The 55,863-nt window shown below is 59.1% G+C and carries 53 protein-coding genes and 2 tRNA genes (1 of these 55 running past the window's edge); 35 read left to right on the top strand and 20 right to left on the bottom strand.

Going from position 1 to position 55,863, the window contains the following annotated elements; all coding sequences use genetic code 11:
• Positions 1–1,149, bottom strand: partial view of a diguanylate cyclase gene (locus BLT54_RS03255; RefSeq protein ID WP_074640970.1) — the 5' portion only. 237 nt of this gene lie to the left of the window's left edge; 1,149 of the gene's 1,386 nt are visible here — the first part of the coding sequence; it begins with the start codon at positions 1,147–1,149; its stop codon lies beyond the left edge, outside the window.
• Positions 1,150–1,278: 129 nt separating this feature from the next.
• Here BLT54_RS03255 and BLT54_RS03250 point away from each other — a divergent pair, with 129 nt between their 5' ends.
• The 4 genes from BLT54_RS03250 (at position 1,279) to BLT54_RS03235 (ending at position 4,027) form a co-directional block, all read left to right on the top strand.
• Positions 1,279–1,557 carry a DUF3572 domain-containing protein gene (locus BLT54_RS03250; protein WP_074640968.1) on the top strand — a complete coding sequence of 93 codons (279 nt, stop codon included), beginning with the start codon at positions 1,279–1,281 and terminating at the stop codon, positions 1,555–1,557.
• 9 nt (positions 1,558–1,566) lie between these two features.
• Positions 1,567–2,301: an HAD family hydrolase gene (locus tag BLT54_RS03245; protein ID WP_074640965.1), complete on the top strand. Its 735-nt coding sequence runs from the start codon at positions 1,567–1,569 to the stop codon at positions 2,299–2,301.
• A 110-nt stretch (positions 2,302–2,411) separates the two neighbouring features.
• On the top strand, positions 2,412–3,011 hold the full coding sequence (locus tag BLT54_RS03240; protein WP_074640963.1) for a heme NO-binding domain-containing protein: 600 nt from the start codon (positions 2,412–2,414) through the stop codon (positions 3,009–3,011).
• Entirely contained in the window at positions 3,008–4,027 is a 1,020-nt protein-coding gene (locus BLT54_RS03235) for a GGDEF domain-containing protein (RefSeq protein ID WP_074640961.1), read from the top strand. The genes BLT54_RS03240 and BLT54_RS03235 overlap by 4 nt, the downstream gene beginning before the upstream one ends.
• 99 nt (positions 4,028–4,126) lie before the next feature.
• Here the strand turns inward: BLT54_RS03235 and BLT54_RS03230 are convergent, their stop codons facing one another.
• On the bottom strand, positions 4,127–5,398 hold the full coding sequence (locus tag BLT54_RS03230; protein WP_074640959.1) for an amidohydrolase family protein: 1,272 nt from the start codon (positions 5,396–5,398) through the stop codon (positions 4,127–4,129).
• Between the two features lie 310 nt (positions 5,399–5,708).
• On the opposite strand from BLT54_RS03230, the gene BLT54_RS03225 reads away from it, so the two are divergent.
• Genes BLT54_RS03225 through BLT54_RS03215 form a run of 3 tightly spaced genes read left to right on the top strand, consistent with a single transcriptional unit; the run spans position 5,709 to position 9,877 of the window.
• Positions 5,709–6,404: a response regulator gene (locus tag BLT54_RS03225; RefSeq protein WP_074640957.1), complete on the top strand. Its 696-nt coding sequence runs from the start codon at positions 5,709–5,711 to the stop codon at positions 6,402–6,404.
• A 36-nt stretch (positions 6,405–6,440) separates the two neighbouring features.
• Positions 6,441–7,658 (top strand): FIST N-terminal domain-containing protein, encoded by a 1,218-nt coding sequence (locus tag BLT54_RS03220; protein WP_074641487.1) that lies wholly within the window; start codon positions 6,441–6,443, stop codon positions 7,656–7,658.
• Positions 7,655–9,877 carry a hybrid sensor histidine kinase/response regulator gene (locus BLT54_RS03215; protein ID WP_074640955.1) on the top strand — a complete coding sequence of 741 codons (2,223 nt, stop codon included), beginning with the start codon at positions 7,655–7,657 and terminating at the stop codon, positions 9,875–9,877. Before BLT54_RS03220 ends, BLT54_RS03215 begins: the two co-directional genes overlap by 4 nt.
• A 16-nt stretch (positions 9,878–9,893) precedes the next feature.
• On the opposite strand, the gene BLT54_RS03210 is transcribed toward BLT54_RS03215, so the two are convergent.
• Positions 9,894–10,673, bottom strand: coding sequence for an ABC transporter permease (locus BLT54_RS03210; RefSeq protein WP_074640953.1), 780 nt, complete (start codon positions 10,671–10,673; stop codon positions 9,894–9,896).
• 99 nt (positions 10,674–10,772) lie between these two features.
• Between BLT54_RS03210 and BLT54_RS03205 the strand changes: the two genes are divergently transcribed.
• A complete protein-coding gene (locus BLT54_RS03205; protein ID WP_074640951.1) occupies positions 10,773–12,899 on the top strand; it encodes a 4Fe-4S binding protein in 2,127 nt (708 codons plus the stop codon).
• A complete protein-coding gene (locus BLT54_RS03200; protein ID WP_074640949.1) occupies positions 12,878–13,777 on the top strand; it encodes an FAD:protein FMN transferase in 900 nt (299 codons plus the stop codon). The genes BLT54_RS03205 and BLT54_RS03200 overlap by 22 nt, the downstream gene beginning before the upstream one ends.
• Before the next feature lie 27 nt (positions 13,778–13,804).
• On the opposite strand, the gene BLT54_RS03195 is transcribed toward BLT54_RS03200, so the two are convergent.
• Positions 13,805–14,716, bottom strand: coding sequence for a substrate-binding periplasmic protein (locus BLT54_RS03195; protein ID WP_074640947.1), 912 nt, complete (start codon positions 14,714–14,716; stop codon positions 13,805–13,807).
• 12 nt (positions 14,717–14,728) lie between these two features.
• Positions 14,729–15,415, bottom strand: coding sequence for a cytochrome c-550 PedF (pedF, locus tag BLT54_RS03190; RefSeq protein ID WP_074640945.1), 687 nt, complete (start codon positions 15,413–15,415; stop codon positions 14,729–14,731).
• A 149-nt stretch (positions 15,416–15,564) separates the two neighbouring features.
• On the opposite strand from pedF, the gene BLT54_RS03185 reads away from it, so the two are divergent.
• The 7 genes from BLT54_RS03185 (at position 15,565) to BLT54_RS03155 (ending at position 21,160) form a co-directional block, all read left to right on the top strand.
• Complete coding sequence (locus BLT54_RS03185) at positions 15,565–16,764, top strand: ABC transporter substrate-binding protein (protein WP_074640943.1); 1,200 nt, start codon at positions 15,565–15,567, stop codon at positions 16,762–16,764.
• Between the two features lies 1 nt (position 16,765).
• On the top strand, positions 16,766–17,725 hold the full coding sequence (locus BLT54_RS03180) for a YVTN family beta-propeller repeat protein (RefSeq protein ID WP_074640940.1): 960 nt from the start codon (positions 16,766–16,768) through the stop codon (positions 17,723–17,725).
• Between the two features lie 182 nt (positions 17,726–17,907).
• Positions 17,908–18,354, top strand: coding sequence for a cupredoxin domain-containing protein (locus BLT54_RS03175; RefSeq protein ID WP_074640937.1), 447 nt, complete (start codon positions 17,908–17,910; stop codon positions 18,352–18,354).
• Between the two features lie 8 nt (positions 18,355–18,362).
• Entirely contained in the window at positions 18,363–19,130 is a 768-nt protein-coding gene (locus tag BLT54_RS03170) for an ABC transporter ATP-binding protein (protein ID WP_074640935.1), read from the top strand.
• Positions 19,127–19,918 (top strand): ABC transporter permease, encoded by a 792-nt coding sequence (locus BLT54_RS03165; RefSeq protein WP_074640933.1) that lies wholly within the window; start codon positions 19,127–19,129, stop codon positions 19,916–19,918. Before BLT54_RS03170 ends, BLT54_RS03165 begins: the two co-directional genes overlap by 4 nt.
• Positions 19,919–20,005: 87 nt before the next feature.
• Complete coding sequence (locus BLT54_RS03160; protein WP_074640931.1) at positions 20,006–20,623, top strand: tetratricopeptide repeat protein; 618 nt, start codon at positions 20,006–20,008, stop codon at positions 20,621–20,623.
• A gap of 126 nt (positions 20,624–20,749) precedes the next feature.
• Positions 20,750–21,160, top strand: a complete 411-nt coding sequence (locus tag BLT54_RS03155; RefSeq protein ID WP_074640929.1) for a c-type cytochrome — start codon at positions 20,750–20,752, stop codon at positions 21,158–21,160.
• Positions 21,161–21,186: 26 nt separating this feature from the next.
• On the opposite strand, the gene BLT54_RS03150 is transcribed toward BLT54_RS03155, so the two are convergent.
• Both BLT54_RS03150 and BLT54_RS03145 read right to left on the bottom strand, forming a co-directional pair.
• Complete coding sequence (locus BLT54_RS03150) at positions 21,187–21,849, bottom strand: ATP-binding cassette domain-containing protein (protein ID WP_143026723.1); 663 nt, start codon at positions 21,847–21,849, stop codon at positions 21,187–21,189.
• Between the two features lie 5 nt (positions 21,850–21,854).
• Positions 21,855–22,844, bottom strand: coding sequence for an ABC transporter substrate-binding protein (locus tag BLT54_RS03145; RefSeq protein WP_074640928.1), 990 nt, complete (start codon positions 22,842–22,844; stop codon positions 21,855–21,857).
• Positions 22,845–23,061: 217 nt separating this feature from the next.
• Between BLT54_RS03145 and BLT54_RS03140 the strand changes: the two genes are divergently transcribed.
• Together BLT54_RS03140 and BLT54_RS03135 are read left to right on the top strand one after the other, a co-directional pair.
• Entirely contained in the window at positions 23,062–24,828 is a 1,767-nt protein-coding gene (locus BLT54_RS03140; RefSeq protein ID WP_074641482.1) for a PQQ-dependent methanol/ethanol family dehydrogenase, read from the top strand.
• A gap of 329 nt (positions 24,829–25,157) precedes the next feature.
• A complete protein-coding gene (locus tag BLT54_RS03135; RefSeq protein ID WP_074640926.1) occupies positions 25,158–25,499 on the top strand; it encodes a hypothetical protein in 342 nt (113 codons plus the stop codon).
• 132 nt (positions 25,500–25,631) lie between these two features.
• On the opposite strand, the gene BLT54_RS03130 is transcribed toward BLT54_RS03135, so the two are convergent.
• Positions 25,632–25,706, bottom strand: a tRNA-Glu gene (locus tag BLT54_RS03130).
• 264 nt (positions 25,707–25,970) lie between these two features.
• Here BLT54_RS03130 and BLT54_RS03125 point away from each other — a divergent pair.
• Positions 25,971–27,842, top strand: coding sequence for an alpha/beta fold hydrolase (locus tag BLT54_RS03125; protein WP_074640924.1), 1,872 nt, complete (start codon positions 25,971–25,973; stop codon positions 27,840–27,842).
• 145 nt (positions 27,843–27,987) lie between these two features.
• Here BLT54_RS03125 and BLT54_RS03120 read toward each other — a convergent pair.
• From BLT54_RS03120 to BLT54_RS03100, 5 genes are all read right to left on the bottom strand, one after another.
• Positions 27,988–28,062, bottom strand: a tRNA-Glu gene (locus BLT54_RS03120).
• A gap of 115 nt (positions 28,063–28,177) precedes the next feature.
• Positions 28,178–29,920, bottom strand: coding sequence for a single-stranded-DNA-specific exonuclease RecJ (recJ, locus tag BLT54_RS03115; protein WP_074640922.1), 1,743 nt, complete (start codon positions 29,918–29,920; stop codon positions 28,178–28,180).
• A 140-nt stretch (positions 29,921–30,060) separates the two neighbouring features.
• Positions 30,061–31,038, bottom strand: coding sequence for a class II fructose-bisphosphatase (gene glpX, locus BLT54_RS03110; protein ID WP_074640920.1), 978 nt, complete (start codon positions 31,036–31,038; stop codon positions 30,061–30,063).
• Positions 31,039–31,391: 353 nt separating this feature from the next.
• A complete protein-coding gene (locus tag BLT54_RS03105) occupies positions 31,392–32,702 on the bottom strand; it encodes a homoserine dehydrogenase (RefSeq protein WP_074640918.1) in 1,311 nt (436 codons plus the stop codon).
• Positions 32,703–32,838: 136 nt separating this feature from the next.
• Positions 32,839–33,171 (bottom strand): hypothetical protein, encoded by a 333-nt coding sequence (locus BLT54_RS03100; protein ID WP_074640915.1) that lies wholly within the window; start codon positions 33,169–33,171, stop codon positions 32,839–32,841.
• Positions 33,172–33,450: 279 nt separating this feature from the next.
• Between BLT54_RS03100 and BLT54_RS03090 the strand changes: the two genes are divergently transcribed.
• A complete protein-coding gene (locus BLT54_RS03090; protein ID WP_074640911.1) occupies positions 33,451–33,939 on the top strand; it encodes a hypothetical protein in 489 nt (162 codons plus the stop codon).
• A 94-nt stretch (positions 33,940–34,033) separates the two neighbouring features.
• Here BLT54_RS03090 and BLT54_RS03085 read toward each other — a convergent pair whose 3' ends face one another.
• Genes BLT54_RS03085 through BLT54_RS03075 form a run of 3 tightly spaced genes read right to left on the bottom strand, consistent with a single transcriptional unit; the run spans position 34,034 to position 36,971 of the window.
• Positions 34,034–34,690, bottom strand: coding sequence for a TadE/TadG family type IV pilus assembly protein (locus BLT54_RS03085; RefSeq protein ID WP_143026721.1), 657 nt, complete (start codon positions 34,688–34,690; stop codon positions 34,034–34,036).
• A gap of 11 nt (positions 34,691–34,701) precedes the next feature.
• Positions 34,702–35,247: a TadE/TadG family type IV pilus assembly protein gene (locus tag BLT54_RS03080; protein WP_074640909.1), complete on the bottom strand. Its 546-nt coding sequence runs from the start codon at positions 35,245–35,247 to the stop codon at positions 34,702–34,704.
• Positions 35,244–36,971 carry a Tad domain-containing protein gene (locus BLT54_RS03075; protein ID WP_074640908.1) on the bottom strand — a complete coding sequence of 576 codons (1,728 nt, stop codon included), beginning with the start codon at positions 36,969–36,971 and terminating at the stop codon, positions 35,244–35,246. The genes BLT54_RS03080 and BLT54_RS03075 overlap by 4 nt, the downstream gene beginning before the upstream one ends.
• A gap of 452 nt (positions 36,972–37,423) precedes the next feature.
• Here BLT54_RS03075 and dnaG point away from each other — a divergent pair, with 452 nt between their 5' ends.
• The 3 genes from dnaG (at position 37,424) to BLT54_RS03055 (ending at position 42,650) form a co-directional block, all read left to right on the top strand.
• On the top strand, positions 37,424–39,421 hold the full coding sequence (gene dnaG / locus BLT54_RS03070; RefSeq protein WP_074640906.1) for a DNA primase: 1,998 nt from the start codon (positions 37,424–37,426) through the stop codon (positions 39,419–39,421).
• A gap of 276 nt (positions 39,422–39,697) precedes the next feature.
• Complete coding sequence (gene rpoD, locus BLT54_RS03065) at positions 39,698–41,695, top strand: RNA polymerase sigma factor RpoD (protein ID WP_074640903.1); 1,998 nt, start codon at positions 39,698–39,700, stop codon at positions 41,693–41,695.
• 634 nt (positions 41,696–42,329) lie between these two features.
• The gene (locus tag BLT54_RS03055) at positions 42,330–42,650 is read left to right on the top strand and encodes an HlyU family transcriptional regulator (RefSeq protein WP_074640901.1); all 321 of its coding nucleotides are present in this window, start codon (positions 42,330–42,332) and stop codon (positions 42,648–42,650) included.
• Positions 42,651–42,687: 37 nt separating this feature from the next.
• On the opposite strand, the gene BLT54_RS03050 is transcribed toward BLT54_RS03055, so the two are convergent.
• The gene (locus BLT54_RS03050; protein WP_074640899.1) at positions 42,688–43,539 is read right to left on the bottom strand and encodes an SDR family oxidoreductase; all 852 of its coding nucleotides are present in this window, start codon (positions 43,537–43,539) and stop codon (positions 42,688–42,690) included.
• A gap of 112 nt (positions 43,540–43,651) precedes the next feature.
• Between BLT54_RS03050 and BLT54_RS03045 the strand changes: the two genes are divergently transcribed.
• The 6 genes from BLT54_RS03045 to ribD all read left to right on the top strand — a co-directional run bounded on the left by BLT54_RS03045 (position 43,652) and on the right by ribD (position 47,084).
• A complete protein-coding gene (locus BLT54_RS03045; protein ID WP_074640897.1) occupies positions 43,652–44,047 on the top strand; it encodes a winged helix-turn-helix transcriptional regulator in 396 nt (131 codons plus the stop codon).
• 90 nt (positions 44,048–44,137) lie between these two features.
• Positions 44,138–44,398, top strand: coding sequence for a hypothetical protein (locus BLT54_RS03040; protein WP_074640895.1), 261 nt, complete (start codon positions 44,138–44,140; stop codon positions 44,396–44,398).
• Positions 44,399–44,471: 73 nt separating this feature from the next.
• A complete protein-coding gene (locus BLT54_RS03035; protein ID WP_074640893.1) occupies positions 44,472–44,960 on the top strand; it encodes a hypothetical protein in 489 nt (162 codons plus the stop codon).
• Positions 44,957–45,376, top strand: a complete 420-nt coding sequence (locus tag BLT54_RS03030; protein ID WP_074640891.1) for a secondary thiamine-phosphate synthase enzyme YjbQ — start codon at positions 44,957–44,959, stop codon at positions 45,374–45,376. Before BLT54_RS03035 ends, BLT54_RS03030 begins: the two co-directional genes overlap by 4 nt.
• Positions 45,377–45,509: 133 nt before the next feature.
• The gene (gene nrdR / locus BLT54_RS03025) at positions 45,510–45,977 is read left to right on the top strand and encodes a transcriptional regulator NrdR (RefSeq protein WP_009572755.1); all 468 of its coding nucleotides are present in this window, start codon (positions 45,510–45,512) and stop codon (positions 45,975–45,977) included.
• A 6-nt stretch (positions 45,978–45,983) separates the two neighbouring features.
• Complete coding sequence (ribD, locus tag BLT54_RS03020; protein WP_074640888.1) at positions 45,984–47,084, top strand: bifunctional diaminohydroxyphosphoribosylaminopyrimidine deaminase/5-amino-6-(5-phosphoribosylamino)uracil reductase RibD; 1,101 nt, start codon at positions 45,984–45,986, stop codon at positions 47,082–47,084.
• On the opposite strand, the gene BLT54_RS03015 is transcribed toward ribD, so the two are convergent.
• From BLT54_RS03015 to BLT54_RS03005, 3 genes are all read right to left on the bottom strand, one after another.
• Complete coding sequence (locus tag BLT54_RS03015) at positions 47,074–48,729, bottom strand: capsular polysaccharide biosynthesis protein (RefSeq protein WP_176832813.1); 1,656 nt, start codon at positions 48,727–48,729, stop codon at positions 47,074–47,076. The two genes, ribD and BLT54_RS03015, sit on opposite strands and share 11 nt — an antisense overlap.
• 106 nt (positions 48,730–48,835) lie before the next feature.
• The gene (locus BLT54_RS03010; RefSeq protein ID WP_083351657.1) at positions 48,836–49,969 is read right to left on the bottom strand and encodes a polysaccharide biosynthesis/export family protein; all 1,134 of its coding nucleotides are present in this window, start codon (positions 49,967–49,969) and stop codon (positions 48,836–48,838) included.
• A 272-nt stretch (positions 49,970–50,241) separates the two neighbouring features.
• The gene (locus BLT54_RS03005) at positions 50,242–51,546 is read right to left on the bottom strand and encodes a capsule biosynthesis protein (RefSeq protein ID WP_245707937.1); all 1,305 of its coding nucleotides are present in this window, start codon (positions 51,544–51,546) and stop codon (positions 50,242–50,244) included.
• Between the two features lie 242 nt (positions 51,547–51,788).
• Here BLT54_RS03005 and BLT54_RS03000 point away from each other — a divergent pair, with 242 nt between their 5' ends.
• The 6 genes from BLT54_RS03000 (at position 51,789) to BLT54_RS02975 (ending at position 55,754) form a co-directional block, all read left to right on the top strand.
• Entirely contained in the window at positions 51,789–52,388 is a 600-nt protein-coding gene (locus BLT54_RS03000; protein WP_074640882.1) for a riboflavin synthase, read from the top strand.
• Complete coding sequence (locus tag BLT54_RS02995) at positions 52,385–52,942, top strand: hypothetical protein (protein ID WP_074640880.1); 558 nt, start codon at positions 52,385–52,387, stop codon at positions 52,940–52,942. The genes BLT54_RS03000 and BLT54_RS02995 overlap by 4 nt, the downstream gene beginning before the upstream one ends.
• A gap of 153 nt (positions 52,943–53,095) precedes the next feature.
• Positions 53,096–54,202 (top strand): 3,4-dihydroxy-2-butanone-4-phosphate synthase, encoded by a 1,107-nt coding sequence (gene ribB, locus BLT54_RS02990; RefSeq protein WP_074640878.1) that lies wholly within the window; start codon positions 53,096–53,098, stop codon positions 54,200–54,202.
• Positions 54,203–54,205: 3 nt separating this feature from the next.
• Positions 54,206–54,766 (top strand): 6,7-dimethyl-8-ribityllumazine synthase, encoded by a 561-nt coding sequence (locus BLT54_RS02985; protein ID WP_074640876.1) that lies wholly within the window; start codon positions 54,206–54,208, stop codon positions 54,764–54,766.
• A complete protein-coding gene (nusB, locus tag BLT54_RS02980; protein WP_074640873.1) occupies positions 54,763–55,251 on the top strand; it encodes a transcription antitermination factor NusB in 489 nt (162 codons plus the stop codon). Before BLT54_RS02985 ends, nusB begins: the two co-directional genes overlap by 4 nt.
• A gap of 194 nt (positions 55,252–55,445) precedes the next feature.
• Positions 55,446–55,754: a hypothetical protein gene (locus tag BLT54_RS02975; protein WP_074640871.1), complete on the top strand. Its 309-nt coding sequence runs from the start codon at positions 55,446–55,448 to the stop codon at positions 55,752–55,754.
• Positions 55,755–55,863 lie beyond the last annotated feature (109 nt).

Below are 55,863 nucleotides of genomic sequence, written 5' to 3'. Positions count from 1 at the left end.
CAAAGTGGTCATCGGCATACAGACCAAAAACTCCTCGCCGCCAAACCGCGCCACCAAATCCATGCCGCGCAGATTGTCGCGCATCCGATGCGCCACTTCGACCAAAACATCATCCCCGACCGCATGACCATAGCTGTCATTGACCGATTTGAACCGATCAATATCCACCAACATCAGGGCAAAATGTTGCCCGTTCTCACCGGCTTCCTTAGCGATTTTCTCAAGATGGGGCAGGGCATAGCGGCGATTGTACAACCCGGTGAGGCTGTCGATTGTCGCCAAACGCAATCCCTCATCAAAGGTTTGTTTGAGCTGATCAGATTCTTTTTTGCGGCGCATTTGCGTGCGCAGGCGCAGGGCCATTTCTTCCGGGTCAGCCCCGCGGGTGATCAGATCATTGGCACCCAGATCAAGCGCCATCAATGCCTCGCGCCGGTCCTGTTGACCATGCACAACGACGATGCCGGAGGTCCGGGTCGCATCGCGGGCGCGCAGGTCAGAGATCAACCGAAGCCCCTCCGTTCCACCACCAAACTGCGCCGAAATCACATACAGGTCAGAGACATTACCATTGTAGATCGCCTCCAACACATGATCCCCCCGTTCGATCACGATCTCGTCCGACGTCATGCCGCGCAAACCGGCGCGCCAGGTCATCGCCTCTTCGGCCGTGGCCCCGATGAGGGTGATTTTGCCTGGGGTTTCAAAATGGCTCGCCGGTTCGGAAAACCCAAGCGCATGGGCCGTTTCGTTACGCCGACGCAATTCTTCGGAGGTGGCCGAGGCCCGCATCAAAGCGCGCACACGGGCGGTCAGCGTCAGCTCATCCAGCGGCTTGGTGAGGAACTCATCGGCGCCCGCTTTGAGGGCGGCAATCCGCGCCGTCGTGTCATGGGCCGGGGTGATGATGGCGACGGGAATATGGGCGGTGAGCGGGTCTTTTTTGAGCGCGGCACAGGCCGCATACCCCGTCATATCGCCCAGATTGCCATCCAGAATGATCAGATTTGGCCGCAACTCACGCGCGCGGGCAAGGGCGTCAGACCCTGTGGCCGCCTGAGACACATCATAAAAGGCAGAAGCGAGTTTCACCTTTAGGATGATGCGATTGGTCGGCACGTTGTCCGCGATCAAAATCCTGCCCGCCATAGGGACCTCTCAGAGAGCCGTGTTATTTTGCCGGCTTTGGGTTTCGTGTGTCGAATGCTGTTGCACCTGTTAGGGAATTTGGTTGAGAAAGGTTAAGAAAGCGTTTCCAACCTACGGAGTTATCCACAGATGAAGCAGGAATCCGCCGAAGTGATTGCCCTCAAAACCTTGGCGTGGCTGGTTGGAGATGAAGAAATTCTGCCTATTTTTCTGGGCTCTAGCGGCATGAGCCCAGAGGAGTTGCGCGCGCGCGCCACGGAGATGGACGTGCTCTCGGCGGTTCTCGATTTCGTGACCATGAACGATGAATGGGTTAACGCCTGTGCCACGGCGACCGGTCTTGATCCACACGATCCAATGCGTGCGCGTCAGGCGCTTCCGGGCGGCGCAGACATCCACTGGACCTGAGGATCATCCATGTCACTTTTTCCAAAGACACCGCAGCAAACGCCGTCTGCGATCTCCGCGATCCTGTTTGATAAAGACGGTACATTGATGGATTTTCAAGGCAGTTGGGGGCCATGGGCGCAGGGCGTGATCCTTGAGATCTGCGGCGGGTCGGGGGAAAAGGCGGAAGCCGTGGCGCTGGCGATGGGATTTGACATGGCACAGGTGCGGTTTCACCCCGACAGTGCGATGATCGCGGGCACGCCCGAAGATGTTTTGGAGGTGTTGCAGCCGCATTTTCCACAACTCACTCAACAACAGATTTTGGCCCGGCTCGATGCCGATCCCGATCGGTTTCTGCCGATGCCCGTGCCGGGGCTTGGCAACATCTGTGCCGCTCTGACGCAGGCGGGGTATGCGCTTGCTGTCGTGACCAATGATTTCGAGGCCTCGGCCCATGATCATCTGCGGCAAATGGATGTGTCGGCGCATTTTTCCGCTGTGGTCGGCTATGATAGTGGCTATGGCGGCAAACCCGCGCCGGGGCCGTGTTTGGGCGCGGCCGAACGGCTTGGCGTCGCCCCCTCGGGCTGTGTGATGGTGGGTGACAGTCTTCACGATCTGGTGGCGGGACGTGCGGCAGGAATGATGACCGTCGCGGTTTTGACCGGGGTCGCGCAGGCCCATGAACTTGCGCCCCATGCCGATGTGGTCTTGGACAGTGTTGCAGACCTCTTTGACTGGCTGTGCCACAAAGAGATTTAGAATTTTACCGATGTGTGCCCCTGTGACGCGGAAAATCCCGCTGACATTGGTACTTTCTTAAGAGTGCGCACGTAAGGCTTTCGCATGTGTAAGTGAGAGGCGTGCCGGTCATGCACGGGATGATAAATCGAGCGATCCAATGTTTTCTGCGTGATACCTACGGGGCGCAGGCGTGGTTGGATATTGCTGAAAATGCGGATCTTGGCTTTGAAAACTTCGAAGCCATGCTGAGCTATCCGGATCAGATCACGTTGGACGTGCTGGGCCGGGCGGCGCGGCATTTGCATAAACCTGTTGAAACCTTTCTTGAGGATCTCGGAACCTATCTGGTGTCGCATCCAAATGTGGAGGCAATCCGCCGATTATTGCGCTTTGGCGGCGAAAATTTTACGGAATTCCTATACTCACTCAATGACTTGGAAGGGCGCGCCAAATTGGCGCTGCCCGATCTTGAGGTGCCGACGCTTTCGGTCGAATCCTGTGGCGACGGGACATTCCGACTTCGGTGTTCAAGTGCGATGCCGGGGTTTGGCTATGCTATGGTTGGCGTGATGCGGGCGATGGCGGATGACTATGGGGCCTTGGTGTTTTTGGAACATTCGGGATGGATGGATTCGGGCGAAGAAGTGATCACCATCAACCTGCTTGAAGTCGCCTATGCCGAAGGGCGCGCCTTCGATTTGTTCGGGCGGATTGGGGATGGCTTATGAAACACGCAACATTTGATCCCACGTCCGTTTGTGCCTTGATGCCCATGGGACTCATTTATGACGATGATGGGATCATCCAATTTGTCGGCCCGACGCTTGGCAAACTGCGCAGGGCCGATACGTTGATTGGCAAAACAATCAGTGAGGTGTTTTCCGTTCGCGACAACGGGCGCGGGACGGGCGATGGTCCTGTGCCATTGTCAACGAAACTCTATCTGAACTTCACGTCCGGTATTTCGACCCCGCTGAAAGGGATGGCCATTGCCATTGACGGCGCCAATCTCAACATTCTGAACCTGTCTTTTGGCATCTCGATCCTTGACGCTGTGGCCGATTATCGACTGACCTCGGGAGATTTTGCTCATACCGACCTTGCGATTGAAATGCTTTATCTGGTCGAGGCGAAATCGGCGGTTCTTGAAGAAACCAAACAGCTCAACGCACGTCTGCAAGGCGCAAAGGTCGCTGCCGAAGAACAGGCCTACACCGATACGCTCACCGGGCTGAAAAATCGGCGCGCGATGGATTATGTGCTGGACCGGATGTTGCGCGGCGGTGTTCATTTTGCATTGATGCACCTTGATCTCGATTACTTCAAATCCGTCAATGACACGCTGGGCCACGCCGCAGGCGATACGGTGTTGCAACGGGTGGCGAAAATCCTATTGGAAGAAACCCGTGGAGACGACTTGGTGGCGCGGGTGGGTGGCGATGAATTTGTTTTGGTCTTCAATAAGTTTGTTGATCATGATCGTTTGATGCGCACAGCCTCTCGGATCATTTCCCGGCTGGAGGAACCGATCCCATATCAGGATACAGTCTGCCGGATTTCAGGGTCTATCGGGATCACAACCACGGAATTCTACGCGTCTCCGAGCGCTGACAAAATGATTCACGATGCGGATCTGGCCCTTTACGGATCAAAACACGAAGGCCGCGCCCAAGCGACTCTATACGACCCAGACAGACATGATGGCGGGATGCCAGAGGCGCAAATCGCGCCATCAAAGCGCTAAAATCGCCGGCTCACGACATGTACCCGGCTATGTCATTTAAGGGCCACCAAACGAGAGGTGAGGGACACGGTTCATGAGCCAAAGGGCGCGCTCTAGCCCTTACATCAGGCGACGGCGCACCGTGGCGTCGCGTCCAGGCAGCGACAGGGTCGCATCGCCACGCGGCGATCGGGCAATGACCTTGCCCTTGGCAATCACCGCCAAACGCGCGGGTCGCAACCGCAGCGCCTCAGTTGGGGAGGCGGCGTCCAGCACCACCAAAGAGGCCAGCGCCCCTTTGCGCAGACCATAGTCCGCAAGCCCCATGATCGCGGCATTGTCCTCGGTCACCATGGTGAAACAGCGCGCCATCTCATCGGGGTGGGTCATCTGCGCCACATGCAGCCCCATAAACGCGACATCCAACATATCGGCGGTGCCCAGCGAATACCACGGGTCCATGACGCAATCCTGCCCCCAGCCAACGCGAATGCCCATGGCCTGCATTTCCTTGACCCGTGTCAAGCCGCGCCGTTTCGGGAATGTGTCATGGCGGCCTTGCAGCACGATGTTGATCAACGGGTTCGGGATAGCGGAAATCCCGGCTTCGGCGATCAAGGGCAAAAGTTTCGACACGTAATAATTGTCCATCGAATGCATTGAAGTCAGATGGCTGCCCGCCACCCGACCTTGTAGCCCAAGCCGCGTCGTTTCATAGGCCAGCGTTTCAATGTGGCGGCTCATCGGGTCGTCGGTTTCATCGCAATGGATGTCGACGGGTAAGCCGCGCGCGGCGGCGATCTCGCACAGATCGGTCAAAGAGGCCGCGCCATCGGCCATGGTGCGTTCAAAATGCGGGATGCCGCCGACCACATCGACGCCCATATCGAGCGCCCGGATCACATTGTCGCGCCCGGTTTTGGATCGGTACAACCCGTCCTGCGGAAAGGCCACGAGTTGCAAGTCAATGTACTCTTTGACCTTTTCGCGCACCTCCAACATTGCCGTGACGGTGTTGAGGTGATCGGGCGTGGTGTCGACATGCGAGCGGATCGCCAAAAGCCCCATCGACGCGGCCCAGTCGCAATAGCTCAATGCGCGCTCCACCATGTCGTCCACCGTGGCGACGTCGCGCAGTTCACCCCATAGGCCGATCCCCTCCAACAAGGTGCCCGAGGCATTCACCCGCGGCGTGCCAAAGGACAGGGTGGCATCAAGATGAAAATGCGGATCGACAAAGGGTGGCGAAACCAGATCCCCCGTGGCATCGATCACTTTGCGGGTCTCAAATTCGATATTGGGGGCAATCTCGGCAATCCGGTCGCCCAATATCGCCACATCTGCCACACGCCCATCCGGCAATGTGCCGCCCTTCACAATCAGATCAAACATCGTCTTTCTCCCTTGTTGAACGGCACGATCAGGCGGTGCGGCCCTTGTAAAGGCGTGACATACCGATATGGGTAAGGATAGAGCGAAAACGCGCAAAACGCAGCAGATCTTGCATCTGGTGCGTGCTCGGAATGTTTTAGGAAAACTGCAAACTTGTGTTTAAACTGCCGTAATCCGGGCTTGATGAGCCCATCAGAGAGTGTCTGCGCAGCGTGAGGCGCGCAAAGCGACAACATAGACCTTTGGGCAATTTGTAATACGCTAACTGTTTGCTAATCTCGGGTCAGACCCAAACTGAAAGCGGTTTCCCATGATCGAAAAGACTCCCATCCGCGTTGAAGGTGCTTTTCAAACAGCGTTGATTGTTGATGACCACCCGCTGTTTTGCGACGCTTTGTCGATGACCTTGCGGGCGGGGGTCGGGATTGCAACGGTGGCAACCGCAGGCGCGTTGGAGGAAGCCTTGGAACAACTGGCCTTGGGCGAGGCACCGGATGTGATCTTGCTCGACCTGAACCTGCCGGATGTCAACGGGCTGGATGGTTTGGTGCGGCTGACCAAAATGTGTCCGAACACGCCAATCGTGATCGTGTCTTCCATGGCTGAGCCACGGGTGGTGCGCTCTGCCATTCGGGTGGGGGCGGCGGGGTTTGTGCCCAAACATTCCACCCGCGAAACCTTTCGCAAAGCCTTTGAACATATCGCAGGTGGCGAGATTTACGCCCCCGAGGGCGCGTTTTCGGAGGGCGATGCCAATATGCCGCTCAGTGCACGCGAAGATGCGCTGATCCGGCTGTCGCATCTGACCCGGCAACAGGCGCGCATTTTGCAATTGATCTGCGAAGGGCAAATGAACAAACAAATCGCCTATGAGCTGACCATTGCGGAAACCACGGTCAAAGCCCATGTCACCGCGATCATGCGCAAGCTTGGGGTGCAAAGCCGCACCCAGGCGGTGTTGATCGCGCAGGAAGCGAATTTCAACAGTCTCTTGTCTGGAAGCTGACTTTCCGCCACCCTTGAGGAAGGGATGGAGGTTCCAATGCACACATATGGCCAAACGCCACACATGACCGACCTGTCGGCCGCCCCGCTGGTGCGCCGCGCAGAGGTGGACGCCGATGATCCAGAAGCCGTGCGCAAAATCATCAAAGGGCTTGGACCGGGACCGTTTTCCATCGTCTTGATGTTTTTCTCACCCGAAACTGACCGGGTGGCCCTGGCGCGCAACCTCAAGGCCGAGATCCCTTGGGGTCGGGTGATGGGCTGTTCAACGGCGGGGGAATTGACCTCGATGGGCTATGATGAGGGCAAAATTGTCGCCCTGGCCTTTCCGGTCGAACATTTTGGGGTGGAGACGCTTTTGGTGTCGGATCTCAAAACCTGTACGCCGCATGATCTGATGGGCGGGTTGATCCGCGCCCGACAGTTGTTGTCGCGCCGCTATCCGCATTTCACCCATGAATTTGCCATGCTTTTGGTTGATGGTCTCTCTGAACGCGAGGATCAATTGACCGCCGCACTGGCCTCGGGCCTCGGCTCGGTGCCGCTGTTTGGCGGATCGGCGGGGGATGGTGCACGGTTCGAGGAGACCTTTATCATCAATGGCCGGGATATCATTGAAAACGCAGCGATTTTGACGTTTTTCCGCACCGATTGCCCGGTCCGGGTGTTTTCCTACGACCATTTGCGTGCGACCGAGAAACGCATGGTGGTGACGGCGGCGGAACCGAATGCGCGCATCGTCAAAGAGATCAACGCCGAACCTGCGGGGACGGAATATGCCCGTCTGATCGGCAGCGATCCGGCACTTTTGAATGACAATGTCTTTGCCGCACATCCGGTGGTGGTGCGCGTCGGCGGCAAGCAACATGTGCGGGCGATCAAATCGGTTGCGGCCAATGGCGACATGTCGTTTTTTGCCGCGATTGACGAGGGCTTGGTTTTGACGCTGGCGGAACCGATGGACATGGCCACCCATCTCAAAGGCGCCTTGGAGGGGCTGTCACAAGGCGCGACACCAGAGATGATTTTGGCCTGCGATTGCATTTTTCGCCGTATCGAAGCCCGCAACAGTCAGAAAAGCGCCGAAATTTCCGCGCTTTTGGTCAAACATAACGTGCGCGGGTTTTCGACCTATGGCGAACAGATTGGGTCGATCCACGTCAACCAAACTTTCACGGGCGTGGCGATTTACCCGCCCGGCAGCACGCCGACAACGGGCAAACCCAACATGGTTGAGAGTGAAGAGACACGATGACACAGCTCTCAGAAAACCTGTTGAACCCAGAGGACAGTTCCGAGCGCACCCGCGAGAAGCTGTTGAAAATCGTCGATGTGTTGATGCGCCAAGTTGAACAGCGATCAAACGAACACGGCGCCGCCTACGCGCAGTTTCAGCGCGCCGCGATGTTGGAGGATCAGGTCCGCCAACGCACGGCGGATTTGGAATATGCGCTGGATTTGCTCAACGTTTCCAATGCGCGACTGGCCGAGGCCAATCGCAAAATGGAGGTGGCACAGCGCAACCTCGCCAATGCCATCGAGACCGTGCGCGAAGGGTTTGCGCTGTTTGATCAAGACGATGTGTTGGTGCTCTACAACTCGCGCTTTGCGATGTTTTTGCCGGACATTGTGCCGCGTCTGAAACAGGGCATCAGCTTTTCTGACTATGCCGAAATGGTCAGCACATCGGAGTATCTCGACCTGACGGGGACGGACAACGCCTATGCCTGGGCCTCGCGCCGGGTTGAACGGCACCGGGACCGGCATGTGGTGTTTAACGTCCATGTGGTGGGGGATCGCTGGATTCAGATTTCCGAACACCGCACCCCGGATGACGGCACGGTGATCCTTCAGACCGACGTGACCGATCTGGTGCTGACCGAACGCGAAACGCGGGGGCGGATGCTGGACGATCAGGCCCAAATGATCCGCGCCACCTTGGAGCATGTGTCCCTTGGGGTGTGTATTTTTGACAAGAATTGTCAGCTTGCCGGGTTCAACCAAAGGCTGGGTTATTTGCTGGGCCTGCCGATGACGCAGTTGCAATTGGGCGCAGGCTTTGAGGCCGTGTATCAGCGTGTCAGTGGCGAATTGGCCGTGGGTGGGCAATTGACGCCAGAGGAGCTTTTGGCCTGGGTCTATGGCACGGCGCCGCGCGTGCCGATCACCTTTGAGATGCGCCATTTGGACCGCCGGGTTCTTGTCGTCTCGGCGGAGGATTTGCCGGACGGCGGGTTTGTGATGTCGGTGACGGATGTGACCGCGGAACGGCGCGCCATGGCGGAACTGACCCGGACCAATGAGACGTTGGAGGCGCGGGTGATGTCGCGCACGCTCGATCTTGAAGACGCCTTGGCGCGCGCCGAACGAGCCAATGCGGCGCGCTCGCGCTTTGTCGCGGCGGCCAGTCACGATCTGTTGCAACCCTTATCGGCCGCCAAACTCTTTGTCGCCTCCGCCGAAGATGGCGTGAGCGATGACGACACCCGCGAGGTTCTGGGCAAGGCGCAAAACGCGCTTGAGAGTGTCGAAAACATCCTTTCGGCGCTTTTGGATATCTCCAAACTTGAGGCCGGACGCTCGGCCTTGGACATCATGCCCGTGCCGCTTGCGCCGATGTTGGCGCAGTTGCGCGACGAATTCATGTTGGCGGCGCAGGCCAAGGGCATTGATTTAAGGGTGGTGCAGACGGATCAGATCGTCGAAAGCGACCCGACCTATCTGCGCCGGATCGTGCAAAACCTGATGTCGAACGCGATCCGTTATACCGACGTCGGACGGGTTTTGGTCGGGGTGCGACGCAAAGGGTCTGGGCGGGTGCGGCTTCAGGTCTGGGACACCGGCCCCGGCATTCCCGAGATCGAACACCAAGCGGTGTTTCAGGAATTTCACCGTCTGGGTGTGTCCGCCTCGGCCTCGGTCGGGATGGGGCTTGGGCTGGCGATTGTGGATCGCGCCTGTGCCCAGCTTGGCCATCCGATCCATCTGGACAGCGTCGTGGGCAAGGGCACGGTGTTTGGCATCGACTTGCCGCCCGCGCGGCAATGGGTGGCGAAAAAGACCGGGACCTATCTGCCCGAGCAGGCCAGTCTTGAACATTCTGGCGGGTTGATGGTGCTTTTGGTCGAAAATGATGCCGATGTGCGCCGCGCTGTCACGCTTTTGCTGGAGAAATGGGGCGTGGCTGTGGTCGGTGTTGCAACCGGCGAAGAGGGGCTGTCGTTGATGGAGGAGTTGGATGTCACGCCGGATTTGATGTTGGTGGATTATCAACTGGGCGAGGGGATGAACGGGATCGCCTTTATCGAGACATTTTGGGCGAAATACGGCCGCATGCCAACGCGTCTTGTGACCGCCAATCGGTCGCGCGATGTGCGACAGGCTTGTCAGGCGGCGCAGATCAGAATCCTCTATAAACCGATCGCGCCCAAGGATCTTGAGACCTTTGTGATGACGCCGCTCAATGCGCCTTAGCGCGTCTTAGGGCGTCTTAGGCCGAGCGCCACCGCGCCGCCGCCCGTTCCCAGCGCTGGATCACCACGACCTCGATGAGCAACATCACGGCCACAAAGCTGAGCGCATAGGCCAAGACATAAGCGGTCTGAAAGTTTTGAAAATGCAGGTGAATTTTAAAACCTATCCCGCTTGAGCGGCCCAAAAATTCGACCACGAGAACGATTTTCCAAATCATCGCAAGCCCGTTGCGCCCGGCGATGGCAAAATAGGGCGCGAGTTGCGGGAGCAAAACATGCCGCAGGCGCGCCCTGAGTGACATCGCGTACATCCGCGCCATTTCATCCAATTTCGGATCGCGCGCCCGCGTTCCGTCCCGCAGGGTCACCGTCACCTGCGCCAATTTGTTCAATGTCACGGCGGTGATGGCGGCGATTTCGTTGAGGCCGATCCAGAGATAGCACAATACGATGATCACCAGCGCCGGGAGGTTCAAAAACACCGTGATCCACGGCGCAAACGCCCGCTCTAATCGCGGCATCAGCCCAAGTGCGATGCCCAAAATCGTTCCCAATCCCATCGCCAAGCCAAAGGACAAGGCGACGCGGATCATCGTGGCCTGCATCTGCGGCCAGAGCGTGCCGGAGGTGATCAGGTCGACCAGGACGCGCAGCACCACCATGGGGGAGGGCAAAATATCCGGGTCTGCCTTGTGCCACGCGGCCAAAGACCAAAGCCCGATCAGGGCCGCAAGAGACAGTCCCGTGGTCGCAGCTTTTGACACGGCCTGTCCGATGATGATCCGTTCCTGTCGCATCCAATCCTCCCGGCCCTGATCCTATCGCCGTCCGGGTCCTAGAGCGCTCTGGACCTTGGTCGTATTCAACGCCGCCCCATGCCCCGTTAGCGTCATCATATGATGACACGTTACGCCCTCATTCTGGCCCTGCTTTGTGCCGTTCTGCTTGCCCCGATGCATGTCTCGGCGGCAGCCCCCGATCCGTTGCCCCGCGCGGAGGTTGAGGCGATGATCATCCCGCCCTATGCCTTGGGTGAAAGCCTCTCCGACAATGGCGTGTATCAGTTGTTGAATTCCGGCGGCGCGGAGATCGGCTATGTGTTTGAAACCGGCCCGCTCGCGCCCTTGCCGGGGTTTTCCGGCGCGCCGATCAACATGTTGGTGTTGATGGACACAAGCGGCGTGTTCTTGGACGTGCGGTTGGTATCGCAACGCGAGCCGGTGTTTGTGTCAGGCCTTGGAGAGGCGCCGTTTCGAGAGTTTATTGAACAATATAAAGGCCTTGCGATCACGCAAAGCCTTGTTGTCGGCGTGCCTTACGGGGCCAGCGGCGGTGGCGGATCGGACCTTGTCTATTTGGACGGCGTGACCAAAGCGACGGCCAGTGTCCGCATCGCCCATGAAAGCCTTTTGGCGGCGGCGCTTTCGGTGGCGCGCGACAAAATGCAAGGGCTGGCGCAAACGCCGCCCGCGCGTCCCAAGCCCGATGATGGCGAAACATTGATCTGGCAGGATTTGGTCGATCAGGGCATCGCCAAGCCGTTGCGGGTCAGCAATGCCGAAGTAGACGCCGCCTTTGCCGGGACGATTTGGGCCGATGATGACCCGGAGGCGCAGGCCGATCCAGAGGGGCTTTATCTTGATCTCTGGCTGGTGGATCTGGGCCCGCCTGCGGTCGCACGGGCGGTGTTGTCCGACGACTCGCTGAGCGATTTACAACATTTTCTGGCGGTCTCACCTGAGGCGGAACCCTTGCTGATGTTGGAGGCGGGGCGGCATGGATTGGTCTCCGAGGATTTCGTGCGCAACACCGCGCCAGACCGGCTTTCGGCGGAGCAGGGGGGCTTGCCCGTGGCGCTGCGCGATGCGGATTTGCTGGTCGAATTGGCCCCCGATGTGCCACAGGCCGGAACACAGACCGGAACACAGGCCGGGGTGGCGATGATCCTTCGGGCGGACCGGCGTTTGGGCTTTGATCCAATCTCAGACTGGGAGTTGCGGGTGCAAGCCGTGCGCGCCCATGGCAGTTTTCAACCGCGTTTGGGCGACACCCATTTCGCCCTGACCTACGCCGCGCCGGAGCGGTTTTTCGAAGTCTCAAAACCGCACAAACCGCTGCCCGCATGGGCCGAAGCGGCGCTCAACCGGCGGGCGGATTTGATCGGTTTGGCCGTGGTTCTGACCGGGCTGTTGTTCCTTGTCGGCCCCGGCATGACCCGCCTTGCCGCACGGCCCAATTTCACCGCCATCCGCCTGACGATATTGACCTTTGTCATCGTCTTCATCGGCTGGTGGGGGCAGGGACAATTGTCGATTGTCACCGTCCTGGCCAGCCTGCGCGCCGCCGTTGGACAAGGCTCTTTTTCGGTGCTGCTCTATGATCCATTTTCGCTGATGATCTGGGCCGTGGCGATCTTTGGCTTTGTGCTCTGGGGGCGGGGTCTGTTTTGCGGCTGGCTCTGTCCGTTTGGTGCGATGCAGGAGTTGCTCCACCATGTCGGGAAACGCCTTGATATCCGTCAGATCAAGGTCTCGGATGACTGGGACAACCGTTTGAAAAAAATCAAATATCTGGCGCTCTTTGGCGTCATCGCGGTGACATTTGCCGCCCCCAATTATGCCGAAAAAGCCGCCGAAATAGAGCCGTTCAAAACCGCCGTCACCGTCTATTTCGTCCGCGAATGGTATTACGTTGCCTATGCCGCGTTTTGGTTGGGGCTCAGCCTCGTCTTTTTCAAAGGGTTTTGCCGATATGTCTGCCCTTTGGGCGCAGTCATGGCGATTGGCGGCCTGTTGCGCGGGCGCGATTGGATTGCCCGGCGCGAGGCCTGCGGTAGCCCGTGCCAATTGTGCCGGGTCAAATGCCGCTATGGTGCGATCAAAAAGACCGGAGAAATCCAGTATGACGAATGTTTTCAATGCCTTGATTGCGTCAAAATCCATGACGATCCGCGCCAATGCGTGCCGCTGATCTTGGCCGCCAAACGACAGGAGCGTGCCACATGCCCGCCAAATCTCAGCTGACCCGCCGCCGGTTTTTAACCCTCTGCGCCTCGGCCCCGGCGATGGGGCTGGCCAGTGCGGCGCGCGCCGCAACGCAGGTGTGGAGTGGGCAGGCCTTTGGTGCCGAGGTCTCACTTGAACTGTCGAGCGATGCGCTTCAGGTGCAACAGGATTTGGACGCGGTGGTGCAAGAACTGCGCCAGATCGAAGCGCGGTTTTCGATCTTTTCACCCAGCTCAGAACTGTCGCAATTGAACGCCCGCGGGCGGATTGCGGTGAGCGAGGACATGCATGAGATTTTGCGGCTGGCGCGCCGGGTGCATCTGGCCAGTGAGGGCCTGTTTGATCCGACGATTCAGCCGCTTTGGGAGGCCCTTGTCGAGGGGCGCGATACGGCGGAGGCGCGGGCTTTGATCGGCTTTGAGCATGTCGAGATCGGCAGCAGTCATGTGCGCCTTGCGCCCGGTCAAAAGCTTTGCCTCAACGGCATAGCGCAGGGCTATGCCACCGACCGGATCACCGCGCTTTTGCGGCGGCGTGGCTATGATCACGCGTTGGTCAATATGGGTGAATTTCGTGCCATGGGCGGGCCCTATCATTTGGGTGTGTCCGACCCCGCGGCGGGGCAACTTGGCCGCCTGAGCCTGACGGATGGCGCGGTGGCAAGTTCCAGCCCCGGCGCGATGCAGGTGGGGGATGAAACCCATATTCTGCACCCCAAAGGTGGCGTGCCGCTGTGGTCGACGGTGACGGTGGAGGCGCGGTCTGCCGCGCTTGCGGATGCCATTTCGACCGCGTTTTGCCTGATGCCGCGCGATCAGATGGCGCGGGTCTGCGAACGGCTTGATCTGGGGCCTGTGATGATGATTGACTTTGAAGGGAACCTTGAAACGCTGTGAGCGTGTTCAAGGGTCCGATCTATGGTCTTAACGCTCAGGGGGGAGGAAACTCAGCCCATGCGTGGCAAAAATGGCCGGGATACGCCCATCTGAGAGCGCCTTTTCAATCGCGTAATCAACGGCATAGCCAAGATCGCGATGCTGTTGGTTGACGGCGATGCCAACGGTCCATTTAGAGCGCACCAGACCAGGAAGCGGTGGGGTATGGACGGCAAATCCATGGGTCTCATCCGCGCTGATCCCGGCTTCGATCACCGCCAAAGGGGCCATGACGGCCATGGTGTCGCCTGCCAACATGGCGGAGACGGCGCGGTCTGAGCTGGGGTAGCGGTGGATCGCATCGGACACCACGCCGCGCCCGACGGAGGCGAGGTAAAGATCCGAAATGCTGTCGTTTTCGACCGCGACGGTGTCATAGCGGAAATAGGCCGGCGTCGGGATGTCATCCGGGTCGGGGTAGTCGGTCAGGCTATAGCCGATGGCGAGGGTTTCCGCCGCATATTGTCCTGTAAAAACAGCCTGTTCGACGCGGCAGGCGAATTCACCATCATAGGGTACATGCAACATCACATCGGAGACGCGCCCACCCACGGCGGCCCCTTTCCAAACGTAATTGCGTAGATCGCCCTCAAGCGTTTCATCAGCCTGAACAAGACGAAACCGTGGGGTGACACCGAGGTCTTCGGCGATGAGCGTGCCGATCTCAACGTCGATGCCTGCGGGTTTGCCGTCCTTGAGAAAGGACCAAGGTGCGAAGTTTTCGTAGAGCGCAAATTCGATCCAACCCTCGTCGATGATCGTGTCGAAATCGCGGCCAATGTCCTGGGCAAAGGTGTTTTGCGGTCGCAGTTGCGGCACCACATCCTCACACCGGGCGAAAACCGGCCCCGCAGAAGCGAGACCGGTCAAAAAGGTCAGAGCAAAGAGGGAATGTTTCATGGAAACAAACCCTTAATGCGCGGCAGACAGGCCAACGGTCAACAGGTCCGCTGTGTGTTTCCAAGTCTCTGGATCATCAGACAGGCTGTTTGAGGCCTTAAAGGCGATGCTGTCGGCGACGGGCGCGCCGGACCCGGTTTCGACTTCGGCAGCAATCATGCCCAGCTCTTCTTTGAGAGCCATCGGATCATCAATATCGCCCGCCAAAAGGTGATCTCGGATTTCGGTCAAACGGGTCATGTGGCTGTCCAAAGCGCCATCATCGGGGCGGGTTTCGATATAGGTGCGGATCGCCCAGGCGGCTTTTTGACCCAGAATTTCGCCAAAGGCGGGCATTTTGGTCACGCCGTTTTGGGTCATCCCCAATTGAAACCGTTCCACATACCATTCGTCGCCATATTCAGCGGCCTCAAGATAGCGCAGATCGGGGGCAAGACCGCCGGAGACGGCCCCAAGCCCATGACAGCGAGCACAGTTTTGGTTGAACCCGGAGGAGCCGATTTCGATGGCTTTGAGCCAGACCTCTTCGCCCGCCGCCTCGGCACGATAGGGGTTTTCGATCAACCAATCTTCGCCCTCCACCCCGACATCGGGCAACATGTCGGTGTTGATCGCCTGCGGGGTGACATCGCCATGTGCGAAGGCGGATGTGGCGAATGTGGCGGCGGTGAGCGCGGCAATCAAAGCAGTACGTTTCATAGGATCCTCCCAAGTTTCCCAAGCAATATCGCCGCAGTTGCACCATGCGCTATTCGACCTTGGTGCAACTGCCGAAACCGTCATGCGACCTTGGTCCCATTTCGGCGAAGCAGGGCCCGAATTTAAGGTGAGACCACGGGAGGACGACAATGACACATATGCGGCGCACATTTCGTGTGGCGGCTGCCGGACTGCTCTGTGCGCTTTGCGTGCAGACAGGCGTGCAGGCGGCTGAACTGAATTTGACGGTTGGCTATTTGCGGCTCGAAGAGCCCGCGCATCCGGTGTTGTCGGGGTTGGACCCGGTGCCGGAGCGGCGTGGTATTGAGGGCGCCGAACTTGGCGTGAAGGACAACCAGACGACGGGCGGGTTTTTAGGCCATTCCTATGCATTGGATGTGGTCAGTCTTGCGCCTGAGGCCCCCGCGGCCGATGTCGCGGCGGCGGCGCGGGACATGTTGGCCAAGACCCGCGTTGTGGTGTTGGACATGTCCTCTGAGGCGGCGCTGGCTGTGGCGGATTTGGCCGAGGCCAAGGGCGCGATTCTGATCAATGCGGCCAGTGGTGATGTGGCGTTGCGCGGGGCGTTGTGCCGCGCGAACATGCTGCACACGGCCTTGGAAGACGGCATGGCGGCGGATGCGTTGATGCAGGTTTTGCTGAGCAAACGCTGGACGAAGCTGGCGATGATTGTGGGGCCGACCCCCGAGGATGGGGTACGGGCGCAAACTTACCGTCAGGCGGCGCAGAAATTCGGGCTTAAGATCGTCTCAGAGGCGACATGGACATTTGACAGCGATCTGCGGCGCGCCGCGAGCCGCGAGGTGCCTTTGCTGACCCAAGGGTTCAAATCGCATGACGTGGTGTTGATCGCCGACGCCCATGACGATTTCGCCCGCTACATCGAACACAACACCTGGGAGCCGCGCCCGGTGGCGGGGGCGGGCGGCTTGACCGCTGTGGCCTGGGCGCCGGTGATCGAACAATGGGGCGCGGCGCAGCTTCAGTCGCGGTTCACCGATATGACTGGGCGCGTGATGACACCGCGCGATTATGCGGCCTGGGCGGCGGTGCGCGCCCTGGGCGAAGCCGTGACGCGGACCGGGAGCACAGAGGAGACGGCGCTGAGCGCCTATCTTTTGTCCGATGGGTTTGAATTGGCCGGGTTTCAGGGCCGCCCTTTGAGCTTTCGCAATTGGAACGGCCAGATGCGCCAACCCGTGCCGGTGGTGAATGCCCATGCACAGGTGGTGGCAGCGCCTTTGGAGGGGTTTGAACACCCGCAGAACCCTTTGGACACGTTGGGAACAGATCAGCCGGAAAGTGAATGTCATGCCTTTGGAGAGTAAGATGAAAGTGATATATGCGGGGCTTTTGACCGCCTGTTTGGCGCAGCCCGCCTTGGCCGCCGAGATTTGGGTCAGCAATGAAAAGGACGACACGCTGTCGGTGATCGACATCGACACATTGGAGGTGATCCGCACGCTCAAGACCGGTGAACGCCCGCGTGGGATCACGTTTAATGCCGATTTCACAAGGCTTTACATCTGTGCCTCTGACAGTGATGCGGTGCAGGTGATGGACCCGGAAACGGGTGAGATCCTGTTTGATCTGCCCTCGGGCGAGGACCCGGAGCAATTCGTGTTGCACCCGGACGACCGGCACCTGTGGATCGCCAACGAAGATGATGCGGTGACCACGGTGGTCGATGTCGACAGCCGCACTGTGGTGGCGCAAATCAACGTTGGGATTGAACCCGAAGGCATGGCCGTATCGCCCGATGGCAAGACGGTGATCACCACCTCCGAGACCACCAATATGGCGCATTGGATCGACACCGAGAGCCATGAGATTTACGCCAACACCTTGGTTGATTCCCGTCCACGCCATGCTGAATTCGTCAAAGACGGGACCGAGCTTTGGGTGAGTTCGGAGATCGGCGGGACGATTTCGGTGTTTGACGCCGGGAATCAGAATGAAATCGGCAAAATCCATTTTGAGATCAAAGGGGTGCATCCCGATTTGATCCAGCCGGTAGGGTTCGAACTGACCCCGGATCAAAAGACCGCCTTTGTCGCCCTTGGGCCGTCCAATCATGTTGCCGTGGTCAACACGGAGACGTTTGAGGTCGAGGGCTATATCCTGACCGGGCGGCGGGTCTGGCACATGGCCTTTAGCCCGGATCATCGGCTTTTGTTCACCACAAACGGGGTGAGCGGCGATGTGACGGTGATTGATGTGGCCAAACGCGAGGCAATCAAATCCATCAAGGTTGGGCGGTTTCCCTGGGGGGCCGCCATGCGGCCCTGATGAGATATGCGGGCCGCCATGCGGCCCTGATGAGATATGCGGGCCGCCATGCGGCCCTGATGAGATATGCGGGCCGCCATGCGGCCCTAATCAGCTATGCGGGCCGCCATGCGGCCCTAACCAGATCTGCGGGCCGCCATTCGGCCCCAATCCGTGACACCATATCCAAAAGGAGTTTTACTATGCGTTTCCCAATTTTAGCCATCGCGTTGATCGCAGCCAGTCCCGTCTTGGCCGATGATGACGGCGATGATGACGCAAAATTCGGCATGGCCGGCATCCTGTCGGCAAGCAATTCCGAAACCCTGCCGCCGATCCTTTTGTCCGCAGGCCAACCCTTGGCCGACGCCCCGTTGCACCTCAAATCCGGCACCTATTACGAGATCGAAATCGAAGCCGACGGGTCACAAGAACTTGGCCTTGAGGGGGCGGGGTTTTTCCGCGCCATCTGGATTGACGAGATCGTCATCGAAGGCTTGGAAATCCGCCCCTTGGGGATTGACAGCGTCGAATTTGATGAGGCGGGGGTGATGGAAATCGGGTTTGTCGCGATCAAGCCCGGGACCTATGATTTGCATGTGCCCAAAGCAAAAGGCGATTTGCAACGCCTTGAAATCATAATCGAATAGGGGACATCATGACCGGGCTTGTCGTTGATAAAATCACCCATCGCTACGCCGGACGTTCCGATCATCCGCCCGCTTTGGACCAAGTGAGTTTTTCGGTGGACCCCGGCCAGTTCTGTGCCCTTCTGGGACCAAATAGTGCGGGAAAATCAACGCTTTTTGGCATTCTCACCCGGCTTTTTGCGCCCAAATCGGGCCGGGTGGAGGTTGCGGGATATGACATGAGCTGTGCCCCGCTCAAGGCGCTGGCGCGTATGGGTGTGGTGTTTCAACAGCCGACGCTGGATCTGGATCTGACGGTCTGGCGCAACATGTTGTATTTCGCCGGGCTGCACGGGATCACCGGGCGCGCCGCCAAACTGGCCGCCTCTGAGGCGCTGGAGCGGTTGGCGATGGTTGAACGTGGCTCGGAACGGGTGCGCGATCTCAATGGCGGGCATCGGCGGCGGCTGGAAATTGCCCGCGCTTTGATGCACCGGCCCGAGGTTTTGTTGCTGGATGAGCCGACCGTGGGCTTGGATGCGCAAACGCGGGCAGATTTGGTCGCCCATGTGCATCAATTGGCGCGCGACAGCGGGCTCGCCGTACTTTGGGCGACGCATTTGACCGATGAGGTCCATGCGCAGGATGCATTGGTGGTGCTGCATCGGGGACGGGTGATTGAGCGCGGTGTGGCCGAACGGGTCGGGCCGGAGCTGACCCAACATTTCCTCGCACTCACTGGCGGGTTGGCGGGCGGGTTGGCTGGCGGGTTGGCGGGCGAAAGACAGCCCGCATGAGGCACTATATCATCGCCCTGATTGCCATTTGCCACCGTGAAGCGTTGCGGTTTTTTGGCCAACGCGCCCGGATGATCGCCGCTTTGGTGCGGCCTTTGATGTGGCTTTTTGTCTTTGCGGCGGGGTTTCGTGCGGCTTTGGGCCTGTCGATCACGCCGCCTTATGAGACCTATATCAGCTATGAAACCTACATCGTGCCGGGGCTCTGCGCGATGATTTTGCTGTTCAACGGCATGCAATCTTCGCTCTCTTTGGTGATGGATCGCGAGATGGGCACGATGCGGCTTTTGCTGACCGCGCCCTTGCCGCGCTGGTGGCTGTTGAGTTGCAAACTGGTGGCGGGGGCGGTGATTTCGGTGTTGCAAGCCGTTGTATTCTTGGCGATTTGCGCGCTTTACGGCATCCGATTTGCGCCGATGGGCTATGTCGCAGCCTTGCCCGCGATGTTTTTATGCGCGCTGATGGTGGGGGCTTTGGGGATTGCGCTCTCATCGACCATTCGCAGCTTGGAAAACTTTGCCGGCGTGATGAATTTCGTGATTTTCCCGATGTTTTTCCTCTCCACCGCGCTTTACCCGCTTTGGAAAATGGCCGAGGCCTCTGAACTTTTGTGGTGGATTTGCGCGCTGAACCCGTTTTCGCACGGGGTCGAGACGATCCGATTTGCGCTTTACCTGAAGGCCGATCCTGTGGATTGGGCCATCACCGTGGCGGCTGTGGCGGTGTTCATGGCGCTGGCGCTTTGGGGCTATGATCCGGGCAAGCGGACGATGGGGCGCAAGGGGTAGAGCGGCTTAGGTCGTAGAAAAGGCGACACTTTGGTCGGATGTGACAAAGCCGCGTGCTCTGGCAGCATGGGCATGGGAGGATTTAACATGAGATCAGCAATTTTGGTGATGGCGCTTGCCATGGCAGCGCCGGTTTGGGCCGAAGATTTATCCGAAGATTTAGCCCAAGATTTAGCCCAAGATTTGGCCCAAGATTTAGCCATGGAGCTTGGCCCCGACACCGAGGTGAGCGAGCAGGGGACGCTCAATCCGCATGAGATGTCGATGGCGCAGGTGATGGAGAGCATCCGCAATGGCGACACCGGGATGGTGATTTGTTCGCAGGGCTATTTGGTGACCAAATCCGGCCGTCACGAGATGGCGCGCGAGCTGTTTAAAAGCTGTGCCGATCACGGCTGGACCGGGGCGATGACATGGATGAGCCAGCTCGATGATCGTGGTCTTGGCGGGCCGCAGGATTTGGCGGCTGCGGCGGAGTGGAACCGCAAGGCGGCGGAGGCCGGCGATCCGGTTGGCAAGTTCAATCACGGGCTGGATTTGATGCGCGGCTGGGGCGTGGCACGCGACGAGGCGGCAGGGCGCGCCATGGTCGATGAGGCGGCGCGGGACGGTTTGGACGTGGCGCAGCGGTTGCAGAGCGCGCAGTATGATTTGGACGAGGTGACGCCGGATGCGGATGAGTGGCGCTATTTGAACCTGTTCTAAAGCGTGCCTTACGACCAAAGTCGTAGGTGGGCTGCGACCAATGTCGGGGGGCTTTGTTGATGTACATCAACACTTTGCGCGGCGGAACGGGCGATCTTGGCGGTGAACATGCCATAGGAGTCCGCCATGAAAGCCATTCGATTTTCTCCCACATTTGCCACTGCCCTGATCCCTGCAATCTTTGCCGCCACGCTTGGTGCCTCAGCGGTGGCGGGTGAATATGACGCGATCAAAACCGCCGCCGGGGCAGAGTTTTTTGACAAGGAATGCCACCGCTGTCACTCGGTCGATGCGGATCGCGCCAGCTATGGCCCGTTGTTGACCGGGGTGATCGGGCGCAAAGCCGGCAGCTTTGAGGGCTATCCCTATTCGGACGCCCTGAAAAACGCCAATTTCACCTGGACCGCAGGCGCGATCCGGGCGTGGATGGAAGACAATGACGGCTTGGTGCCGGGCACGAAAATGCGTCATGTCGGTGTTGTGGACGCGACGGTTCAGGATTTCATCGTCACCTATCTGGCGTCGATTTCCGAATGATCCGACCCGTGTAAACGGACCTTGTTTTAGGCGCGTTCGGCGGTCTGCACCTGTGCCGGCCGCCCGCCAAGGATCAACACTCGGTCAGACAGTCGCGCCGCCTCTTTTGGGTCGTGAGTGACCAAAATCGTCGTGGTGACATGATGCGCGCGCAGGGTCTCAAACAGGCGCATCATCTCATCGGCGAGCCTTGGGTCCAGCGACACAAAAGCCTCATCCATCAGCAAAAGATCGGGTGCTGCGGCAAAGGCGCGGGCCAAGGCCAAGCGACGCTGTTGGCCCAAAGAGAGCTGGCCGGGAAACAGATCGGCATGATCGGAAAGCCCCACCTGCGTCAACCACTGCCGCGCGTTCGACGCGTCGATGCGGGTGGTCAGGGTGAGATTGTCCAAGGCGCTGCGCCAGGGCAAAAGGGTCGGTTCCTGAAACACGGTGCTGATGCGCTCAGGGCGTTCGCAGGTGCCGTCATAGTCGGAATGCAACCCACAAATCACCCGCAACAGCGTTGATTTGCCAACGCCGGAGGGGCCGACGAGGGCAAGGGACGCACCGGGCGCGATCGAAAACGAAATCGGCCCGAGGATGTGCACCCCCCCCGCATGGGCCGAGCGCAGATCCACATGGACACCCCCACTCGGGCTTGCCTGTGGGCGTGCGGGAGCGGGGGCATTGGGCGCGGTGATCGTCATCACATTCATGTGCCGGGATGGTAGAATGTGCCCTCAGGCAGCGTCGTGGCTTGGCCGACCAAATCCGCGCCGCCGAGCTGTGCCATCAGATCGAGCATCTTGGCCGCATCCGCGTCAGACACCGGACCCTTTGGTGGAATGCCGTCGATCCATCCGGCTTTGAGCGCCGCAAATTGTGCATCGGTTTTGACATTCATCTGCGGGCGCAGACGATCCCATGCGGCGTCATCGGTGGCCAAAAGATCTTTGGCCTGACGTGACGCGGCGGCCAATCCGGCGACCAGTTCCGGGTGGTTTTTCAACACCTCACCGCGCACCACATAGCCCAAAAGCGGCGTGTCGGGATTCAGCCCAAGCGCCACGGCGGCCTCGGAGGTGGAGGTCAAAAGCCGCATTCCGGCGGCGTCCATTTTGGCCCCGAAATGCCAAAAATTAATCGCCCCGTCCAATTCGCCGGAAAGGGCGGATTTAAAAATCAAAGGCGGCGCACCATAGACCTGTTCGGTGTTGGCAGCCAGATCGAGCCCCTGCGTTTGGGCCGCAAAGGCGCGCAGGATCAGCCAGCTTTTGTCACTTGGCCCGCCAGCAATGCCAATTTTGCCGCCTTTGAGGTCGGAAATCGTCTGGGCGGGGCTGTCCTTGGGCACATAGAGGCCACCAACGGCTTTGGAATAGGGGACAAAGACGTAATCCTTGCCCTCGGCACGCTGGGCCGCAACCCAGAGCCAATCCGCGACGATCATATCCACTTCGCCCGCCGCCAAGGCCACGCGCGAGGCGGGGGAGCCAGCGACATCAAGCGCCTCAAGGGCAAAGCCCTGTGCGGTGTCAAAGCCGTAATGGTGGATGGTGTCCACCTCCCAGGCGACGGTGCCGGACATTTGCAGCGCGGCTTTGAGTTTTGGCAGATCTTCGGCCTTGGACGGCGCGGAAACGGCGGCACTCAAAGCCGCGGCTGTGGCAAGGGCCGCGAGGCCTTTGGTGAACTTGGTCATGGTTGATCCTCCCTGATCTCAGAGCCTGATCTCAGAGTAGGAGCGCGCGGGCGTGGCACAATACGACCAAAGGATGGGAAAAGGCCCCGAGGTCGCATGGGACCTACGACCAATGGCCAATTTCGGACAGGGCCTCGCTTTGATGATCATTGGTCAGGCTTTATCTGCGCGGGTCCAGGAGGGATCGCGCATCTGGTCATCCATGGGAGGAAAACACATGAACAGGTTTCTATCTGCCGCATCTGCGGCTGTTCTGGCGTTCGGTCTTGCGGGGGGCGCCTTGGCGGGCGTCACCGAAGAGGATCTGTTGAACGACGCCAACACACCGGGCGATATTTTGACCAACGGCATGGGGCGTGATCTGCAACGCTATTCGCCGCTTGAGACGCTCAACAAAGACAACGTGAAAAACCTTGTTCCGGCCTGGGCCTTTAGCCTTGGTGGCGAAAAGCAGCGCGGGCAAGAGACCCAGCCCTTGGTGCATGACGGCATCATGTATGTGACCGGGTCCTATTCGCGCCTCTATGCGATCGACATGACCAACGGCAAAGAAATCTGGCAATATGACGCCCGTCTGCCCGAAGGCATTTTGCCCTGCTGTGACGTGATCAACCGCGGCGGCGCGATCTATGGTGACAACATCTATTTCGGCACGTTGGACGCGCGCATCGTGGCGCTGGATTTGAAAACCGGCGATGTGAAATGGAACAAAAAGATCGCCAACTATAAGGAAGGCTATTCCTACACAGCCGCGCCGTTGATTGTGAACGGTCTGGTCATCACCGGCAACTCCGGCGGTGAATTTGGTATCGTCGGCGAAGTGCAGGCGCGGGATGCGGAAACCGGTGAAATGGTTTGGACACGTCCGGTGATCGAAGGTCATATGGGCACGCTCAATGGCGAAGACTCGACCATGACCGGGACGCTGAATGCGACATGGCCGGGCGATATGTGGAAAACCGGCGGCGGGGCAACCTGGCTTGGTGGCTCTTATGATGCCGACACCAACACGCTGGTCTTTGGCACGGGCAACCCGGCGCCGTGGAATTCGCATCTGCGCAACGCAGGCACACCGGTTGAGGGCAACACTGGCGACAACCTTTACGCCGCATCGCGTTTGGGCATTGATCCGGCCACCGGCGAAATCAAATGGCATTTCCAGACCACGCCGCGCGAAGGCTGGGACTTTGACGGGGTGAACGAAGTTGTGGCCTTTACCGACAAAGACGGCAACAAACGCTTCGCCACCGCCGACCGCAATGGCTTTTTCTACGTGTTGAACCGCGAAGACGGCGCGTTCGTGAACGCAACCCCGTTTGTCTCCGACATCACCTGGGCCAAAGGGATTGATGAAACCGGTCGTCCGATCTACGTCGAAGAGGCTCGTCCGGGCAATCCGCTTGAGGCGGAAAAGGGCGAAATGGTGTTCTCCGTCCCGTCTTTCCTGGGGGGCAAAAACTGGATGCCGATGGCGCACAGCCAAAAGACCGGCCTGTTCTATGTGCCGTCGAACGAATGGGGCATGGACATCTGGAACGAACCGATTTCCTACAAAAAAGGCGCGGCTTACCTTGGCGCGGGCTTTACCATCAAACCGATCTTTGAAAGCCACATCGGGTCTTTGAAAGCCATTCAGCCGGAAACCGGCGAGATCAAATGGGACTTCCAAAACGAAGCCCCGCTTTGGGGCGGTGTGATGACCACGGCAGGCGGTCTTGTATTCTTTGGCACGCCCGAAGGGGAATTCATCGCGCTCGACGATGAGACTGGTGAGAAACTTTGGTCGTTCCAAACCGGCTCCGGCATCGTTGGTCAGCCTGTGACCTTTGAAATGGACGGCGAACAGTATGTCACCATTGTCTCCGGCTGGGGTGGCGCAGTTCCGCTTTGGGGCGGTGAAGTCGCCAAAAAGGTCAACTACCTGAACCAAGGTGGCACGGTCTGGACCTTCAAATTGCCGAAACAACTTGCGATGGCGAACTGATACCAGTTTCGTAAATCGGTGCCGATGCACCCCTGGCCCCGCTGCGGTTCACCGTGGCGGGGTTTCTGTGTGTTCTGAGCGTCACGTCACATTGGCAAATGCGTACCCGGCTTTGGCCCGATGCACCGGGGTCAAGAGGTGATCGGGCGCGACGCGGCTTTTGCCGCGGGCGTGACCCCCGCCGCCGACCGCTTGATTGTGGGCATCATGGCGTCGGCCTTTTAAGTTCTTCCGCAGGGCCACTACGGAAGCTACCTGACCCCCGTTGCCGCAAGGTTTCGGGGGTCTTTTTCGTTGCATGTTCGAAATGTCCGTGTAGCTATATCGGTATGATGAAAGAAACCGACGCCGAAGCCCCGAACCGCAGTAAGCCCGCAGCCTTCATAGGCGGCGCAGCTATTGGAACCCTTGGCGGTTTGATCGGCCTTGGCGGGGCCGAATTTCGGCTTCCGGTTTTGATCGGAATGTTTCGCTTCGCCCGCTACAGCCGCGACCAAAGCTTCGCCGTTCTTGGGCGCAACCGGGCGTTCCTGTTGGTCATGGCTGCGGGTTCCATCGTCGGCACGTTCATCGGCGGGCACCTTTTGGGCGTGATCCCCAGCGGGGTCTTGCTTCCCGCGCTTGCCGCAATCCTGTTGATTTCTGCCGTGAAGGTGTGGCGACACGCCTAGCCCGTTCACGTTCGCGTAATCGGCTCCGGCGCTTCGGAAGTCAAATGGGCTGATTTTTCGCTGTAGTAGTTCTGTAGTAGGATTCTGGTGCTTTGAAATTTCGCAGCAAAATCAACATGTTACAGAATAATATGGCAGTCCATAGGGGAATCGAACCCCTCTTTCCAGGTTGAAAACCTGGCGTCCTAACCGATAGACGAATGGACCGCGCTTTTGGTAGGCGGCTAATTAGACGGCATGAGAGCGAAGCGCAAGAGGGTTTTGAACCGATTTGTATTTTTCTGTCTGCACGCAAACCACGCCGCGTTCACGGAGGACAACAGCGGAAAGGGCGCGGCATGAAAACCCGCGCTGTGGCGGAATTGGGCTGAGACGGATGGGGTTTGACTGAAATCAGTGTCCTGCACCGTAGAACACGGCAAGATTGGCGCAAGCTGCGGGCAATCCCGCCTTGAGTGAGTGGAGGATGCAATGCCAAGCCATATCAAAACGACGACACCCAAAGTCAATTCCCCTCGAAAGCCTGCGGCCAAGATCACTTTGGTGGCGGCGGATGTGACGCATGACAGCATGGCCATGGTGCCAAAGCCTCATCTCACGCCGCAACGCGACACAGATCTGGATCTCAGCGTCTATAACGTGATGGACAAGACGGCCCATGCCGCATTGGCGCGGGTGACCATGGGCATTGCCCCCACGGCTCTGGCGGCGGCTTGGGCGGATTGGCTGACCCATCTGGCAACGGCACCCGGCAAACAAGTGGAACTGGTTGAGAAGGCCGGGAAAAAGGCCCGTCGCCAGATGCAATATGCCGGGCGGTGCCTGGCGGGGTCGGATGTGCAGCCCTGTATCGAAAGCCTGCCACAGGACCACCGGTTTCGCGATCCGTCCTGGCAGAAATGGCCGTTCAATATGATGTATCAGTCGTTTTTGTTGCAACAACAATGGTGGCACAACGCGGTGACCGATGTGCCGGGCATGACAAAACAGCATGAAAACGTGATGGCGTTTTTGGCGCGTCAGATGCTTGATATGATGTCGCCGTCAAACTTGCCGCTGACCAATCCCGAAGTCTTGCAGGCGACGCTGGCGCAGGGGGGCATGAACCTTGTGCGCGGGGCGCGCAATTTTGGCGAAGACGTCAAACGCTATGTGACCAAAGAGAAATCGCCCGAACTTGAGGCGTTTCAACTTGGTCGCGATCTGGCCACCAGCCCCGGTCAGGTGGTCTATCGCAACCGCTTGATCGAGCTGATCCAATATGCGCCGACGACGGATCAGGTCCATCCCGAGCCGATCCTGATCGTGCCCGCCTGGATCATGAAATATTATATTCTCGATCTGTCGCCCGAAAATTCGATGGTCAAATTTTTGACCGGGCAGGGGTTTAGCGTGTTCATGATCTCTTGGCTCAACCCGGAGGCAGAGGATCGTGATCTGAGCATGGAGGATTACCGTGCGATGGGCATCATGGACGCTTTGAATGCGGTTCAGACGATCACCGGGTCCGATCATGTGCATGCTCTGGGCTATTGTCTTGGCGGTACGCTCTTGGCGATTGCGGCGGCAGCGATGGCGCGCGATGGCGACACACGGTTTGACACGCTGACGTTTTTGGCCGCGCAAACCGATTTCACCGAAGCGGGCGAATTGACCCTGTTCATCAATGACAGTCAGGTCAATTTTCTCGAAGATATGATGTGGGATCAGGGCTATTTGTCGACGGAGCAGATGGGCGGTGCCTTTCGCCTGTTGCGTTCGGCCGATCTGATCTGGTCGCGCAATGTGCATGACTATCTGATGGGCGAGCGGATGAAGATGTTCGATCTTTTGGCGTGGAATGCCGATGGCACGCGCTTGCCCTATACGATGCACGCCCAGTACCTGCGCCAGTTGTTTTTGAACAATGATCTGGCCGAAGGGCGCTATGAGGTGGCGGGCAAGCCCATTGCGATCTCGGACATCCGCGCGCCGATCTTTGCCGTCGGCACCGAGGATGACCATGTCGCCCCGTGGAAATCGGTCTATAAATTCCATCGCTTTGCCGACGCCGATGTGACCTTTGTCCTCACCAATGGCGGGCACAACGCCGGGATCGTCACCGAACCCGGCCATCCGGGCCGCCATTTCCGCATGGCGACGACGGCGTTTGATGCGCCCTTCCGTGACGCGGAGGAGTGGCAAGAGGCAGTGCCTGCGCAGGATGGGTCTTGGTGGACCGCCCATGCGCAGTGGCTGAAAGAGCGCTCCGGCCCGCTGGGGGATGTGCCGCCGATGGGGCGTGCCGAGGCGGGCTATGCGCCAATTTGCGCGGCACCCGGAACCTATGTGTTTCAGGCGTGACTGGGAGAGGAGGGAGAGAAGACGAGGGAGAGAAGACAAGGGCGCATTCGTCGCCCTCAAGTCTCCGCCTCGCGATCAGGACAGACAACATAAGACCGACACCGTTCACAGTGCCATATGTCATTCACAGATGTGCGGGGGAAAGTGGCAGTCCATAGGGGAATCGAACCCCTCTTTCCAGGTTGAAAACCTGGCGTCCTAACCGATAGACGAATGGACCGCGCTTGGTGTGAGCGGGTGTTTAGACGGGCAGCCGCGTGGGTGCAAGAGGAATTTTGCGCATTGGCGGCAGAATCTTACAACTTGGTGACAGCGAGGATGCATCACGCGGGCGTTCACGCTCGGGCCGCGTCCTCAAGGCGCAATTGCACCGACTGTCGCCCGCCCCAAGTGTTGATTTCAAGCCGTCCGGCCAAGTGGAAACGCGCGCCCCCATGCGATTCAAGCGCCGGACCCAGAGGGCCATCATAGGCACCGAAACAAATCGCCTCCAAACGCGGACCCAGCCCGTCGGAAAAGCTGATTTTCAGGTGGCTTTCGCCGATGCGTCGGGCGAAATGGATCGCACAGGACGGAAAGGCAAAGCGCGGGGCAGGGGCGGCGGCCCCAAACGGCCCTGCGGCCTCAAGCCGGGTGATCAGGTCAATCGTGGCGGCGCCGGGCATGAGCATCCCGTCGAGTTTCAAATCCGCTGGTCCGCCGTCGCCCGCGCCCTGTTTGGCAAGCAATTCGGACAGGCGCGCCATCGCGGGTTCCAATTTGTCCCGCATCACGGTCAGACCCGCCGCCATTTTATGCCCGCCGCCTTTGACCAAAAGCCCCTCTGCGGCCAGTTTTTGGATCGACGCGCCCAGATCGACACCCGAGATCGAGCGGCCAGAGCCTTTGCCCTCATCGCCGTCAAAGCCGATGACAATGGCGGGGCGGTTGGACGATTCTTTCAGGCGGGAGGCGACGATGCCGACCACGCCGGGATGCCAGCCCTCGCCCGCAGCCCAGACCAGCGGACCGTCAAGCCCGCGTGCCTCAGCCTGCGCAATCGCCGCCTCGCGCACGGCGTTTTCGATCTCGCGCCGTTCGGTGTTGAGCTGATCCAGCCGTTCGGCCAGCGCCTGTGCCTCAATCGGGTCTTGGGTTGCCAAAAGCCGCGCGCCCAAATCCGCAGCCCCAATTCGACCACCGGCGTTGATCCGAGGGCCCAAGAGAAACCCAAGCGAATAGGAGGTCGGCGCGGTGTCCATCCGGGCCACATCGGCGAGCGCGCGCAACCCGATGCGATGCCGCCCGGCCATGACCTTAAGCCCTTGCCGCACCAGCGCGCGGTTCACGCCAATGAGCGGCGCGACATCGGCGACCGTGGCCAGCGCCACCAAATCGAGCGCCGCCATCAAATCGGGGCCTTTTTGCCCCTCGGCGCGCATCAGTCGGTTGACCTCGACCAGCATCAAAAACACCACGGAGGCGGCACAGAGATGGGCGAGATCGCCGCTCTCGTCCTGGCGGTTCGGGTTCACCACGGCGACGCAGTCGGGCAGGGTCTCCCCGCCCAAATGGTGATCCAAAACGATCACATCCGCGCCCTGTGCCGCCGCAATCGGGCCGTGAGAGAGCGTGCCGCAATCGACACAAACAATCAGATCGTGATCCTGTGCCAGTGCCGCCATGGCCGGTTCATTGGGGCCATAGCCCTCATCAATTCGGTCGGGAATATACAGCGTGGCGTGGTGCCCCATGTCACGCAACCACGTCAACAACAGCGCCGCCGAGGTGCCGCCATCGACGTCATAATCGGCAAACACCGCGATGCGTTGGCGGGCTTTCAGCGCCGTCAAAAACCGCGCGGCGGCTTGGCCCATGTCTTTCAATGTCAAAGGGTCAGGCAGAAGGTCCTTGAGCTTCGGGTCCAAAAACCGATCGGCCTCCTCTGCCGACACGCCTCTGCGCGCCAGAGTTTGGCACAGGGCAACGGGCAAGCCGGTGTGCTGGGCCAAGGCCTCCGCCTGACGCATCAGATCATCGGTGGGGCCAACCCAGCGGCGGGCGGTCAAAGAGGTGGTGACATCCAAAAAATCGCTCATGGCTGAGCTTATCGCCCATGGCTGGGTCAGTTGCAAATACTAGCGGCCGGGCATATGCAAAAGGCGGCCCCAAAAGAGCCGCCTTTCTGATGAGACATCTGCGAGCGAGGCCTAGGTGTGTTCTTAAAGCAGGCGTGTTCTTAGAGCTGGTGCGCGTTCGAGATCGGGTTGCGGTAGGTCATGTGGCGCACAGAGCCGGTTTTGGAACGCATCAGGATGGTTTCCGTGGTCAGATAGCCCGGCTCGCGTTTGATGCCCGACACGATGGACCCATCGGTCACGCCGGTGGCGGCAAAGATCACGTCGCCGGTGACCAATTCGTCACGCGAATAGATTTTGTCGAAATCGGTGATGCCGGCTTTGGTGGCGCGGCCGCGTTCGTCATCGTTGCGGAACAAAAGCTGACCCCACATCTGACCGCCCATGCATTTCAAAGCAGAAGCCGCCAAAACACCTTCGGGTGCGCCGCCGGACCCCATATACATGTCGATGCCGGTTTTGGCCTCGGCACAGTGGATCACACCGGCGACATCGCCATCGGTGATCAGGCGGATCGACGCGCCCGTGGCGCGCAATTCGGCGATCAGGTCTTCGTGGCGGGGACGTTCAAGGACACAGAGATTGATCTGGTTCGGGCGCACGCCTTTGGCCTTGGCCAGCGCTTCGACACGCTCGGTCGGGGACATGGCAAGGCTGATCACGTCTTTGGCGTACCCCGGCCCAATCGCCAGTTTGTCCATGTACACATCCGGTGCATGCAACAAGGTGCCGCGCGGGGCCATGGCGATCACGGTGAGCGCGTTCGGCATGTCTTTGGCGGTCAATGTCGTGCCTTCGAGCGGGTCCAACGCGATGTCCACGGCGGGGCCTTCGCCGGTGCCAACCTCTTCGCCGATGTAGAGCATCGGCGCTTCGTCGCGCTCGCCTTCACCGATCACCACAACGCCTTTGATGTCGAGGGAGTTGAGCTGTTCGCGCATGGCGTTCACGGCGGCTTGGTCGGCGGCTTTTTCGTCACCGTTGCCAACGAAATCGGCGGAGGCGAGGGCGGCCTGTTCGGCGACGCGGGCGAGACCGAGCGACAGCATTCGGTCATGAAAAGCGATGGGTTTTGACATGGGATGGTCCTTTTTCGACGGACGGATTGGAAGGTCTCCCCCTCATGACCATATGTTCATCGGCGGGGCAAGGCGGGCGCGCATCTGTGTGCGCTAACAGGGCGTTGTTTGCGCTAACTTATTGGCGAGACGTAACAAAATTACGTCAACTTGCCGCAATCGCCGCTCAGATAGGCACCGGTGTCTGAGCGCGCGCTGGCGCTTTGGAGCGCGGCGGTGTTGGGGGAACTGGATGTTGGAGAGGGCATGCAACGGCTCGGCCCAAAAGGATGGGTCAAGCCGTTCGCAGTACAGGTCGACAGGGCCGTTCAAGACCTGTCAGATCGACATGGGTCACATCGATTCAATAGGGATCACACCGATTCAATGCGAATGGCAACCGGATCAGAGGCCAAAACGCCGGTTTGCGACATACCGTCCAACGCCACGTCCAAGGATTTGCGCGACGTGGCATCGGTGACGATCAATACCGGCGCGACCTCGGGATTGGCCTCCTGGCCATATTGGCGCATCCGGTCGATGGAGACACCCGCATCGCCCAAGGCGGCGGCGATTTTGGCCAAAGCGCCGGGTTTGTCGAGCAAGGACATGCGCAAGTAATAGGGCGCAGGGGTTGCGGCGACGGCAGGCGTGGATTTTTCCAACACATCGGCAGGGACGCCAAAGGTCGGGATGCGTACACCGCGCGCAATGTCGATCACATCGGACATGACGGCAGAGGCGGTGGGGCCCATGCCCGCGCCCGCGCCGCGCAGCACGATCTGACCGACCTCATCGCCCTCAAGCACCACCATATTGGTGGCGTTTTCCAACTGACCCAAAGGCGAGGTGGCGGGGACAAGGCATGGCGTCATGCGCTGTTCAAGGCCGCGCCCGGTCATCTGGGCCACGCCCAAAAGTTTGATGCGAAAGCCCATATCGGCGGCGTGGTGGATGTCTTCGATGGTGATGCGTTCGATGCCCTCAAGCACCATGTTTTCAAAATCGACCTGTGTGCCAAAGCCAATGGAGGCCAGCAACGCGAGCTTGTGACCGGCGTCAATGCCGCCCACGTCAAGCGTCGGATCGGCTTCGAGATAGCCAAGCGCCTTGGCGGCGGCGAAGACCTCGTCATAGGACAGGCCTTCGTTTTCCATCCGTGTCAGGATGTAATTGCAGGTGCCGTTCATCACGCCAACGATGCGTTCGATGCGGTTGCCCGCGAGGCCTTCGGTCAAGGCCTTGATCACCGGAATGCCGCCCGCGACTGCCGCCTCAAAGCGCAGCACCGCGCCCTTGGATTCGGCGCGCAGGGCAAGGTCTTGGCCGTAGAGCGCGAGCATGGCTTTGTTGGCGGTGACCACGTCTTTGCCGGCGGCCAAAGCGGCCTCGGTTGCGGCCTTGGCGGGGCCATCGGAGCCGCCCATGAGTTCGACAAACACATCCACATCATCACGCAGGGCAAGCGCGACCGGATCGTCTTCCCAGGCGTAATGGGACATGTCGACGCCGCGATCCTTGTCGCGCGAACGGGCGCAGACGGCGGTGACAACGATGGGGCGACCGGTGCGTTGGGCCAAAAGATTGGCTTTGCGCTGGATGATTTTGATCACGCCAACGCCAACGGTGCCGAGACCCGCAATCCCGAGGCGCAAGGGGGCGGTTTCAGAAGGGGTTTTCGGCATGGGAGGCTCCGCATCACAAAAGAATATGTGCGCTCTGATAGCGGTGAATGACCTGAGGTGCAACTGTGATGGCGGTCACCGCGCCATGGGCTTTGCAGAATGGCAGAACAGGTGCCGACACACCGCGTAGGGGCGGTTAAGAGGGGGCGCTTGCGCGGGCGAGAGCGGCCATCAGGCGGGCGCGTTCGGCCTGTGTCAGGACCGGGGTCTTTGACAAGGTACGTCCCCGCGCCGCCAGAGCCGCGGCCCTTCCCGCCAAAGCCGTGGCGGCCTCTGTGCCGGCCTCGTCCGCGGGGGTGGTGGCACTGATCATCGGCGCGCTCAACAGGTTTGGCCAAGGCAGGGTCGTATCGACCGGGGCCACACGGCCCGACAGGTCCGGACGATCGGCGCAGCCAGAGAGGCCCGCAAGCGCAGCCGTGAGAGGCAAGGCCAGATAAAAACAGCGAAAGGGGCGATGGCGCAACATGATTGGCAGGGTCCGTCCGCAAGAAAAACTTGGTTTGCTTTACGCGTTGCGGCGCTTCGGAACAAGATGGCTTTGCGTTCTGCGGCTTTTGCGCTAAAGCCTTTTGCAATGAACCTGAGGCACAGGTGAATGGCAAAAGGCCCATTGCATCACATGGCATTGCAAGGCATCGCAAGCTTGTACAGCGTTTGACGGCGCGATTCTGGCGCGATTCTGGCGCGGCGCTGGTGATGAGCGTGCGCGCCAAAGCCCCATAAAGCCCCAACAGGAGCACCCCAAATGTCCGATTTTACCCTCACGCCCTCACCCGCCCGACGCGCCAGTGCCGCAATGATGCTGGCCGCATTGGGGGCCTTGCTTGTCTGGGTCGCGACGCGGCCCGAGGCGGTTGGGATGGGGTGGATCGCCTTGCTTTTGGCAATGGCTGTGCTGGCTTTTGCCTTTGCCTGGCTGGTGTGGCGGGCGACTGGGCGGGGGCTGGTTTTGACCGAAGAGGCTTTGATCGAAGAGGGCGGGCGGGTTTTGTGCCGGTTGGACGAGATCTCTGCCGTCGAGCGCGGCACCTTTGCGTTCAAGCCCTCGAACGGCTTTATGATCCGATTGAAAACCGGGCAGGACCGGCCCAAATACCCGCGGGCTTGGGTGCCGGGTCTGTGGTGGCGTTTGGGGCATCGGATCGGTGTCGGAGGTGTGACACCCGCTGGGCAGGGCAAAGCGATGGCCGATGTGATTGCGGCACGGCTTTCAGGCGCTGGCCGCATCGAATGATCGGCCGTGCCCTGTGCCCTTCCCCCCCATGTGAAATGCGGGGAAGGCCGCAGAAGGTTTCAGGGAAGGCTTCTGAGCGATCAGCAATAAGCGATCAGTAATATCTGTTATATGTGCGACCGCCGCTGCCTTGGTCCATGTTGGGATCGTCCGTGGTGTCCGTGTTCGATGACCCGGAGGAGGTAGACCCGTCATCAAACAAAACCTGTGTTGCAAATCGGGGTTTGGTTGTGACGGCGTCGGCAAAGGTCAGTTCCGCGAGTCCCACATCAAACAATGGTGACCAGGTGCGGACGGTTTCGACCAAAAGCACCTCTTCGCCATTGGCCAAAAGCGGCAAACGGTTTTCGACATCGGACAGGCTGTTTGTGGTCAATGGCGAGAAATCCCCCACGGCATAGGACCACACGAGACTATAAGAACCGTTGCCATTGCTATCGAGCGAAAACTTGACCTCGGAGACGCGCATGTCGATGTCGCCGGAGTTGTTGAGGAAACGATAGAGATCTGCGGTCCCGTTGAGAAAGGCCGGGGTGACCGGGTCGGTTTGCCGCGAGAGATAATCGGAGATCGTGTAATTGGCTTTGTTGGCCTCGGATTTGGCCTGAAACGCAGTAAAGAACGTATAACAAAACACCAAAGAGAACATGATCAACGGTGCCATGATGACGGCTTCGACGGACCATGTGCCTTGGTCCTCGCGCTGGTAGCGACGGGCAAGAGACAGCAAAGGGGCGCGCAGAGAGGTCATGAGCATTCCGATCAGGTGTTGGGTTCGTTGACAAAGCCTGCGGTGGACACCATCGCATAGCCAGAGCCCGGAGTGCCTTCCAAAGTGGCCCCAAGCCAAGTGGTCGGGAAAATCGGATCGACAATCACGCAAGCGCGCACGAGCATCAGTTCATTCTCGCCCCCATCGGTAAAGGTGGTGGCGGGAGCGATGTTTTGGCTTCGGTCAATGCACTCCGCGATATTGGCAGGGCGCACGAAATTGTTTGCATCCACAGGTTCGAGCGCGATGTGCAGGTTTTCTTCGCAATTGCGCACATAGCGGGCATAGGTGCAGACGGCGGTTTTTAGCGAAGGCAACGTGACATTGGAGGCGGTGCCCAGGCGCACATCGCGCACAGCCAGATCGAGACCACGGTCCAGCATGGAGGCGGAGACCGTATAATAGCCAATCTCATAGCTGCCCATCATCATGAACGCGAAGATCGGAAACACGATGACAAATTCGATTGTCGAACTGCCAGTCTCGCCGCGACGATAGCGGCGCGACAGCTGTCTGAGGGCGCGGAGAATATTCATTCGACCAACCTCAGCTCTGTCACTTTCGTGGCGATGGCGGCGAAAGCGTCCGAGATTTCCAAACCATCCACATCATAGTAATGCGCCGGAGAGGAAGCACAGGAGATCAGCACTTGTTCGGCGTCGTTTGGGGCTTCAAACCCGATGGTAAAGATCAGAACGCCGTTGTTTTTGGCGGCCGTGCAAATATCGTTCAGGCGCTCGTTTTTGGTTGTGCCGCTCACGCCCGTGCGGGTGGCTCCGGTCCAGAAGTAATAGTCATTTGAGCTGCCGGAGCCATAGTAGCGGGCATAGGCGTGGCTTTCGACCGTGAAGCGCTGCCACACTTCGGGCCAGGTCAGGGGCGTGGCGTTTGAGCCGCCATAGACCGAGCTGTAGTAATTGCGGCTTTGCGGTTCATACCATTTGGTTTCGTACCAGCAGGAATAATAGCTGCATGTTCTTTTGCGGACCGAGAAAGAGACCCTGCCGTCTGGTGCAAGATAGATATCCGAATTGCCGGAGCGGTAATTGGAGGGCATGTAATATTGCGTGGTGTTCACACCATCGGTCATCACCACCATCACTTTGAGGGTCGATGCAGAGGCCACAGCCGGGCGGCCCGTCATGGAGGGGGACACTTCCCCCGACGCGATCAGTGCGCCGGTCAGCGGGGCTGCGGACGTGTCAAGCAACGCCGCCCCCCATTTCACACCCACATCAATAGACGTGTTGCCGTCGGCGCGCAGGTTGGAGATTTTGCTCTGAACCTCGGACAGCGAATTCGAGAAAGGCAAAATCCGATTGTAGCTATGCGGATCGCAGACCTCCAGGATGGTGCCTTGGTTGAAGTCATTGTAATACCACGGGTCAAACGCCAGTGTTTGTTGGTAATATTTGGCCCCGGCATAGTCTTTGGGTTCGATGTTCGTGGTTTCAAAATCGCTTGAGGTGAAGTTCAGGCAATAGGAATTGCTATGCGCATCTGTGACGTTGAATTCCGACAGAATGGTCGGCCCCGCGTTCACCTGCGTGGAATAGGGCACCACCGACATGGAGACGGCATCAGGCGCGGAATTGTCGAAAATGGTCTGGGCAAACTCCTGTCCCGCAATGGACAGGTTGCCAATCCGGTTCGAGCTGTTCATCGAATTCGACACGTCAAGCACAAGCGAGATTTCGAGATTGGCCAAGCCTTGCTCGGCGGCACCATGGCTTGCCAATGACAGAGTGTCGACGGCGGCGAATTTCATGAAATAGGTCGGAATGTCTGCGGACACGGTTGCGGTCACGCGGCGGCCTTGGCCGGACACTTCGGTTTTGACGTTGGTCAGATATTGCGACAGGCCGGCCTTGGCGAAATAGTCTTCGACCACGACTTCGGGGTCAAAACTGTTTTCAAGGTTGGCGGCCGCCAGCACAGCACGATCAAGCGTGTTTTGAAGTTCGGTCCGCAGAGTTTCATGGCGAATGATATCGACGCCAATCCCGGCCAGAATCATCACGATGACAAAGGTGAACAGGCCGAACACAGCCAATGACCCCTGTTCCTCTTTGGCATAGAGGGCAGGGTGGGGCAAACGCAGATGTGAGAGCAAGCTCCCACGATGTCCCTTACGCCGCAGCGAAGAAAGGACTTTTTTGCCACGCAGCTCCCGTGCGGCGTCATTTTGCGCCAAGCCAGAAGCCCGTTGTGTGTTCACCAAGTCTACGACGATTTCATCGCCGCGAAAAATACCTAACATGACACCATCTTTTCATCAAAGCGGTGCCCCCATTTCCCAGTTTGATAGTGAAAGGCCGGAATTTTCCGTGCTTTGTTCAATCCCTATCCAGAGCATGTTGATCCGCCATTGACTTAAAGTAAATAGAGGAATGCTCTGCCCTGATAAGGTCATAAATGCAGGCTTTCAAAGCGCTTTGGGGTGGGACTTTTAGGGCTGACGGAGGAGGTGGTCAAGATTTTGCCACAATCTGCCTTGGAAGCGCCATATTTGGCGCACCATTTTGTCACAAAGTGATTCATCGTTGTTAAGGCAGAGTTAAGTCTGTGCGCAGCTTTTGGCGGAAAAATGGGTCTTTTGGCCGCCGGGAACGGTGAAAGTCAGAGCGCAGGCCCGCGGGTGAGCCGCAGACATATCCCCTTGATGCGCGGCCCCTCTGGACCTTGGTCGCAGGACGGAGGATACTGCCGCCCATGTCATTGCCACCCGGATTCTTGGATGAACTGCGCACCCGCCTGTCACTGACCGATGTGGTCGGGCGAAAAGTCATGTGGGATGTGCGCAAATCCAACGCCGGTAAAGGCGACATGTGGGCACCATGCCCGTTTCACACCGAAAAATCCGCTTCCTTTCATGTCGATGACAAACAAGGGTTTTACTACTGCTTCGGTTGCCACGCCAAAGGCGACGCAATCACATTCGTGCGCGAGACGGAGAACGTCTCCTTCATGGAAGCGATCGAGATTTTGGCGCGCGAGGCCGGGATGCCGATGCCCGAGCGTGATCCAAGGGCGCAACAGCAATCTGATAAACGCAGCGAACTGGCCGAGGTGAACGAGGCGGCGAACCGGTTTTTCCGGCTTCAGTTGCAACAATCGGGCGGGGCCGAGGCGCGGGCCTATCTGGACAAGCGCGGGATGTTGCCCGAGACCCGCGATCGTTTTGAGATCGGCTTTGCCCCCAACGGCAACGCGCTTTTGCGTGCGCTCAAGGATCAGGGCATCTCGGCAGAACTGGCGATTGAGGCCGGGGTTGCCGCCAAGCCTGACGATGGCCGCGAGCCTTATGATTTTTTCCGCGACCGAATCGTGTTTCCAATCCGCGATGGCCGGGGGCGGCTGATTTCCTTTGGTGGTCGCGCTATGGACCCGAATGCGCGGGCAAAATACCTTAACGGCCCGGAGCGGTTGTTGTTTGATAAGGGCGCGGCCCTGTACAACAACGGCCCGGCGCGCGCCGCCTGTGGCAAAGGTCAGACCTTGGTCGTCTCCGAAGGCTATATGGATGTGATTGCGCTCTCGGAGGCGGGGTTTGAGGCCACGGTCGCGCCACTGGGCACGGCGATCACCGAGCGGCAATTGCACCTGATGTGGCGGATGTCACCGGAGCCGGTGATTGCGCTGGATGGCGACACAGCCGGATTGCGCGCCGCCTACCGGGTGATTGATCTGGCGATGCCGCTGCTGCAGGCCGGGCAATCGCTGCGCTTTGCAATCCTGCCTGAGGGCCAGGACCCCGACGATTTGATCAAGACCAAAGGCGCGGGCGCGATGCAGGAGGTGTTGGACGCGGCGGTGCCGATGGTCACGCTGTTGTGGCGGCGTGAGACCGAGGGCAAAGTGTTCGACAGCCCGGAACGGCGCGCCACGTTGGACAAGGCGCTGCGCGATGCGATTAGGCCCATTACAGATGCCTCGATCAAAGGCCATTACGGCGAAATCCTCAAAGAAATGCGCTTTCAACTGTTCCGTCCGCAAAGATCGGGCAATGGTGGGGCGCGTGGCGGGGGCGGCAATGGCGCGGGCAACGGCGCGCCAAGACGCGCTTGGGTGCCGGGACCGGGCGGGCAGGGCCGCTATCAGATTGCCGCAGTCCCCACCGCAGGGCTTAAGGCCTCGATGATCGTCTCCGGCGATGACAATAACGCCGATTTGATGCGCGAAGCGGTGGTGTTGGCCGTGTTGATCAGCAACCCCGGTCTGGCTTTGCAGTTCTTGCCGCAATTGGAAGGGCTTCAGACCCGCACCGAGGAACATGGCGCGTTGCTCCATGCCATCCTGACCCATGCCGAGGAGACAGACGCAGCGGCTTTGCGGCAAAATGTGATCGCCATGATTGGACAAGAGACCCTTGATCGCTTGATGTCGCATCCCCATGTTCAAATCGCACCGCCCGTGCGCCGCCCCGATGCGGACACGGCGCAGATGTGCCTGACCGAAGAATTGACCAAGCTCAAAGCCAGACGCGGCTATCGGGCCGAGTTGGACGAAGGGGTCGAGGCGCTTTTGGCGGCGGATGATGAAAAATTAACCTGGCGGTTGCGACAGGCCGCCGAGGCGCGCAATCGGGCGACCAAGGCGGAGGCGGAGGACCGCACCGAGTTTGATGTGGCTGACAATGGGTTGGCCTTGTCGCGCAGTGAACGCGAGGCGTTTCATGCGCTTTTGTCTAAGATCAATCCGCAAAAATGAGCGCGTCCTGCGCTCAGATGTGCGGGGTATGGATGACATGCGGCACCTGTGCACTATCTGTTGTGCAAGTGGGGGCGGCGTTCAGTGGCCTCTGGTGCAGGAATGGTTAAGGAAATATGGGTATTCGGGTAGCGAATCGGCGAATCGCATGACATGATTCGTTTCATCCGAAGATCAGCCCTCGGGACAGGGGTGATTCGCGGGTCAACCACAGGGGCGTCGGGCCTATCCGATGCGTCTGATGGGGCCCAACAGTGACGTGAAGGGGAGTGCCGTATGGCCGCTAAGGACAACGACGACGCCAAGACCGAAGATCAAGATCAGGATGGCATGCTGGATGTAAGCCAGACCTCGGTCAAAAAGATGATCTCTGAGGCTCGTGAAAAGGGCTACATCACCTACGACCAGCTCAACAAAGTGTTGCCGCCGGAACAGGTGAGTTCTGAACAGATCGAAGATGTGATGTCGATGCTCTCAGAGATGGGCATCAATATTATTGAAGATGAAGAGGTCGAGGACGAAGACGCAGGCGACGCCAAGGGCGGTGCTTTGGTTCAGGCCACGGGCTCGCGCGATGTCGCCATGGCGGCGTCTGAGACCGAGAAACTGGATCGCACCGACGACCCCGTGCGGATGTATCTGCGCGAAATGGGCTCTGTCGAATTGCTGTCGCGCGAAGGCGAGATCGCGATTGCCAAGCGCATCGAGGCCGGTCGCAACACGATGATCTTGGGGCTGTGCGAAAGCCCGCTGACCTTTCAGGCGATCACCATCTGGCACGACGAACTTTTGTCCGAAGACATTCTTTTGCGCGATGTGATCGACCTTGAGGCCACGTTTGGCACGGGCGTGGATGGCGATGACGAAGAAAGCGTTGTCGGCGGTCTGGCCGCGAGCAGCACTTCCTCAGAGGATGAGAGCAAAGAGAAGGCGCAGGAATACGACGCCGACGGCAATCCGATCTCGACAGATGACGACGATGAGGACGACGACGAACAGGCCAACATGTCTTTGGCGGCGATGGAAGCGGCGCTGAAACCGCAGGTGCTTGAGACCCTCGCGCGCATTTCCGAAGACTTCGCCAATCTGTCCGAGATGCAGGATCTGCGGATGTCTGCGACGTTGAACGAGGACAACAGTTTTTCGGACAATGAGGAAGCGATCTATCAAAAACTGCGCTCCGAGATTGTGGTTTTGGTGAATTCACTTCACCTGCACAACAACCGGATCGAAGCGCTGATTGACCAGCTTTACGGCATCAACAAACGCGTTATGGCGATTGACTCGAATATGGTGAAACTCGCCGATCAGGCGCGGATCAACCGCAAAGAGTTCATCGACGAATATCGCGGCTATGAGTTGGACCCGTCTTGGTTGGATCGCATGGCCGAAAAGGCTGGGCGTGGCTGGCAGATGTTTGTCGAACGTCACACGCCGAAAGTCGAAGAACTGCGCTCCGAAATGGCCATGGTCGGTCAGTACGTTGGTGTGGATATTTCTGAATTCCGCCGCATCGTGCAACAGGTGCAAAAGGGCGAAAAAGAGGCCCGTCAGGCCAAGAAAGAAATGGTCGAGGCCAACCTGCGTCTGGTGATTTCGATCGCGAAAAAATACACCAACCGCGGGTTGCAATTCCTTGATCTCATTCAGGAAGGCAACATCGGCCTGATGAAAGCCGTCGATAAATTTGAATATCGTCGCGGCTATAAATTCTCCACCTATGCGACCTGGTGGATTCGTCAGGCGATCACCCGCTCCATCGCCGATCAGGCCCGCACCATCCGTATCCCTGTGCACATGATCGAAACGATCAACAAACTCGTGCGCACCGGGCGTCAGATGTTGCACGAAATCGGCCGCGAACCGACGCCTGAGGAATTGGCAGAAAAGCTGCAAATGCCTTTGGAAAAAGTCCGCAAGGTGATGAAAATCGCCAAAGAGCCGATCTCTTTGGAAACCCCGATTGGCGACGAAGAAGACAGCCAGCTCGGCGATTTCATCGAGGATAAAAACGCGATCCTGCCACTGGACGCGGCCATTCAGGAAAACCTGAAAGAGACCACAACCCGGGTCTTGGCCTCGCTCACCCCGCGCGAAGAACGCGTCCTGCGGATGCGCTTTGGCATCGGGATGAACACGGACCACACGCTCGAAGAAGTCGGCCAACAGTTCTCGGTCACCCGCGAACGCATCCGTCAGATCGAAGCGAAGGCTCTGCGGAAGCTGAAACACCCGAGCCGGTCGCGCAAACTGCGGTCGTTCTTGGATCAGTAAGTTTAAAAGGCGCTCTTTGGAGCGCCTTTTATTTTTCTAGCTTTTGCGTCTTTATCGCGCATAATTCCCTTATTTTATTGGAGGGAAATATGGCTTTTACATATCGGGAGACGCAAATTGTTAAGGGTATGTTGAATCGTGGAGACAAGCAGCACGGCGTTGCATCTTATTTCGGAGTGAACGGGGGAAGGATTGCAGAGGTTTCCACTGGAAAATGTGACTATCCAAATGCTCAGCCTTTACAGAGGATAAGCTGCCTCCTCCGGGGCCTTATGTTGGAGCAAAGACAGTTTTTGAAATCAAAGAAATCCTGTCTGAGGCTAGGGAATTAATTGAAGACGCAGGCAGTCCCGAAGGTGAAGGTGCCGTGGCGATAGATGCAATTAATGCTGCACTTAAGAAGCTGGATTAAATGATCATGAGCGCGGAACAAGGCCGCAGGCCGCCGCGCATCGCCTGACCGTCCGGCGGTCTGGCGATTTTGTGAGCGTTTTGACTCGCACAAATGTCCGAACGGCTTGGCGGGCATAAACTGCCCCATATTATCCTAGGATCGCCAGCCCCCGGTCAGGCGATCCGCGGCTTGCACTTCGCGGGCAGGGGCCTCAAACTACCCCCCAAACAGGAGGCCCGCATGTCGCTTTTCTCGAAACTCTTTGGTGGTGCGTCAAAACCCGACGGCACGCCAAAACCCACAGCCACCCAAAAAACCACCGCAAAGCCTGAGCTTTACGGCACGGACTACCGCATCTTTCCTGAGCCGATGAAGGCCGAGAACGGCTATCGCATTGCGGCCAAGATCGAAAAGGATTTTGGCGGCGAGACCCGCGCGCATATGATGATCCGGGCCGATACCATGAGCGACATCGACGATGCGCGGCGGGAAAGTCTGCGCAAGGCGCAAATCTTTATCGACCAGATGGGCGATGCGATTTTTGACGATTCCCGGATGTGACCCCGACCGCGCACGGTCAGGGTCTTGAGGTGCCGGATCAGAGCGCGGCTTTGATCGTCTTGGCAATCGGCTCGGTCGGGCGACCGATCAGCTTTGAGAGCGTCTTGCTACCGTCAAACAACGCGCCCTCAGCCGCCTTTGCGTCCGAATCCGCCAAGATCGCGGCAAACCCTGCGGGCAGGCCCGCGCCGACGAGCGCTTCGGTGAATGCCGCCTCTGGCATGTCGGTATAGGCGACCGCTTTGCCGGACAGCTCAGTGACAAGCGCTGCATATTCCGCCAGCGTATAGGCCTCATCGCCCGCAAGCTCCAACACCGCGCCATCATGGCCGCCAGCCAACACAACAGCCGCCGCATCCGCGTAATCCTGACGCGTGGCGGTGGCGAGTTTGCCCGCGCCAGCCGCCCCGAAATGTTGTCCTAATTCAATATCTTGGCCCAGCGTCATGGTGATGTTTTCGGAATACCAACCATTGCGCAACAGCGTGTGGGCAATGCCCGAGGCGGCCAACATGTCCTCGGTCGCTTTGTGTTCTTCGGCCAGCGCCATGGTGCTGTCTTGGGCATTCAGGATCGAGGTGTAGGCGATGAAGGACACGCCCGCCGCCTTGGCCGCTGCGATGACATTGCCATGCTGTACGGCGCGCTGGCCAACTTCGGAGGAGGAGATCAAAAGCAGGCGATCCACCCCGGCAAAGGCCGCCTCAAGCGCGGTTGTGTCTGTGTAGTCACCAAAGCGGGTGGCGATGCCTTTGGCGGCATAGTCTTCTGCGGCTTTGTCCGAGCGCACCAAGGCGATGATGTCGCTTTTGGCAACACGGGTGGCGAGGGCGTCGATGACGCGGTGGCCCAATTGGCCGGAGGCGCCGGTGACGAGATAGGTTGTCATGTGTCTTCCCTTTCAGTGCGAAAATGAGTATAGGTCTCACTTAGAGACTTATGCCGGACGTGAAAAGGAGGCACTTTTTCAGTCCCAGGGCACACAGAGGGAACCACGTCAAATGCGAGACAGCACCCAAAGCCGGATCGAACAATGGAAAGCCGACGGGTTTGACCCGAAAAATTGCCCGGTGCGGCAGGTGTTGGATCATCTGGCGGCCAAATGGACGACGCTGATTTTGCTGGAACTGGAGAATGGTGCGCAGCGGTTCAATGCGCTGGGGCGGGCCTTGCCGGATATTTCCAAACGGATGCTGACGCAAAGCCTGCGCGATCTGGAACGTGACGGGCTGGTGCGTCGTGAGGTGTTTGACACCAAACCGCCCAGCGTCGCCTATAGCCTGACCGATCTTGGCCGCTCTTTCCTGACGCCGCTGCATGCGATGATTGATTGGGCCGGGCATAACATGCCTGATATTGTGGCTGCCCGGAATGTGTTCGCGGCGTCTGAGGACTAAAATCTGGTTATCCACAGAAAGCTGTGGCGGCTTTTAATCCGAATTAACCTTTGAAGCGTTTCCTCTGTGTAGATCCACAGGAGAGCTGCCATGCCCTGGACCATCAAAGCCTTGATTGCCATGACCCTGACCCTTGCCGGGGCTGCGCTTGCCACGCCCGATGGGACGGCGCAAACGCAGGCCCTTGCCGAACCTGAGACCATTGTCATCACCGTGCTGCCCGAAGACCTCGATCGCTGTGTCGCAACGCTTGAAGCGGTGTTTTTTGCTCCTGTCCGTGACACCACGGTCGTCAGTGCCGCGCTCTCATCGGATGCTGCGGGGGCAACAGTGACCTGCGTGGCGCAATAGCGCGACAGCCCCATTTTCATTCGCCGCCCGCGCCGTTAGATTTGCCGCGAACAGGTTTATGTGAGGGGCCAAGATGGCGCGGTTTTCGATTGGATGGAGTGTTCTGGTGTTAAGCGCTGTGCCTTTTGGCGCTGTCGCACAGGCGGAGCCGCTGTTTCAATGCGCCTTTGCCAATGGCAAAACGGTGGTGCTTGAAACCGATGAGACGGGCGTGTCTTACCGCTTTGGTCGTCCCGGTCAGACGCCGGAATTGGCTCTGCATCGCCCTTACGATCAGATCAATGTCACGCCTTGGCCCGGTGTCGGACGCTCGATTTGGGAGGATTTGAGCCTGCACAACGGTGCGGTGACCTATCGCCTTTGGGGCGCATTGGATCGGTTGAGTGAGGATCATAACCTGTCCGCCGGGCTGATCGTTGAAAAAGGCGACGAAGAGCTGGCGCGGCTTGAATGTCTCCCCGACAGTCTCAATTACGCCGTGTTCAGCTTTTCGGATGCCTATGAGGCGGCGGGCTATTGCTGGAACTTTGAGGATTTCATCTGGCAGGAGAGCTGTGAATGAGCCTCCGCCTGTTCGAAATCCCGACACATGGGCCGGGCTTGTATGAGATCACCGCAGATGTGGCGCATTGGGTCGCGGGGGAGGGGCCCATGGAGGCGGCGTTGACCCTGATGGTCCAACACACCTCCGCCTCCCTCGTGATCCAGGAAAACGCCGACCCCGAGGTCCAAACCGACCTCGCCGCATTTTTTCACCGCTTGGTGCCGCCGACGACGGACCCCACCATGGCCTATTTGACCCATACCTATGAGGGGCCGGACGATATGCCAGCCCATATCAAATCTGCCTTGCTGCCGACAAGTATCACAATTCCTGTCATTTCGGGGCGAATGACCCTAGGAACATGGCAAGGGCTTTACCTTTTCGAACATCGCACCCGACCGCATCTGCGCAAGCTTGTGGCCTTGCTGCGCTAAATGAATGTCGCTACCACATGTCGTGGTTAAAATTTGATCTACCCAAATTCTAGGCTTCGCCCTATAGTGCCTGTGGATAAGTGGGGCAAAGACCCCACAACAACGAGGCAGTGAACAGAAGAGGGGACGCGACATGCGTTGTCCATTTTGCGGAAATGTAGATACCCAAGTGAAAGACAGCCGACCGGCTGAGGACCATGTCGCCATCCGGCGGCGGCGGTTTTGTTCGGCCTGTGGGGGGCGGTTTACCACCTATGAGCGCGTGCAACTGCGCGATCTGGTGGTGGTGAAAACCAATGGCCGTCGTGAGGATTTTGATCGCGACAAACTGGAGCGCTCAATCCGGATCGCCGCGCAAAAACGCCCAATTGAACCCGAGCGTCTGGATCAGATGATCTCTGGCATCGTGCGGCGTCTTGAGAGCCTGGGCGAGACGGATATCCCATCGAAAACCATCGGTGAGATCGTGATGGAAAGCCTCGCGCGGATTGATACCGTGGCCTATGTGCGCTTTGCGTCGGTTTATAAAAACTTCCAGGCCGCAGACGATTTTGACAAATTTGTCAGTGAGTTGCGCCCGGAAGGCAAGCACGACGAGTAAGCTTTTATGCCCGATGTCGGACCCATGCGGCACGCGCTCTCTCTGGCGGCGCGCGGGCTTGGTCGCACTTGGCCAAACCCGGCGGTCGGCTGTGTGATTATGCGCGAGGGCCGGGTTGTTGGCCGGGGATGGACTCAGCCGGGAGGTCGGCCCCATGCTGAAACCATGGCCTTGGCCCAAGCGGGCGACGCGGCGCGTGGGGCCACGGCCTATGTCACGTTGGAACCCTGTTCCCATCACGGCAAAACCCCGCCCTGCGCTGAGGCGCTGATCACGGCGGGCATCGCCCGTGTGGTCGTGGCCTTGGGCGATCCAGACCCTCGGGTGAACGGGCGCGGCTTTGCACTTTTGCAAAATGCGGGGATAAAATTAACCACGGGTGTCTGCGAAGCGGAGGCCCGCGCTGCGCAAGAAGGCTTCCTGTCCAAGGTGATTTTGGGTCGTCCGATGGTAACACTGAAACTTGCACTCTCGTGGGATGGCCGGATTGCGACGGCGACGGGTGAAAGCCAATGGATCACTGGCCCCATGGCGCGGCGTCGCGTCCATGCAATGCGGGCCAATCATGATGCGGTTTTGGTCGGGGCGGGCACGGCGCGCGCCGATGATCCAAACCTGACCGTGCGCGGTCTTGGCGTGTCGCATCAACCTGTGCGCGTGGTGATGTCGCGCCGTCTTGACCTGCCTTTGAGCGGGCAACTGGCGCGCACGGCGCAGGAGGTGCCGGTCTGGCTTGTGCATGGTCCCGATGTCTCACCCGAGCTGAAATCCGTCTGGAGGGAACTCGGCGCGGAGCTGATCGAGGCCCCTGTGGTCTATGGCCAACTCGATCCCAAAGCGAGCCTTGAAGCGCTTGGCGCACGCGGTTTAACGCGAGTGTTTTGCGAAGGCGGCGGGGCATTGGCGGCCTCGTTGATGGGGGCGCATTTGCCCGATCATGTGGCGCTGTTTACCGCCGGGCTTGCGATTGGCGCGGAGGGGATGCCGGGGCTGGGCGCACTTGGAATTGATCGGTTGCGACAGGCGCCGCGTTATGCGTTGCAGCACATCGAACAGCTCGGACCAGATGCTCTAAGCCATTGGAAACGCGCACAACCTACCGATTAAGGCCAAGGGTCGCGGCGCGCAATTGGCGCAGTTTGGCCAGCATGACCTGTACCATGTGGCTGCGGCCTTGGGAGGCTTGTGCCAAAAGATCCAAAGCCTCCTCTGGTGCAATCGCCACCCCGGTTTTGGGATCAAAATAGCGCGGATAATCAATCAAAACTGCATGGGCGAGGGCCATGAGTGACGGGCGTGCGGTGCGTCGGGCCGGAGTGTTGCCAAGGTCCTGCGTCAGGCCCCATCCGGCATAAAACGGCGCGCCGGTGCAGGTCACTGGGGTGTCGCGCAACAGCGCCTCGAACCCGATCAACGAGGTCATGGTCCAGACCTCATCACAGGCCTCAATCAGCGATAATGGATCGGCAGACTGCGCCACCACATCGGCGATCTCATCGGCATCCGTCACCTTGCCGCGGCGCAGGCCCGCCTCGACATCGGGGTGCGGTTTGTAGACGATCACCGCCTCAGGATGCGCCGCGCGCGCCGCCAAAAGCAGGGCGCGGTTGGTACAAATCTCGCCCGCGCCAAGGCGGATCGAGGCGTCATCTTCGACCTGCCCGGCGACGAGAATGCGGCGACCTTCGGGCAGGGCGGGGGCCCCCGTGCCGACATTGTATTTGCTGAGATTCAGCGCTTTGAGACGGGTGAGAAACCGCTCAATCCGATGCGCCGCACTGGCAGAAAGAGTGGTGCGCGCAGAGATCAGAGTTTCGAGACGCGAGGGGCGCGTCGGGTCGAAATAAATACCGTCATCGTCCAAAATCAACGACACGGGCCGCACAAGGGCTGCGCCAAGGCCACGTGAGCGGAGGAACCCATCCTCCAGCCGCAGGGCCGCTTTGGGATCAGCACCCCAAGCCAGATGTCTGCGACCTTGGGCGACGTCGGCGGCGATGCGTTCTGGCTCATCGGTGAAATGGATGCCGTTTGAGCCGAAATATTGACGCAGAAACGGACGTTTCCAGCGCAAAATATGGCTGGCGACATAGCCTTTGGCATCCTCGCGACGGGCGCGCCCTGTGGCTTCGAGATGGGCGAGGATGTCCTCAAAGGCACAAGGTGTGCCATGTCGATTCTGCCAGTTTGGAGTGAGCAGCATCGCGGCGGCAAAGGCTTGGGCGCGGGTGAGACGGCGACAGCGATGCGGATCGGGGGCCTCGTCATGGGTAAGGTCAAGGCCGCCATACCACGGCTGGCCAAAGACGCGTGGGCGGTGACCGGCGAAAATGGCGTCAAAGCCAAGGCCGGAACTGTGGGTGTAAACGGCGGTGGCGGCGGCAAAAAGCACCCAAGGGTTGCTTTTGGGGTCAGCGAGGGCGACCCGGTCACCTGCCATGTCGGGCTGCGCCACGCCGTTTTCGCAGGGCAAGATCACAACTTGGCTGTTCAAGTGTTCGGTCTGGGCAAACACCAACATTTCCTGAAAATCGGCCCTGGTGATGACCGGGTCAGCCTGATCTATAACCAGAACATATGGTGCATTCGGATGTGATATTTTCTCTTGATCCGCCGGGAATTTGCACAATTCAAGTTTTGCCAGCCAATCCATCGCATCGCGCGCCCGGTTCAAAAGCGCGGCATCATCCAAGGGCGCGTCACGCAAGACCGTGGGGAGTTCCATGCCGATGTTTGCTTCGGGAGTGGGCAATCCGGCATCCTGTAACAGCTCTATGAGCAGAGGCTGGGCAGAAAAAAGCCGCCCCTGCACTCTAGCAGGGGCGGTCCTCATGTCAGGGTCGTGAGCGACCATAGGGTTATTGGCCGACGGCGGAACTCAGCGTGTTGGCCGAGGCAGCCGTGCCGGTGATCGCCGAAATTGATTTCTGCCACTGGACGAACGGGGCTTCGGTCACATAGACGGTGTCCTCGTCGCGGATCAGGAAATCGCGGGCCAAGAACAACCCGTTCGGTTGGGTCAGATCCAGCACATAGATCAGGCGCTGCGGACCGACGAGGTCGTCACGGCCCAGCACCAGTTTGGAAATCTCTTCCGGTTCGTTGCGATAGACAAAGACGCCGGTTGGATCGGCGGCATTGGTTTGCAGACCGCCGACCTGCGCAATGGCTTCAAGCGCGGACAGATTGCGCGATTCGAACGGCACAACGCGTTGCGCACCTGTTGCACCAAGCGCGGTGAAGGAGCGTGGGTCGGCCTCGACAAGGATGCGGTCGCCATCACGCAGCGGAATGTCGAATTTTGGGTTTTCATAGAGGTCCTGGAACCAAATCGTCCCAACACGCGAACCACGGATGACTTTGATCTGTGCCACTTCGGGTTCAACGCCCACGCCACCCGCACGGGCCAGCATGGCGGTCAGACGGCGGGTCGGACGCTCGATCGGATAGACGCCTTGGCCGTTGATCTTGCCGGTGATGGTGACGGTCGCGCCATCGCCCGCGGCGCGGGTGACCATAACCTGCGGGTCCGGTGTCTGCGTGTCGAGTTTTTCGGTGATGATGCGGCGAATGGCTTCGGGGCTATTGCCCGCGGCTTTGATCCGACCGGCATAGGGCACGAAAATAAAACCGCCGCCGTCCACCTGAACCTCGGAGAGCACGGTGGCATTGGCACCTGCGCCGGCCAAAAGACCGTCATCGACGTTTTCCCAAATGCGCAAGGACAAGACATCGCCGGGGGCGATCGTGTCGGACCCGATCTCGCCCGCGTTCAAAAAGGCGGAGGAAAAGCCAAGCTCATTGTTGAGGGCGCTGGCGGCGTTCACGCGGTCATTGACGGTGACGACAAAGGCATCGCCCTCATTGAGGATAGACCCTGCGAAGACTTCGCGTTTGTTCGGGCCGGATCTTGGCAGGCCACAGGCCGTGAGGCTGGCGAGCACGGCCACAAGCGTCACCGCGCGGGTGGTCCGCGATGTCAGAAATGTCACTGATAGATCTCCTCTGCCCCGATTTTTATTGGGTTTAATCAGGAGGCTAATGAATAGCGAGTCAAAAATCCAGTTTGGCGGTGGTGTGGCTCGTCGACTTTGGCAGTGTGTTGCAGGGAGGCCTCTGCAATGACAGGGGATGTGTCGAATTGGGAAAATGCCCCATGATATAGGGGAGCTAGGCGGTGTTTTTGATGTGGTCTTTACTGCGAATCCCAAGCGCGATCCGATCTGAACCGAACGCGCGCGCTGTCTCCGTGGATGTCCCCGGATCAGGTGACGATGCGCAGGGGTTGGCGGGGATGCGCCGTGCCGTGTAACAGCGCTTCATCGGGGGCCTCTTGCGCCAACATCAGATCAACCACAAGGCGCAAAAGCTGTCTGCGTCCACGGGCGGAATAAAAGCCGCCCGGAATTTGCGAGGTTTCCAAAAGGAATTGCCGGTAGTCGCGATAGGCGCGGGTGTCGGGCCGTTCCGGGCGGGTGAAAAACGCTTCCAGAGTTTGGTGAGAGACGAATTCCGGCTTGTCATAGACCGCATGGCCAAACACTTTGAGCGGCAGGCCGAGGGAAAGCACCTGTTGCCCCGCCGTGGAATTGACCGTGACGGCGGAGCGCGCGGTGTGCAGCAGCCGCTGAAGTTTGCCGCCGCGCACATAATGAATACGGTCCGCAACACCGAATTCGGCAGCGATGCGACGGACCTCATGGGTGAGGTTGCGACGGTCGTTTTCCAAAGGATGGGCCTTGAACACCAGATGGTGGTGTTGCGGCGCACCGGATGCAAAGCCCGCGATCACATCGGCGATGAATTCGGGCATGGTCGCATAGGGCGAATGGACCTGAAAGCTTGTGTCATGTTCGAGTTGCAGCAGTGCGATGTGAAACGGAAAGCCCCCCGCGAGCAGGCGCCGCGTGTGCCATGCGCGCGACATGTAATGTTGCGGCATCATGATCAAGCGTTTGAAATAGAGTAAAAACTCCCGCGTGACCGGCAATTCGCGATGGCCGCGATAATGCCGGAAGGCGGAGTTTCGGAACATCACGAACCAATGATAGAGCGCGCCATAAAAGATATGTTGGCGCATGTCGCCCCAATGCGCGGGCGGTTCGATATTGTCATGGTCAATCGTGTCAAGCGCCTTGCGCATATCCGCAACAGTGAGGGTCATCAGCGAGGAGTTGCCATTGGACCCACCGCGTTCATAGGTGACCCAATAGGGGCGGATATAGCCCTCTTCAAACACATGGATGGTCAGGCCAAGCGCGCGGGCGCGTTCAATCGCCAAGGCATGAACGGGCCGGGTGTCGCCATAAAGCACGATGTCGGTGACGTTTTTATCGGCGACGATTTGGGCGAAGTGATCGGGCCAATCATCGGCGGGGTCAGAATAGGGCAGGAAGGTTTTGGTCGAAAACCAAAAGGCGCGATCACCGGCATTAAAGCCCACCCGCCACACAGTCGCCCCTGCCGCGCGCAACATCCGTCCAAGCGCCCAGAAAAACGGCCCATGCGGGCCCTGAAGCATCAGGAACACCCGTTTGGAGGAGGTTTTGGTGTTTGGTGTGATCCGCATGTTGCTTTCTTGGGGCATGTGAGGGGCAATGTCTTTGTTATTTTGACGATTAGATTAAGAATTAGGCGGATTTGTGACCTGAAGGGCGCAGCGCGTGGCCAGATCGCAGGTGAGAAAGAGCAGGGGTCAGTTTGGCGCAAAAAGGTGAACAAACCCTCTGCGCCCGTCATGCGGGTGCTTGCAGGGGCGCAAGCGGGGCGTTACCCCTAAACGCAACCCAAAGATCAACGCATGGAGGCGGCATGTTTACAGGGATCATCACCGACGTCGGAACAGTGCTTGAATTGGAGCAGCGCGGCGATTTGCGGGCGCGGATCGGCTGTCGCTATGACGTGGACGGGATCGAGATCGGCGCGTCCATCGCCTGTGACGGGGTGTGTTTGACGGTGGTGGCGCTTGGCGTGTCGCCGCAAAACTGGTTCGACGTGCAGATCAGCGCGGAATCGGTGTCGAAAACCAACATCGGCGCCTGGACGGTGGGCAAGCCGGTCAATCTTGAACGCGCCTTGAAGCTGGGCGACGAATTGGGCGGACACATTGTGTCGGGCCATGTCGATGGCGTGGCGGTGATCACAGCGATGGTGGACGAGGGCGAGAGCACGCGGATCAGCTTTGAGGCGCCCGAAGCTCTGGCCAAATTTATTGCCCCGAAAGGCTCGGTGGCGCTCAATGGCACGTCTTTGACGGTCAATGAGGTGGCGGGCCGCAGCTTTGGCATCAACGTGATCCCGCACACCCAGGAGGTGACCACATGGGGCGCGGCCAAGGTCGGGGATCGGGTGAATTTGGAGATCGACACATTGGCGCGCTATGTCGCGCGGCTTCAGGAGTGGCAGGCATGAGCGGCATCGGGCACAACAACGGCCCGGCCTTTGATCGCGGCGTGAGGTTTCGCAAACTGGCCTGGAGCAAAGCGCGCAAGGGGTTGTTGGGAGAGACATTGCCGATCGAAGTGATCCGGATGCGGGTGCGCCGGGCCGCAGAGCTGGGCTTGCCGTATCGGTCTTACGCCTCGATCCGGGCCAGCACCGGGCGCGATGTTTTGGGATTTCTGTTCTCGTCGAACGCGCTGCGGCTGATCCGGGCCGGAGACAGTTTGCCCGCGCGCCATGCCGACACGCTGGCACAGATCAAAGCCACGCGGATCGCGGCGGTTCACCAGCCTTTGGCCACCGAAACGATTGCCGCGCTGGCAGGGATTGATCGCGCAGGACGCGCGCCCGCGCCCTTGGCCGGGTGGGGCGCGCAGCGGGCGGCGTTGAATGCCCTGTTTGAGGGCACAAAGCTGCCGCGCGATTCTGTTTTGCTGATCCATGATGCGCCGTTTGAGGCGGAATGGGTTGCGGTCGGGAAATTGGCGGGATTTATCCCGGCCCCTGCGTTTTTTACGGCCTGACCAGACGGGCCTTCCAGACGGGCCTTGGAGAATCGCGAAAATGCAGCGCAATTGTGCGCGCATCATCGTCCTCGCCCTGCGCGTTTGACTGGCATTTGCGATCATGACGCTGTACGGAGAGGCACCCTAAGGATCAAGAGGCCGCCCGAGACCATGTCCGACATCACAGAGACTGACAGCTACGACACCGCGATTTCCCCGATTGAGGAAATCATCGAGGATGCCCGCAACGGGCGGATGTTTATCCTGATTGATCACGAAGATCGCGAGAACGAAGGTGATCTGGTGATCCCCTCGCAAATGGCCACCCCAGAAGCGATCAATTTCATGGCCACCCATGGGCGCGGTCTGATCTGTGTGACGCTGACCGGGGAACGGATTGACGCGCTGGGCCTGCCGATGATGGCGTCGAACAATTCCTCGCGCCACGAAACCGCATTCACCATTTCGATCGAGGCGAAAGAGGGCGTGTCCACCGGGATTTCCGCCCATGATCGCGCGCGCACCGTCGCCGTGGCGATTGACCCGTCGAAAACCGCCGCTGACATTGCCACGCCGGGACATATTTTCCCGCTGCGGGCCCGCGACGGCGGTGTGTTGGTCCGCGCCGGTCACACCGAGGCCGGTGTCGATGTGGCGCGTCTGGCGGGGCTTCAGCCCAGCTCGGTGATCTGTGAGATCATGAACGAGGATGGCACCATGTCGCGTCTGCCGGACCTTGTGTCCTTCGCGCAAAAACACGGGCTGAAAATCGGCACCATCTCCGATCTGATCGCCTACCGCCGCCGTCACGACAACCTTGTGACCAAAACCGCCCACCGCGAAGTGGTGTCGGAATTTGGCGGCGCATGGGACATGACGATCTATTCCGACGTGCTGCAAGGCGCGGAACATATCGTTTTGACCAAGGGTGACATCACCACGCCCGCGCCGGTTCTGACCCGGATGCACGCGCTCAATCCGCTTGAAGACGTGTTGGGCATTGGCAAAACCTCGCGCGAAATCGAAGGCGCGATGGATGTGATCGCGCATGAGGGCCGGGGCGTCGTGGTCTTGCTGCGAGACCTGACGATGAAGCTGGCCGCGGATGAAGCCTCGCCGCACACCCTGCGCCAGTACGGCATCGGCGCGCAGATTCTGGCCGCCCTTGGCCTGCATGATCTGATCCTTGTCACTGACAACCCACAGCCGAAAGTGCCGGGGCTTGAGGCCTTTGGCCTGACCATCACCGGCACGCGCAAGATTTCTCAGGAGGGCTAAGACATGGCCGCGAATGAACAGCACCACATCCTCGATCTGCCGACATTCGACAAGCCGGTCAAACTTTTGATCGTGGTCGCGCCTTATTACAAAGACATTGCCGACGAATTGGTCGCAGGCGCCAAGGCTGTGACCGAAGAGGTTGGCGGCACCTGGGATCTGGTCGAGGTGCCCGGCGCTTTGGAAGTGCCGACCGCGATCTCCATCGCTGATAAAATGTCGAACTTTGACGGTTATGTCGCGCTGGGCTGTGTGATCCGGGGCGAAACCACCCATTATGACACGGTTTGCAACGACAGCTCGCGGGCTTTGCAACTCATGGGCTTGCAAGGGCTGTGCATCGGCAATGGCATCCTGACGGTCGAAAATCGTGAGCAAGCTGTGGTGCGCGCCGAGGCCAAGGGGCAAAATAAAGGTGGTGGAGCGGCGGCTGCGGCCTTGCATCTCATCGCGCTTTCGCGCAAATGGGCAAACCCGAGCAAGGGCGTGGGATTTCATTCCGACGCGATCCGTATGGCCCAAGACACTCAGGCAAGTGAATCCACAGGACCGAAAAACGCATGACCTCTGACAACACCGACCATTTGAAACCGCCCTCAAAGCGCGAAAAGAAATCTGCCGCGCGCCTCTATGCGGTGCAGGCGCTGTTTCAGATGGAAGCCTCTGACATGACGGTCGATAAGGTGCGCCGCCAGTTTTACGATTTCTTCTTTGGTCTGGTGACCGAGGAAGAGGGCGAATTCATCGACGGCGACAGCGACCTGTTCCATGAGATCACCGAAGTGGCGGTCAATGAACAGGCCAAGATCGACCAAATGACCGACCGCGCGCTGGTGGCGAAATGGCCGATTGCGCGGATTGATTCGACGCTGCGGGCGATTTTCCGGGCGGCGGGGGCGGAGCTTTTGTCCGGGCTGACGCCGCCGAAAGTGGTGATTGTGGAATTTGTCGACGTGGCCAAAGCGTTTTACCCCGAGGGGCGCGAGGCGAAATTCGTCAACGCGGTGTTGGATCATATGGCCCGCGAAGTGAGACCCGAGGCCTTTTGAGGCCTGAGCGCGGAGCACATCAACAGGTGAGGCGCGTTTTGACGCGTTTTGAACCTTCTCGAAGCAAACGCCCCGCAATCGTCGGGGCGTTGTCGCGTTGAGGGGGGACATGCCCCCTGCGGCGAAAGGGGACGTGGAAAATCCACCAAAACATGCTACATCTTGTGAATATGTTCTCGCATAGGAGCGCTGCCATGCCCAAGCTCATCAAACTTTACATCACTCAGGTGCTGATCGGCTTTGCCATTTCAGCGACCTTTGTCGCTGCGCTGCTCTATTTCAACGTCGCCAATATGTGGCACCTTGTGACCCATTCCGACATTGGTTGGCTTGCGGCGCTGATTCTATGGCTGGCCAATGGTGTGGTGTTTTCCGGCGTGCAATTCGCGATCACGATCATGCGGATGGCCGGGAAAGACGATGACGACCATGGCGGCAAACACGATGATATTCCGCTGCGCGTGTTGGAACCGATCCGGGTTGAGCACAGCGATCGCGCTTAAATCCCCGTCGCTTAAATCCTCGTCAAAGCATAAACAAAACGCGCCCAAAGCGAGGGCGCGTTTCGTGTTTGAAAGTGGCGGGGGACCACAGCATCCGTAGCAGTGCGTT

Origin of the sequence: Celeribacter baekdonensis (genome assembly GCF_900102315.1) — a bacterium.
In the GTDB taxonomy this organism is placed as follows: Bacteria; Pseudomonadota; Alphaproteobacteria; order Rhodobacterales; family Rhodobacteraceae; genus Celeribacter; species Celeribacter baekdonensis.
The sequence above is the reverse complement of the archived record's forward strand: the minus strand, read 5'-3'. Positions and strand labels throughout refer to the sequence as shown.

What these genes read in the sequence shown, in the direction of transcription:
- BLT54_RS03250 (WP_074640968.1), top strand. Translation starts at nt 1,279, where the DNA reads ATGAAGCAGGAATCCGCCGAAGTGATTGCCCTCAAAACCTTGGCGTGG.
- BLT54_RS03245 (WP_074640965.1), top strand. Translation starts at nt 1,567, where the DNA reads ATGTCACTTTTTCCAAAGACACCGCAGCAAACGCCGTCTGCGATCTCC.
- BLT54_RS03240 (WP_074640963.1), top strand. Translation starts at nt 2,412, where the DNA reads ATGCACGGGATGATAAATCGAGCGATCCAATGTTTTCTGCGTGATACC.
- BLT54_RS03235 (WP_074640961.1), top strand. Translation starts at nt 3,008, where the DNA reads ATGAAACACGCAACATTTGATCCCACGTCCGTTTGTGCCTTGATGCCC.
- BLT54_RS03230 (WP_074640959.1), bottom strand. Translation starts at nt 5,398, where the DNA reads ATGTTTGATCTGATTGTGAAGGGCGGCACATTGCCGGATGGGCGTGTG.
- BLT54_RS03225 (WP_074640957.1), top strand. Translation starts at nt 5,709, where the DNA reads ATGATCGAAAAGACTCCCATCCGCGTTGAAGGTGCTTTTCAAACAGCG.
- BLT54_RS03220 (WP_074641487.1), top strand. Translation starts at nt 6,441, where the DNA reads ATGCACACATATGGCCAAACGCCACACATGACCGACCTGTCGGCCGCC.
- BLT54_RS03215 (WP_074640955.1), top strand. Translation starts at nt 7,655, where the DNA reads ATGACACAGCTCTCAGAAAACCTGTTGAACCCAGAGGACAGTTCCGAG.
- BLT54_RS03210 (WP_074640953.1), bottom strand. Translation starts at nt 10,673, where the DNA reads ATGCGACAGGAACGGATCATCATCGGACAGGCCGTGTCAAAAGCTGCG.
- BLT54_RS03205 (WP_074640951.1), top strand. Translation starts at nt 10,773, where the DNA reads ATGATGACACGTTACGCCCTCATTCTGGCCCTGCTTTGTGCCGTTCTG.
- BLT54_RS03200 (WP_074640949.1), top strand. Translation starts at nt 12,878, where the DNA reads ATGCCCGCCAAATCTCAGCTGACCCGCCGCCGGTTTTTAACCCTCTGC.
- BLT54_RS03195 (WP_074640947.1), bottom strand. Translation starts at nt 14,716, where the DNA reads ATGAAACATTCCCTCTTTGCTCTGACCTTTTTGACCGGTCTCGCTTCT.
- pedF (WP_074640945.1), bottom strand. Translation starts at nt 15,415, where the DNA reads ATGAAACGTACTGCTTTGATTGCCGCGCTCACCGCCGCCACATTCGCC.
- BLT54_RS03185 (WP_074640943.1), top strand. Translation starts at nt 15,565, where the DNA reads ATGACACATATGCGGCGCACATTTCGTGTGGCGGCTGCCGGACTGCTC.
- BLT54_RS03180 (WP_074640940.1), top strand. Translation starts at nt 16,766, where the DNA reads ATGAAAGTGATATATGCGGGGCTTTTGACCGCCTGTTTGGCGCAGCCC.
- BLT54_RS03175 (WP_074640937.1), top strand. Translation starts at nt 17,908, where the DNA reads ATGCGTTTCCCAATTTTAGCCATCGCGTTGATCGCAGCCAGTCCCGTC.
- BLT54_RS03170 (WP_074640935.1), top strand. Translation starts at nt 18,363, where the DNA reads ATGACCGGGCTTGTCGTTGATAAAATCACCCATCGCTACGCCGGACGT.
- BLT54_RS03165 (WP_074640933.1), top strand. Translation starts at nt 19,127, where the DNA reads ATGAGGCACTATATCATCGCCCTGATTGCCATTTGCCACCGTGAAGCG.
- BLT54_RS03160 (WP_074640931.1), top strand. Translation starts at nt 20,006, where the DNA reads ATGAGATCAGCAATTTTGGTGATGGCGCTTGCCATGGCAGCGCCGGTT.
- BLT54_RS03155 (WP_074640929.1), top strand. Translation starts at nt 20,750, where the DNA reads ATGAAAGCCATTCGATTTTCTCCCACATTTGCCACTGCCCTGATCCCT.
- BLT54_RS03150 (WP_143026723.1), bottom strand. Translation starts at nt 21,849, where the DNA reads ATGACGATCACCGCGCCCAATGCCCCCGCTCCCGCACGCCCACAGGCA.
- BLT54_RS03145 (WP_074640928.1), bottom strand. Translation starts at nt 22,844, where the DNA reads ATGACCAAGTTCACCAAAGGCCTCGCGGCCCTTGCCACAGCCGCGGCT.
- BLT54_RS03140 (WP_074641482.1), top strand. Translation starts at nt 23,062, where the DNA reads ATGAACAGGTTTCTATCTGCCGCATCTGCGGCTGTTCTGGCGTTCGGT.
- BLT54_RS03135 (WP_074640926.1), top strand. Translation starts at nt 25,158, where the DNA reads ATGATGAAAGAAACCGACGCCGAAGCCCCGAACCGCAGTAAGCCCGCA.
- BLT54_RS03125 (WP_074640924.1), top strand. Translation starts at nt 25,971, where the DNA reads ATGCCAAGCCATATCAAAACGACGACACCCAAAGTCAATTCCCCTCGA.
- recJ (WP_074640922.1), bottom strand. Translation starts at nt 29,920, where the DNA reads ATGAGCGATTTTTTGGATGTCACCACCTCTTTGACCGCCCGCCGCTGG.
- glpX (WP_074640920.1), bottom strand. Translation starts at nt 31,038, where the DNA reads ATGTCAAAACCCATCGCTTTTCATGACCGAATGCTGTCGCTCGGTCTC.
- BLT54_RS03105 (WP_074640918.1), bottom strand. Translation starts at nt 32,702, where the DNA reads ATGCCGAAAACCCCTTCTGAAACCGCCCCCTTGCGCCTCGGGATTGCG.
- BLT54_RS03100 (WP_074640915.1), bottom strand. Translation starts at nt 33,171, where the DNA reads ATGTTGCGCCATCGCCCCTTTCGCTGTTTTTATCTGGCCTTGCCTCTC.
- BLT54_RS03090 (WP_074640911.1), top strand. Translation starts at nt 33,451, where the DNA reads ATGTCCGATTTTACCCTCACGCCCTCACCCGCCCGACGCGCCAGTGCC.
- BLT54_RS03085 (WP_143026721.1), bottom strand. Translation starts at nt 34,690, where the DNA reads ATGACCTCTCTGCGCGCCCCTTTGCTGTCTCTTGCCCGTCGCTACCAG.
- BLT54_RS03080 (WP_074640909.1), bottom strand. Translation starts at nt 35,247, where the DNA reads ATGAATATTCTCCGCGCCCTCAGACAGCTGTCGCGCCGCTATCGTCGC.
- BLT54_RS03075 (WP_074640908.1), bottom strand. Translation starts at nt 36,971, where the DNA reads ATGTTAGGTATTTTTCGCGGCGATGAAATCGTCGTAGACTTGGTGAAC.
- dnaG (WP_074640906.1), top strand. Translation starts at nt 37,424, where the DNA reads ATGTCATTGCCACCCGGATTCTTGGATGAACTGCGCACCCGCCTGTCA.
- rpoD (WP_074640903.1), top strand. Translation starts at nt 39,698, where the DNA reads ATGGCCGCTAAGGACAACGACGACGCCAAGACCGAAGATCAAGATCAG.
- BLT54_RS03055 (WP_074640901.1), top strand. Translation starts at nt 42,330, where the DNA reads ATGTCGCTTTTCTCGAAACTCTTTGGTGGTGCGTCAAAACCCGACGGC.
- BLT54_RS03050 (WP_074640899.1), bottom strand. Translation starts at nt 43,539, where the DNA reads ATGACAACCTATCTCGTCACCGGCGCCTCCGGCCAATTGGGCCACCGC.
- BLT54_RS03045 (WP_074640897.1), top strand. Translation starts at nt 43,652, where the DNA reads ATGCGAGACAGCACCCAAAGCCGGATCGAACAATGGAAAGCCGACGGG.
- BLT54_RS03040 (WP_074640895.1), top strand. Translation starts at nt 44,138, where the DNA reads ATGCCCTGGACCATCAAAGCCTTGATTGCCATGACCCTGACCCTTGCC.
- BLT54_RS03035 (WP_074640893.1), top strand. Translation starts at nt 44,472, where the DNA reads ATGGCGCGGTTTTCGATTGGATGGAGTGTTCTGGTGTTAAGCGCTGTG.
- BLT54_RS03030 (WP_074640891.1), top strand. Translation starts at nt 44,957, where the DNA reads ATGAGCCTCCGCCTGTTCGAAATCCCGACACATGGGCCGGGCTTGTAT.
- nrdR (WP_009572755.1), top strand. Translation starts at nt 45,510, where the DNA reads ATGCGTTGTCCATTTTGCGGAAATGTAGATACCCAAGTGAAAGACAGC.
- ribD (WP_074640888.1), top strand. Translation starts at nt 45,984, where the DNA reads ATGCCCGATGTCGGACCCATGCGGCACGCGCTCTCTCTGGCGGCGCGC.
- BLT54_RS03005 (WP_245707937.1), bottom strand. Translation starts at nt 51,546, where the DNA reads ATGCGGATCACACCAAACACCAAAACCTCCTCCAAACGGGTGTTCCTG.
- BLT54_RS03000 (WP_074640882.1), top strand. Translation starts at nt 51,789, where the DNA reads ATGTTTACAGGGATCATCACCGACGTCGGAACAGTGCTTGAATTGGAG.
- BLT54_RS02995 (WP_074640880.1), top strand. Translation starts at nt 52,385, where the DNA reads ATGAGCGGCATCGGGCACAACAACGGCCCGGCCTTTGATCGCGGCGTG.
- ribB (WP_074640878.1), top strand. Translation starts at nt 53,096, where the DNA reads ATGTCCGACATCACAGAGACTGACAGCTACGACACCGCGATTTCCCCG.
- BLT54_RS02985 (WP_074640876.1), top strand. Translation starts at nt 54,206, where the DNA reads ATGGCCGCGAATGAACAGCACCACATCCTCGATCTGCCGACATTCGAC.
- nusB (WP_074640873.1), top strand. Translation starts at nt 54,763, where the DNA reads ATGACCTCTGACAACACCGACCATTTGAAACCGCCCTCAAAGCGCGAA.
- BLT54_RS02975 (WP_074640871.1), top strand. Translation starts at nt 55,446, where the DNA reads ATGCCCAAGCTCATCAAACTTTACATCACTCAGGTGCTGATCGGCTTT.